Genomic DNA, 42,367 nt, shown 5'->3' with positions numbered 1-42,367 from the left:
ATCAAACTCTCCATAAAAGAGTTCGATGTCTCTGACATCAAAATAAAAATAATTCATTGACGGGATATATTAAATATCCCTCTTCGCTTGGCTTTTTGTTTAGTTTTCAAAGGTCAAAATAAATGGTGGGCCTGAGTGGACTCGAACCACCGACCTCACGCTTATCAGGCGTGCGCTCTAACCAGCTGAGCTACAGGCCCTCAAGCAACATTAGTTACTATATCATGTAACAGTGTGATGATGCAAGAGTTTTTTTAAAATAATTTTTTGGAGCGGGTGAAGGGAATCGAACCCTCGTCATCAGCTTGGAAGGCTGAGGTTTTACCACTAAACTACACCCGCATAATAAATAATAATTATACTTGTAAAATAAAAATGGTCGGGAAGACAGGATTTGAACCTGCGACCCCTTGGTCCCAAACCAAGTGCTCTGCCAAGCTGAGCTACTTCCCGATTTCAAATGCCGTATTTTGCTGTTACACCCGACACTTTTTTAAAAACAGAATATGTAAACAAATAACTATTAAATATAATATGGTGCGGTCGAGAAGAGTCGAACTTCCACGGGATCTCTCCCACTAGGCCCTCAACCTAGCGCGTCTGCCATTCCGCCACGACCGCTTAACACCTTGGAATATTTAATTAAATGGTGCGGGTGAAGGGAGTCGAACCCCCACGCCCGAAGGCACTAGATCCTAAGTCTAGCGTGTCTGCCAGTTCCACCACACCCGCATCATTAATGGCGGTCCCGACGGGAATCGAACCCGCGATCTCCTGCGTGACAGGCAGGCATGTTAACCGCTACACCACGGGACCACAAAAATTATAAAATATATGAAAATATAATGGTGGAGGATGACGGGCTCGAACCGCCGACCCCCTGCTTGTAAGGCAGATGCTCTCCCAACTGAGCTAATCCTCCACTATGTATGGTGACCCGTACGGGATTCGAACCCGTGTTACCGCCGTGAAAGGGCGGTGTCTTAACCACTTGACCAACGGGCCAGTAAATGAAAGAACGTTACTGGCGGAGAAGGAGGGATTTGAACCCTCGCGCCGCTTGCGCGACCTACACCCTTAGCAGGGGCGCCTCTTCAGCCACTTGAGTACTTCTCCGTATGGCTCCACAGGTAGGATTCGAACCTACGACCGATCGGTTAACAGCCGATTGCTCTACCACTGAGCTACTGTGGAATAATGCTTTAAGCTGCGAATCTCTTTGTGTTCCGCGCTTATGTAATCGCTATTTTTCTCAAGGACGAATTATATTGTAACTAATTCTCCCGGAAATGTCAACAGCTTTTTATACGAACTGTTTTGTCAGCGACTTTTATAATGTACCATATGATATTATTACTCGTCAATTACTTTTTAAAGACATTGTTTGAATTTTTTTCAGCGTGCCTTTGCACTTTCCGCAAACGAACCGTTTCGTATTAATACGCCGCTTCCGGCGGAATTCTGTTCCGCACTTTGTACAGCTGTATAAGTGCAGCATCCGCACCTCATTCCTCGCCTGGGGAATGGACTGACAATGCCGGCTCCCGCCCACCTTCTGCAGAAGCACTTTAAAATCCCTGTCTTTGTGCTGATACCCTTTTCCCTGCAAATGCAAGTGATAATGGCAGAGTTCATGTTTGATAATACTGACCAGTTCATCTTCTCCATAATACTGTAAATGTTTCGGGTTAATTTCAATATGGTGGGAGTTTAATGAATATCTCCCCCCTGTTGTTCTTAATCGTTTATTAAAGAAAGCTGTATGCCTGAATGGTTCTTTAAAAAACTCTAACGATATTTTTTCTGTCAATGTTTGCAGCTCGTCATTAGTCATCCATTGAAACTCCTTGTAAAAATTTTTCATATTTTAAAATCCTGGCCAACCTTTCGTTCATACACTACTAATACTACTACTTTTACAGGAAAAACCACAACTGAACGAAAGGGGGAAATTCAGATGCCGTCCTGGTTAAAACGGCAGTTACAGGAAGCTTATGACCGAAGAGATTTAAGGAGAATAAAAGTCCTTAACCAATGCTGGTTTTATTATAAAAACTCACGTTCTAATGCAGATTAAAGCACCCCGCCTCTGACTGCAAGCACATAAATAAAGCTAAAGCATGGTGCCTCCATGCTTTTCGCTTATAATAGGCTGTCTTAAACATATACATGAACTGTTTTATTAACCTGCCCCGGCTAATTCACCCTCCTTCCTCTGTCAATTAATAAAAAAGCGGCCGGGACAAAAGAATAGTAATCATAAAAAAAGCCGAACAAAATTTTCGATTTTGTCCGGCTGTTCTTTTTGAGTAAAGGAGTGATTTCAGTCCGCCAGGGGGATGCTTGCCCAGGGGCTTGCCCTTTTAATCTGTCGGTTCACTTCCGGCGAAGGCTTACCCGAGGGCTTGTCTTCAACTAACTTTCCCGAAGGATTATTTCGGGAAAGTGGATTTTCAGACTTCGCCAATCCTCTGGGTGTCCTCGCCTTCGTTCACTGGGAAAATAAAGTATTTAGCGGTGCGTTTTTTCTAAAATGACCGGCTAAATTCAACTCAGTCTGGAGCTTCGTTGAATTGGATCTTCAGACTTACCCCCTGTGGCGTCGCCGCCTTCTGTCCTTCAATCAAAAAAACCTGAGGCTACTGAATAACTGGTAAAACCAAAAGTTACACGCCTTTCTGATAAAAAAATTGTTTGTCTTTTACAAACTTGTTTTTAGTTTTGTCCAAGCCTCCATTGTTTTTTAAGAAGAAGGCTGATTTTCAGGTTGAAGCATTGTCAGAGCGACCCGGCCTTTCTTCACGTCAACATCCTCCACCCATACGGTGACTAAATCTCCTACAGACACCAGTTCCATTGGATGTTTAACAAAACGTCTGGCCAGCTTGGAAATATGCACGAGTCCATCTTGTTTTACTCCAATATCCACGAAGGCCCCGAAATCCACAACATTTCTTACAGTGCCTTGCAGTTCCATCCCCCGTGAGAGGTCTTCCATAGAGAGAACATCCGTTTTTAATAAAGGTTTCTCTATTTCGTCACGCGGGTCACGCCCCGGCTGGCTCAAAGCATCGAGAATATCCTGCAGCGTTGGTACACCCACTTCATATTTTTCTGCGAGTTCCTGCACATCAACTTTAGACAGTTTAGTTTTCACTTCTTCAGTTCCTATCCCGTCTACTGCAATATCCAGCTCCTTCATTATTTTTTTCGTCACTGGATAACTTTCCGGGTGGATGGCCGTTTGGTCGAGCGGCTGTTCCCCATCCGGCACCCTGATAAAGCCGATACTTTGTTCATATGTTTTAGCCCCCAGTCTCGGCACCTTTTTCAATTGGGTCCGGCTGGTGAATTTCCCTTCTTCTTCTCTCCGTTTAACTATATTGTTGGCTACGCTTTTCGATAAGCCTGACACATACTGCAATAAAGAAGACGAAGCTGTATTCACGTTTACCCCTACCTGGTTAACTACCGTTTCTACGACGAAAGTCAGGCTGTCATTCAGCTTGGACTGCGTCACATCATGCTGGTACTGCCCGACCCCTACTGATTTAGGGTCGATTTTCACAAGCTCCGCAAGAGGATCCTGAATACGGCGGGCTATAGAAACAGCGCTCCTCTCCTCTACCTGAAGGTCAGGAAATTCTTCCTTAGCAAGCTTTGATGCCGAGTAAACACTCGCTCCCGCTTCATTAACGATAAGATAAAAAACTTCCTCATCCACTTCCTTTATAAGGTCGGCAATAAACTGCTCTGTTTCTCTCGAGGCTGTCCCGTTGCCAATAGCAATCATTTCGATGCCGTAGGTTTTCAGCAGTTTTTTTACTGCCTTTTTCCCCTCTTCTACTTTGTTCCATGGCTTCGTTGGATAAATGACGCCAACTTCAAGCATCTTGCCTGTGTCGTCAACAACAGCCAGTTTACACCCGGTCCGGTAAGCCGGATCCACACCCAAAACCGTTCTTCCCTTTAACGGCGGCTGCAGCAGCAGGTTTCTTAAGTTCTCTGAAAAAATGTGGATAGCCTGCTCTTCAGCTTTTTCACTGGCCTCTTTTCTGATTTCTCTTTCCACTGAAGGCTGAATTAGCCGTTTATAGCCATCTTCTACAGCCTCTGTCAGCAGGTCCTTCACTACAGTCTGTCTGTTCTTAAGAACATGTCTTTCAATCCAGCTTAAAATCCGGTCTGCCGGCGCTTCTACAGCCACTTTTAACACACCTTCTTTTTCCCCGCGGTTCAGCGCCAGGACCCGGTGCGGCACGATCTTTTGAACTTGTTCGGAATAATCATAATACATTTCAAAAATTTCTTTTTCATCTTCAGCTTTAGGCTTTCTTTCAGATGTCAGTTTACCATCTTTAAAGGTCAGTTCCCTTACCTTTTTACGGATAGACGGGTCATCAGATATGAATTCGCTAATGATATCTTTAGCTCCCTGAAGCGCTTCTTCAGTACTATTAACGCCTTTTTCTTCATCAATATACTTCTCGGCTTCTTTCTCTGCATTTCCTGAAGAAGGTAAGGATAAAAGCCATTGAGCAAGAGGTTCAAGTCCTTTTTCTTTGGCTGCTGAAGCTTTTGTTTTGCGTTTTTGTTTGTAAGGCCTGTACAAGTCCTCAACTTCCTGAAGCTTTTCAGCTTTTAAAATTTCTTTTTTCAGGTCAGGTGTCATTTTTTCCTGTTCTTCAATCAAACGAATGACTTCATCTTTGCGTTTCGCAAGAGCTGAACCATATTCCCAGGCTTCAAGAATACTCCTAATTTGCTCTTCGTCCATGCCTCCAGTCATTTCTTTTCTGTACCTGGCTATAAATGGAACTGTGTTACCTTCTTCTGACATTTCTATCACGTTTTTAACCCGGTTTTCCTGAAGTTTTATTTTTCCTGCTACGAGCTTAAGAATATTCAGCTGCTGTTCGTGCCATTCCATATATTATCTCCTCCATTATGTATATCAGTTAAAAAACTTGCTCACTACCGCCTGATGGCGAAGGTCTTAATTTCCCTTATACCTTCCCCCTTATAACCAGCGTATTAATAACACGGGTATACTCCATAGATTATACCTGAATTATGCCTGGGGCAACCACCTTTAAAGAACTGCTGTTTCAATACAAAAAAGCCGGACCATCGAAATCTTTTCGATGGTCCGGCTTTTTGCGGGATAAATCAGTTAACTTTGCCTACTAGTAAGGTTGTGTCATCATTAGATTCTTCCATTAAATCTACGACTCTGTTAAGCATCCTTTCCGGGGTGTCTTTTTTGGAAAAAAGAGCATGATATACCGGGTCAAATACCACTCCGTCTGAATAAATAATAAAAACTGTATCTTTTTCGTAAGGGATTCGCTGGGTTTTAAATTTTTTCTTCTTACCCGACAAGTAACCTCTAACTGGAACAGGCCTGTATAATTCTCCCGATGGTTTGTAAAAGGTGCAGGAAATATTCCCTACGTTGGTGTACTCAATGACATCTGAACGAAAATCAAATTTCAGGATAGTCAAAACCACTCCGCGGGTACCCCACATTACCTGGTTACATTTGTCCATTAAAGATTCTGTATCCAGATCATGATCTTTCTTTATAACTGACATGGCAGCTGAAGAAGCGCTCATTGCTTCTTCACCGCTGCCTAATCCGTCAGCCATTGCACATAATATATAACTGTCAGTGCGGACAGTATAAAAAGCGTCACCCGAGCACCAGTTTCCTTTTTTAGCGACCTGGTAAATACTGATATCCATTTCTTTCAATACTTGATGCTCAATCATTTATAAGCACTCCGTTGATTCTATACGTATGGATTCCCTCAGTTTCTGTAAAGCTCTCCGTTGAAGCCTGGAGACATGCATCTGGGAAATGCCCAGCTCTTCTCCGGTTTCCTTTTGACTTAAATTCTCAAAATAGGTGAGCTGTAAAATCTGCTTTTCACGATCGGTAAGTACAGTAAATGCTTTTTCCAAAAGCATCTGCTGGTCTGTCTGTTCATAGCCTTCTTCACTTGAACCGACCAGATCGAGTAAAGTGACTGCACTTCCTTCGTCATCTGCTTCGATCGACCTGTCAACAGAAAGGGCCTGATAGCTTTTTCCCATTTCCATTGTTTCCAGTACTTCTTCTTCAGAAACGCCAAGGTGATCCGCTATTTCCTCAACTCTAGGGGAGCGCTGCAAAGTAGTCGTGAGATCCTCCACAGCCCCCTTAATTTTGGGACCTAGTTCTTTTATTCTCCGGGGAACATGGACACTCCAGGTCTTATCCCGGATAAATCGTTTAATTTCCCCGACTATAGTAGGGACAGCAAATGATTCGAAACTTCTTCCATAGGAATGGTCAAAACGCCTTAATGCCGCAAGAAGCCCAATCATACCTACCTGAATTAAATCTTCATCATGACGCTGTCCACGCGAAAATTTCCTTGCTAAAGAATGCACAAGGTTCTCGTATTCTTTCACCAGTCTTGTCTGGAGTTCATCGTCCCCTGTACGCTGAAATTCTTCAATCCATTTCAGTATCTCTTCTTTATTCTTTTCTTTACTGCTGTTCGGGGATTTCCTTTGAGACTCCATAGCCATGGTGTTCCACCTCATCTCTCTGCAGGAACTTTGTCATGATTATCATAACTCCTGAGTCACCGCGGATCTCCACTTCGTCCATTAACGTCTCGATTAAGAAGAGCCCAAGCCCTCCTTCCTTTAAATCTTCAATAGCCTGGTTTTCAGTAATGGGGCCGCGCTCTTGTTTTAATTTTTCTACGTCTATCGTTCCGCCCTGGTCAGATATAACCAGTTCCAGCCGGTCGTCATACACACCGAAATTCACTTGCATATCATTGCCTTCCTGACCCTCGCTGTAAGCGTGGTTAACTACATTAGTGCACGCTTCCGCCACAGCAATTTTGATATCTTCAATATCGTCATATGAATAGCCAAGGCGGTTTGCGATGCCTGAAACAGTCAAGCGGACAACTCCGACATATTCAGGCTTAGCAGGCACTTTCATTTCAATAGAATCAGAGGTCCGAGTCATACTAAGCTTCCTCCCTTTTATTATCGACCTCAATATCGATTACTTCGTTAAGCCCAGTGATCTCAAAAAGTCTGCGTACACGTTCATTTAATCCGGTCAGCATTAATGTGTTTCCGTTTTTTTCAGTGGTTTTAAGCGCACCAATAAAAATACCTAAACCCGTACTGTCAATATAGTCAACACCGGATAAATCTACAATTAAATTCTTATCACCCTGCTCAGCTAATGGCGTAAGCGTTTCTTTTAATTTAGATGCCGTATAAACATCAACTTCTCCAGATAAGTAAGCTACATTTCGGTTGTCCGTCTCAGTTACATTTATTTCCAGATTCATTCTTTCCCCTCCTAAAATATCAACCTTCAAGTTTTTCCACTTTAACTACTTACCACGTTTGAGATATTTTTAAACCTTTCGGCGTAAAATAAGAAGAGTAAAGTCATCCCTCAACTGGAATTCCTGAGCTTTTTCCAGGTCCTGATAAATTTGTTCTACAATCTCCTGGGCAGACAGATGCTTATATTTTCGAATCATTTGAACAAGCTGCTCCCTCTCAATAAACTCCTCATCAACACGGCATTCAGTGACCCCGTCTGAAAGCAGGACAATAAAATCTCCTACATTTAAGTCGATGACATCCTGTTTGTAACTTACTTTAGGGGAAACACCCAGTACGAGGCCTTTTGCTTCGAGGCTTTCAAATGAATCTTTTTCCGCGTTATATACAAAACCAGGCTCATGTCCTGCACTGGCATAACAAAAATAATGATCTTCAGGATGATAAAAGCCATACATCATCGTGATAAACATATCAGAGTCAATATTTCTTTCCACCACTCTGTTTAAGCTTTCCAGGAGGGCACCTGGTTCAAGCCGTTGTTCAGGCAGTGTATCCATCGCATATTTGATCATTGACATACTCATAGCAGCCGGAACACCTTTACCGATCACGTCCGCTACTGCTACACCAATATTCCCGTACTCATCTAATGAATAGTCATAGTAATCGCCGCTCATTTTTCCTGCCGGCACACTAATTACCCCAAGGTCTACCGAATCAAGGGAAATCTCGCCATTCGGCAGAAGGGACTTTTGCATTCTTGCCGCTACGTTCAGCTCTGATTCGATCTGACGCTGGCGGTCGCGAAGACTTTGGTGTTCACGGTAAGCAAGTCCATAGCCGATCATGACTTCAAGCAATAAATCAAAGGAGTCTACTACTTCTTCAGGAAGGTCCTCTGCTAATTCCTGAAAAACAGAGAGATGAAGACTGACAGTTTCCTCGGGCGACATATCCTTTTCCATCATCTCTTTGCTGAATTGCTGCGCATGATACAGAGCATGTTCACTTTTGTTTTTTAAATAACTGGTAAGCATATCTTTATATAATTGATACATTGAAATCTTCGTCTCTTCCAAGCAACAGCACCTCCTTTAACGAAGCCACTTAATTGCCGAAATCGAGGTACCGGCATTCATTTCTGAATCTATATCAAATTCGTCCATTAATCTTTTCACTCCCGGAAGTCCTGCACCCAATCCGCCTGAGGTGGTGAAACCATCTTCCATCACCCGGCGAAGGTCTTTAATCCCGGGGCCTTCATCAACGGCAATAATTTTGATACCGCGTTTCCCCGAAACCGTGACTTCTTCAATTTGAATTTGCCCTTTATTAGCGTATAAATATATATTTCTGGCTAGTTCTGAAATCGCAGTTGTGATTCTCGCCTGATCAACGGAACCAAACCCGATTTCGCGTGCGAGCTTTCGTCCTGCTTGTCTTGCAGCGACTATCCCCCACTCACTGTGGATATCTACATGGGTTTGGACTTGCATATATCAACCCTCCAATTCGAGCTGGAGTCTCTCCAACCCTTGCTCAAGGTCCAATGCAGTGGGTACTTCATCTAATACGATACCCATATCAATCAAAGTGATTGCAACGGCCGGCTGTATTCCAGTTAAAACAACTTTAGCTCCCATAAGATTGGACATATCCACCACGTCACCAAGAACTTTAGCAATAAATGAATCAATCATTTCAACAGAGGTCAAATCTATTACAACACCTCTTGAACCTTCTTCGTGGATTTTTCCTAATACATCTTCCTGGAACTGGAGTGCTGTCTGGTCATCCAGCTCCACTTGAACAGATATCAATAAATAGTCGTGTAGTTTCAGAATTGGAATTCGCAATGCCAGTTCCTCCTTTATTGCTCAATTTCTACTATTTGTCTCTTTGTTAGTTCCAGTGCAGACTCAATTCCTTTTTTCAGCGTGCTCTTAGTCGGAAACTTCCCTAAGTCGATGCCAAGGTTCACAATAGTCTGGGCGATTTCCGGTCTAATGCCTACAAGAATACACTTTGCTCCGACTAATCTGACTGCTTCAGATGCCTGTATGATATGATGCGCAACCATCGTATCTACGACCGGCACCCCTGTAATATCTATTAAAACAACTTGAGAACGGTGTTCAATCACACCATCAAGAAGATTTTCCATAATGAGTTTTGCCCGCTCCGTATCAATTGTACCAATTAAAGGCATAACGCTGATATTATCAAATACTGGAATCAATGGGGCTGACAATTCTTTTAACGCCATTTTTTGTAAAAATACCGTGTTTTCCCACGATCCTGAATACTGATTAACTAGCAAATTAACAATTCCGTCAATCCAGTCTTCAATTTCCTGGAAAAATTCAATGCTCTTACAGTAGTTGTCCGAGGTTTCCGATAACGTTTCTATAGTAATTTTTCGGAACTCCTGCAGGCCCCGCGTTATATAATTCAAAGGCCATCCTAACTGAATGAGGCGCTCTGCAAACTGAATCAGTTCATCGTGATCGCCTCCATCTTCGGTCTGAACTGTTAAGATAAGTTTATTTACAAATTCCCTGTTTGTATTTTCATACATCGTATCTGTAATATTCTGAAGTGAATCATCTGTTCTGAATTTATTAATCTCTTTTTGCCATTCTTCCATAATTTCTATTTTATGTTCTAAAATTATGTCCCGAATAAATGGTTTCATTCTGTCTTCCTCCATTTTAAGCTGTAATGATCTTATTATTTCATTGATTTAGACAGATTGCAATGAAAGAGGGGCTTCCAGATTTTCTGTAACCGTTATTTAACAAAGCAAATGTGAAGGGGGACAGGGGATAACAATTAATTCCACTCTTGTTTATTTATAGTGTGGCTGAATGACACGCAACTAAGCAGGAGAGCCGGCAAAAGAGTCATAAACAGAAAAAGCCGCTTTTCAAATTTAAAAAGCAGCTTTCCCAAGATGATATTAAAAGTCAATCAAACCTATACTGATATTTAGTGCATCATTCACTTTCAACATCATATCATCATCAAGATGAGTAATTTTATCTGTTAACCTTTGTTTATCAATTGTCCGGACCTGTTCCAGTAATATGACTGAATCACGGTCAAATCCGTACCGTTTTGCGTTAATTTCTACATGTGTCGGCAGCTTAGCCTTTTGGATCTGAGCAGTGATGGCTGCTACTATGACTGTAGGACTAAACCGGTTCCCTATATCATTTTGAATAATTAATACAGGTCTGACCCCGCCTTGTTCTGACCCGACTACAGGTGAAAGGTCTGCAAAATAAACGTCACCGCGCTTTACTATCAATCCCTTACACCCCGCTAACCAGGCGATCCACCGTGCTTTCAGCCTCCTCCTCCGCTAAAAAGGACTCGGTTGCAATATTTAAATTAATCTTCGCCATCTCCATATACCCTTGTTCCATTGTCTCACGGATTTGCTGTTTCTTCTGTTCCTGCACATAAATCTTCGTAGCTTTCTGAATAACGTCGCAGCGGTTGATGTCTGCTCCTTCAGTTAGTGCATCAAGTTCATTGACTAAATGTTGTGGTAAATTAACCATAATCTTTTTTGTGTTATCCATAGACACAAAAACACCTCCACACAGCTATCGACCGATTTTTTATCCATTATTATCATATCACTTGCATTAGGCCATTGCAAAGTGACTTTTAAATTCTTTTATGATTAATTCGCCAAAAATCGGGAAAAACCTTTCTTTTAGAAAATATTATTGTGAACTTTTAATATTTCATTATTCTTTTCGATAGCCCTTGGTACACGGTAGCTGATAATACACGGAATTTCATAATTAATTGTTTGAAGGCGTCTTGCTACTTCATCTACGGAGAGGAATGCCCCTCCATTTCTTCCAATCAGGGTGACCTGAGTCCCTTCTTTAACTGGTTCAGTTAATCTGATCATCATTTGATCCATGCAAATCCGCCCTACAATCTTTGCCCTTTTGCCATTAACAAGCACATCCCCTGACTGGTTCGCGCGGATCCAGCCGTCAGCATAGCCGATAGGAACAGTAGCAATCCATTCCTCACCCTCAGTTTCATAAGTAACTCCGTAACTCAGCCCTTCACCTTTGGGAAGCTTTTTAATATGAGTAATACGGCTGTGCAGAGAAAAAGCTTCTTTCAACGGTACGTTGACCAAATCTTTAATCGCTTCAGACGGTGACAGCCCGTACATTGCAATACCTACACGGACAAGATTGTAGCACTGTGTCCCAAACCGGAGCGCCGCCGCACTGTTTCCGCAGTGTTTAAGCTTAACTTCCTCCCCGTATAACTCTTCAAATTCCTTAATCATATGCGAAAACCGCTGCTGCTGTTTCTCATAATAGGAAAGATCTATTTCATCGGCAGTCGCTAAATGGGTATATAAACCTTCCACCTTAAAGTTAGGAGCGGCCTGAAAGCTTTTAATCAATTCCTCTTTTTCCTCCCGAGTCCTCAGGCCAATTCTGCCCATGCCGGAGTCAAACTTAATATGGCACGTTACTTCGTCTCCCTCCGAAAGATATCCGGCAGCTCTGTCCAGCCACTCTTTTTGGAAAATGGTAATTGTAATATCCAGCTCGGCCGCTTTCTGAACATCTTCAGGACGAATTAATCCAAGCACTAATAACGGGGCATCCACCCCCGCCTTCCTCAAAGCAATGGCTTCATCAAGAATAGCCACCCCCAGGTATGTCGCCCCAGCGCTCAATGCTTCCCGGGCGACCTCTTCTGCCCCATGCCCGTAGGCGTTGGCTTTAACTACCGCCATCACTTCAACGTCCTGAGGTAAATTATCCTTTATATTTTTAACATTCTCTGAAATAGCATTTAAGTTAATTTCAGCCCACGTATCTCTGTAAAAAGGGTGTAAATGTGTCACTCTCGCTTCCTCCAATAACAATACTTATATCACTTTCAGTTTCTGTTTTAATATTATCGCACAACTTACCAATGTCAATTGGATAAAAGAATGAAACTGAAAATAGAAAAAACGCACGGAAAGCATTTCAGGCTTCCATGCGTTCATTATTTATTTTTCATGCGTTCCATAGACACTCCGGGCTACAGCCATCAAGTCCTCTTTTTCCATATATTGAGATATAAGGAAAAAGTCTGTGCCTTCATATGACCAGGAAACTGATTTGTTTTCACCGTCCTGCGTGAAAACACCGACTGCCATTCCTAAATCAACAGGTTCCCCTTCTGACATTTTAACAGGTGTACTCGCTTCCATGACCCGGCTTCCCTGTTGGATTAGCGTAAACGGCTGGTCTCCTTCATAGCTCAGGATGACCCTTTTCCCATTATCTGAAACAACCTCTTCTGAATGAGAAAACTGGGTGCCCTGCGGCTCATACATCGGATAGAAGACTGTAAACTCTTTATCTGTCTCTTCCTCTTCTTCCAGCATGGCAGGCACATCCATTTGCAGCTGGGCTGCCGTCATATTGCGGTCCATATCAAAATCGCCTTCTGAGAAATCTGCGTTCAGCTGGAAGTCATCAAACAGCACTTCAGCCAGAACATTCAGTTCAACATCCATAACCTTTACTGAAGCAGGAGTTAAGTCTTTCTTACGCAGCATTATCTCCTGCTGGTTTAAATTTTTATTCGTATAAGTGGTATTAGTCTGGAACGTATAATGATCTTCTGTCGCTGTAAAAACCCGTTCAGGATCCATCAAAATATCATTCATTAAGGATTCATACAAGTAAACCTGGCTGTTGTTCTCAGGCCAGTCACTCTGGAATCTGAAGCTTTTATTCAGGGCCGGGGTAAGTACAAAAACCCCTTCCTCATTCCGCAAAATAATCTGATTCTGGTCTTTTTCAGTATGGCTTAATGCTACCCTGTAAAAAGAAGGGTTTTTGTACCACACTTCAACTTCGTACACCTGCGGTTCTTCACCTGTCTGCAGCGTCATGGTAGCCTGCGTCTTGTACCCTGTCAGTTCGTCGAGTGTTCTCTCTAAATCCTCTATAACGTCTTCCTGGCTTTTTTCTCCACACGCTGTAAGAAGGCCGGTCAGAGCAGCCAATAAGATAAGCAAGGAAATGATTTTTTTCATTTACTCAACCCCTCTGTGTCATTTCGACGACAAAGGAGGGGAATATCATGCAGTCAGTAACGGGATGAACGAATGACCTCGGGCAGCATTTGAATGAGATCTGAAGCATTTACACTGAAAAGATCATGAGTTTCCAGGATTTTGTCCGCCAGTTTACCATGGATATATACAGCATTACAGAGAGCATGAATGGCTGAATGAGGCTGAAGAAGAAACGCAAGGATAATTCCTGTCAGCACATCTCCAGAACCGCCTTTAGCAAGGGCCGCATTGCCTGTCGTATTCACCCACTGGCTTCCGTCAGGAGAAGAAACAATCGTAAAGGGGCCTTTAAGCACCACGTATACATTGTATGCCGCGGCAAACTCCCGGGCCACTTCAAACCGGCGCTTTTCCACTTCTTTAACTGTTAAACCGGTAAGCCGTGCCATTTCCCCCGGATGAGGGGTAATGACAGTCGGGTCCGGCCGGGGGTTCGCTGCCCAGTCAGAAAGCTCTTCTGCCATATGAAACAGGCCATCGGCATCAATAACGAGAGGACCTTCAAAACTGTGTAGATGCTTGAACAGCGGAAGGTGGTTCCCCCTTCCAAGTCCCGGCCCCAGCGCCAGTCCATTAAACTGGCTTAGATCCATATCTTTATAGAGAGCTTTTTCTGTTATTTCTCCCTGATCTTCACTTAACCTGCGAAACATCGCCTCAGTCATTTTCTGTGCAACAATCGGGTGTATTGATTCCGGCACGCCTAACGTTACAAGCCCTGCCCCAGCCCGCAGGCAGGCTTCCCCCGTCAAAACAGGAGCGCCGGTCATGGACAGTGAGCCTCCAATCACTAAAGCACGGCCTGCTTTTCCTTTATGAGCACTCGTTTCTCTCCCTGCTAAAGTACATTTCACCTGCTCCTCTGTAATTAATTTCCGGGAAGGCGCAACCTCTTTAAAAGCCTTTTTGGGAATCCCGATATCCACGATATGAAGCTCTCCAAAAAAGTCGGCTTCAGGATATAAATAAGAAGTCAGCTTAGGCGCCTGAAGGGTAATGGTATAATCCGCCCTTACAGCTTCATTGACTTCCGCCCCTTCGCTGGACGGAAGACCGCTTGGTATGTCCACTGAGATAACCTGGCTTTCAGAGGCGTTGACCCGCTTAATAATTTCCTTATAAGGAGGCTTTAAATCGCCTTTGATCCCGGTTCCCAGCAAAGCATCAATGATTACTCCGCCTTGGCCCGCCTTCTCATAAAAAACAGCCTGCTCCTTTTCATAGGAATGGAAAGTGTACCCGCATTGTGTGTAAATTTCCATATGTTTTCTGGCTGTCCCTTTAATCCTGTTTACAGGTGGGATTACCCAGGCCTCTGTGTCGAAACCTTTCTCCTTCAGAAGCCTGGCGATAACAAAACCATCCCCTCCGTTATTACCGGCTCCAATGAGCACCGTGATTGTTTCTCTTCCGGTTAAAATTAAGGAAAAGTGGCGCACAAATGCCTGACCCGCATTTTCCATCAGTGTCTCTTCATTCAAACCGATATGATCCATGGTATAGCGATCAATTTGGTGCATTTCGTCACCCGTTACCACGTACATGTTTGTCCCTCCCATCCGCATTAACACTATATGAGGTCGTCCACAACATTATGCTGATTAGATAGAGCAGCTACATTCTATTTTCAATAACCACTTGTGCAGCAGCGTATTCATTCGTATGAGTAATAGACAAATGAATAACCATAGGTTTTTTATTATCTTTTAAATTCACTAATTCAGGTTTGCCTTTTTCATTTGAAAGAATTTCAATATCCTGAAAAGACACATCTTTTCCTATTCCGCAGCCGAGAGCCTTGGCATAAGCTTCCTTGGCAGCAAATCTGCCTGCAAGGAATTCTATTTTCCTTTTGTCTGAAAATGATTTGAAAAGGTCTTTCTCTTTTCCCGTTAATATCCTGTCCGCAAACCCTGCATTGTTTGTATATGCCCTGGCGATCCGATCCAGGCTTACCACATCTAATCCAATTCCCTGTATCATATTTCCACCTCTTTTTATCATCATAACATCCGGGAACGTTTAAGAATGCTCCTCTTTCCTGTAACGGAACAAATTCTTAACAATAGGCTTGCAATTAAAACATATGATAAAATAAATAAGACTTAAACAGAAGAGGTGTTCAGTCTATGTTTATTCGAAACGAAAGTTTTGAAAGTTTTATAAAGTCCTATAAAGTAATTACCAGCCTGGTTGCCATAAATATATTTTTCTATATATGGATCTACTGGTTCCCTTTTTTAGGCGGAGCAGAGATCCGTTATCTCGGAATCGGCAACAACATCATGATTTCCATGGGAGAATACTGGCGGCTGGTCACTCCAATTTTTCTCCATGGCGGGCTCATGCATATGGCTTTTAATTCCTTTTCGCTCGTCTTATTCGGGCCCGCACTCGAATCTTTGTTAGGGTGGAAAAGGTTCCTGGCAGCCTACCTTGCTACAGGAATTCTTGCGAATATTGCCTATTTTTTCTTAGGAAATCCAATAGTCAGCCACCTTGGCGCCTCCGGAGCGGTATTTGGTTTATTCGGAATTTATGTTTATATGGTTGTCTTCCGGAAAGACCTGATTAACCGAATGAATTCCCAGTTGATTATGACGATTGTGGTACTCGGGGTCATCATGACATTTATCAATCCGGGAATTAATATACTCGCTCATTTATTCGGACTTATTTCCGGGGCGGCTCTTGCTCCTCTGATTCTGGCGAATGTCAGGTTTTATCACCAGCAAACCAACGTTCATGATCCTGATGATATTGGTTTTGACCCTAACCGGTGGGCCAAACGCGCCAACCGGAAGCAGCGGTACCTTATTTACAGCATTGCCGGTTTTATCGGAATGATTCTGTTTTTCTACCTCGTCTCGACATTTTTACTTTAAAAAAAGATTGATTTAAATATATACAGAGGAAGCTTTCAGCTTACTTTCCTGCAGAGAATGAACCGCCAAGACGGGTTGAGCATGATTGGAGGGGAAATCAAGGACGAACATTAATTTTATGAGACATGTTATAACGTGGGTTACTTTTAGTTTTACCCGTTATTCAATAGCCTCAGCTTTTCTTGATTGAAGGACAGAGGGCGGCGACGCCACAGGGAGTAAGCGCAGTCTGAAGATCCAATTCAACGAAGCTCCAGGCTGAGTTGAATTTAGCTGAAGACAAGCCCCTGGGCAAGCGTCCGCCTGGCGGACTGAAATGACTGCTTTTCTCAAAAATAACAGCCGAACAAAATTCGAGAATTTTGTTCGGCTTTGTTTATGATTACTATTTTTTTGTCCCAGACTCTTTAATATTTCCTCAGCAGATAATGAAGCGGAATGATGGAGACTAATACAATTAACAGTGCTCCTGGTGCTGCCTGATGGTACAGCGCTTCTGAAGCTTCGTAATAAACTCTTACAGCCAGCGTATCAAAACCTGGCGGACGAAGCATTAAGGTGGCCGGGAGTTCTTTAATTGAGCTTACAAACACAAGAGCCCCGCCTGCGAGAATACCAGGGAGAATCGTTGGTATAATCACTTTAATCATCACTTTCCAGGCAGGATAGCCTAAGCTTCGTGCCGCTTCATCCATCCTGGGTGAGACAAGGCTCAACGACGCTTCACCGGACTGCATAGCCTGAGGCAGGAACCTGACTACAAAAGCAATAGCTATCATATAAAACGTGTTATATAAAGCAGGAATGTGATTATTAAAAATAAAGACCATTCCAAGCGCCACAATAACCCCCGGGAGGGCATAACCGGCATAACTCAGTTTATCGATCACCGTTGAAATAGCAGACGGATGCCGTGATTTAAGATAAATAATAGGCGTAGCCAGAACCATACATAATATAGCTGCAAGCCCGGATACTTTAATGCTGTTCCACGCAAAACCAAAGAACCTTGCATCTATTGTTCCAGCCGTTGCGCCAATCACAGTCCAATAGATAAGAACAGAGATTGGAAGAATAACAGCGACGGTGAAAACTCCTGCTACATACAGGACTGCGAGCGGCTTCCATTTTCCGAGAGACAGTGTATCAGGCTCTTTATATGTGTTGGAAGTCTGGTAGTATTTATTTTTCCGGCGTGTACGGGCTTCAATCCATAGAATAATAATTGTCAGCACAATCAGCACAAGGCTTAATACAGAAGCAGAAGGGATATCAAATCCAGCTCTCTGATAGTAAATCGCCGCTGTGAAGGTCACATAACGGAGCATAGCAATGGCCCCGAAGTCTGACAGTACATACAAAGAAATAAGAATGGCTCCCGCCCCAATCGCCGGGCGTAATAACGGCAGATTAACTTTGAAGAAAATCTGCGAAGTTGTCATCCCCTGAGACCTTGCTACTTCTTCAAAGTTCCGGTTCATTTTCCTTAGTGAAGCACTTGCTATAAGAAAGACATAAGGATAAGTAAAAAGGGTTAATACGGTAAATACACCCCAAAATGAATAAATATTGACAGGGTAACCGCCAAATAAATTATTAAGCCACGTTATTTCCTGCCAAAGATCACGGGCCCAGCCGCTTGGACCGAAAACAATAATGTAAGTGACTGCTCCTACGTATGGCGGAATAACAAGAGGCAATGCCATCATCCACTGCCACACTTTTTTTCCCGGCAAGTCTGTCCTGACCACGATCCAGGCAAGTGACACGCCGATCAGGACAGCTGAAAACGTAACCGCACCTGTTAAAGAAAGCGTATTCCAAAGAAGCCCTGGTATACGGTCCCCTAATAAACGCATCCAGCTGTCCGCGCCGGCAGACAAGGAACGCCATATCACATACAAGATCGGAACAGACATGACAAAAGCAACAAACAGCCCAATCAGGAGCAGCACAGGCCCAGGGGGATTCCCTTTCCATACATTCAGCCATTTCCTGTTAATAAAACGGAGAATGGCTGGGGACTTTTTATCCCCAACCTTGGCATACTGTTCTTTATTCTGTTTACTTTCCTGCTGTTTATCCTGCTTCATATGCCCTCTCCCACTAACTTATTATCTTAACTCCAAGTCCAATCCTGCATCTTCAATTAATGCCCGTGTATCCTGGAAGTAGTTCCCCAGTTCTTTCAGCGGCATATCCTGAACTTTCAATTCGCTGAACGGAACAGCTTCTTCGTAAGGAGGTTCAAGATCAGGATTGATAGGCACCTCTAATGAATCCCCTACAAAGGCAAGCTGATTCTCTTCTTCCAGCACCCATTCGATAAATGCCCGTGCGTTTTCATCGTTTGGCGCCCCAGATACAAGCCCTAGCCCGGCAGCATTTGCAATAGCTCCCATTTCACCTTCACCTTGGTCTGTGTAAATGAAGCCAACGTTATTATCGGTAGGCTCTTCAAGCTGCTGGTGGTAGTAATAGTTGTTTACCAGACCGAAAGCATGCTCGCCCGCTCCGACTGCACGGCGGATATCACCATGTCCTTCAAAAATTCCCGCTGCGTTTTCCTGGATTGAATTAATCCATTCAGTTGTTCTTTCATCTCCCCACTCATAACGCAAGGCAGATACGTTACCGATCATTCCGCCGTTCCCTCCGCGGGTAATGGCATAACCGTTTTCAACTTCTGCCCATTCCGGATCAAGCAGGTCTTCCATTTGTGTCGGCATTTCATCTTCAGAAATCATATCTTTATTGTAAATAAATCCTCGTGCCCGGGCTGAAATAGCAATCCATTCGTTATTTTCAGCGCGGAACTGCTCGTCGATTGATTCCACATTCTCCGGATCAAATCCTTCAAGAAGGTCTTGCTGGTTTAAGTACTCAAGGGCGCCCAGGTCGTTTGAAATAAACACATCTGCCTGTACGTTGCCCGCTTCTTCCTGAAGCTGAAGAGGATCTGCTTCGTGAAGAGCTCTCACTTCAACGCCTGTTTCTTCTGTAAATTTATCTAATAAAGCTTGTACAAATTGCTCATTACGTGCTGAGTATACTACAAGTTCCCCATCTAATTCCACTGCTTCCTCATTATTGTTTACATCGTTATTTTCATTCGCTGCATTCTCACCTGCATTGTCAGCCGTGTCATTATTCTCGTTGCCCCCGCACGCTGCTAAAATTCCGAGTGATAAAACGGCTAATAATAAAAACATAAGTACTTTTTTCATCGCTGATACCCCCGTTGTCTAAATTATATTATGTAGTTGAAAATGATTATCATTATCAACTACACTCAGTTTATATCCACTGAGAAAGATTGTCAATTAGTTTTTTCAATAAAAACTATTGACTTTTTCGTGTTAGTTTATAATAATTATTAATAAGTATTTATTATCGATTTTTTCGTATTACTGCGCCCAGTAAAAAAGCAACTACCCCAAAACCGGGATAGTTGCAAAAAATCTACTCTACCAGAGCGACCAGTTCGGGTTTTATATCAAATGACACAATCGTTCCAATCTCAACATCTTTTTCTACCGGCGCATAAATCAGCATCGGTTCTTCCGATAATTCCGGTTCGTTGTGCAGACGAACGTGAAGCTCCTGATATTCGCCACTGTATGTGACACGTTCTACCTGTCCGCAATAGGCGCCTTCATCTGACAGGCTGCATCCTTCAGGACGGATAGACAATTTTACAGTATCAAGCCGTTCCTGCCATTCGTTAGGCAGTGTCACTTTACCTATGTGGGTATGAATATTCCTTAAATCGGTATCCATCGTCCCTGTAAGCAAATTGGTTTTACCGACAAACTGGGCGACAAAGCAGTTTTTAGGACACCTGTACATTTCTTTCGGTGCTGCGATCTGCTGAATAAGGCCGTCTTTCATCACAACTACCCTGTCTGACACCGCGAAGGCGTCTTTTTGGTCATGAGTAACGATAATGGCTGTCGTATTGGTCTTTCTTAATATATTTGTTACATCGAATCTCATTTTCTCGCGAAGGCCGGCATCCAGGTTACTGAAAGGTTCATCCATAAGGACAACGTTAGGCTTTGGTGCTAAAGCGCGCGCCAATGCCACCCTTTGCTGCTGGCCTCCTGAAAGCTGAGTCGGATATCTGCTTCCATAATCCTCTAAACCCACAAGTTCCAGCACTTCTTTCGCACGTTTTCTTTTCTCTCTTGCTCCCCATTTATTTAAACCAAACATAACATTTTTAAAAATAGTCATATGCGGAAAAAGAGCGTAATCCTGGAAAACCATTCCTATTCCTCTTTTTTCAGGTGGCAAAGAATGAACATCACTGAAAACTTCGTTATCACCTATTTGGATGGATCCATTTGTAGGGTTTTCAAATCCGGCAATCATACGTAAAGTTGTTGTTTTACCACATCCGCTCGGACCTAACAGAGTAATAATTTCACCCTTATTAATATTTAATTGTAAGTGATCCACTGCAGGCTTTTCTCCCCCCGCAAAGACCTTTGTGATATTTTCCAGCTGAATAAAGCTCATCGTTCCTACCTCCCGGAAATACTTGAATGGTCATCTTCATCTCATGGCTGAACGTTTATATATTACTAGATTAGAATGATTAAAAATTAGTTGAGAATGATTTTCATTATAAGTGAATTATAGCACACCATTTTTTTTAGCGTCAATGTTGTTCAAAACACTGTCATAAATATTTGCAAACCTTTTCATTTAATAAATTTAAATGTTGACTTTATAAATAAAACTGTGTATAAGATCCTCTCTTAAATACTATTGCCACAGTGTTAAAAGTATTTGTTAAACTTTTCACTAATTCTTCACAATTTGCTTTTCATCACACTCATTCATTCTTATATGATAGAAATGACACGGAGTAAAAAATTATGTAAATTTCTGCGGGAGGGGATCTCATGAGCCGGACTGTGCTGAAAACTCAGCAGCATCAGCAGCTTAAACAGGAAGATCATTCATCTTTAAAAGGGACACTAGTCTTCGTTATGTTTGTAGGTGCTTTTATTTTCGTTTCATGGTTTGCAGTTTTCTATCTATTCTTAATTAGAACTTAACTTTCAGAGGGGGGAGTACGGGGATGCATTTACACAAATATGAAAAAATCTGGTTAACCTTTGGTATAGGGTCACTTGTCTTGTTTCTTGCCGTTTTAGGCGTGGCCGCTTTTGCATTTGGCCAGCAGCCGCCCAGCCATATGGCTTCTGTAGATTCTCAAAACCTTGAAGATACCGTTTTTGCAGAACCAGGCCTGGATCAGATCAATGAAGATACGTATCGGGCACGGATCGTGGCTTTGACTTATGGCTACAGCCCGGACACCATTGAAATACCTGCTGGTTCTACGGTAATTTTTGAGGTGACAAGCCAGGATGTCGTTCACAGTTTTACCATTCCAGGGACAAACGTCAATATGATGATAACACCAGGGCACGTTAATATGACTGAACATACCTTTACAGAACCTGGGGAATATTTAGTGATCTGTAATGAATATTGCGGCACAGGCCATCATTATATGCAAATGAAAATTGAGGTGACACCGTAATGTTACAATCTAATTTAGCTTATAAACTGCCATTAACAGAAGAACCTGCCCATGTGGCTTCCAAAGATGCAAAATTATCGTTTGTCCACGTGGTGGTCGCATTTTTTGCTTTTCTTATCGGTATTCTCGGCGGACTGCTTCAGGGGCTTGCACGCGGCGGCATAATCGAACTCCCCGCTTGGCTTGGCTACTATCAGATACTCACTGCTCATGGCGTATTATTAGCACTTGTTTTTACTACTTATTTAATTTTCGGCTTCTTTTTTGCAGGTATGAGCAGAACACACGGGGCTTTTTCTGACCGCCTGCGGAAAATGGGATGGGCTGGGTTTATCATTACGACCATTGGTACACTGATGGCCGCCTCCATGATCATTGCGAATGAAGCCTCTGTTTTATATACTTTTTACGCTCCTTTACAGGCTCACTATATTTTTTACAGCGGTCTGGCTCTCTTTGTTGTTGGAACCTGGGTGGCTGGAGCAGCTATTATGGCACACTATTTCCAATGGAAAAAAGAGCATCCAGGTGAACCTACGCCGCTTTTCGGCTTTATGGCCACTGCCACACTCATTTTATGGGTTGTCGCAGGGTTGGGTGTAGCAGCGACAGTACTGGGACAAATGCTGCCATGGGCTTTAGGCATGACCGATGAAATTAACGTCCTGTTAAGCAGAACGCTTTTCTGGTATTTCGGCCATCCGCTCGTTTATTTCTGGATTATGCCTGCTTACATGGTCTGGTATCTGGTTATACCTAAAGTAATAGGCGGCAGGCTTTTCAGCGGATCTCTTGCTCGTCTTGCATTTATTCTGTTTCTATTGTTCTCTATTCCTGTCGGCTTTCACCATCAGCTGATGGAGGCCGGAATTACAGAGTTCTGGAAGTATATTCAGACGGTCCTGACGTTTGTGGTAGTGGTGCCGTCCTTACTGACTGCTTTCTCTATTTTTGCCACTTTTGAACAAACCGGCCGGGAGCAGGGCGGAAAAGGATTGTTCAGCTGGATTAAAAAACTCCCGTGGGGAGATGTCAGGTTTTTTGCCCCGTTTATGGGAATGCTCGTATTTATTCCTGCGGGCGCAGGCGGTTTAATTAATGCCAGTTTTCAGCTTAATGCTGTCGTGCATAACACTTTGTGGGTTGTCGGCCACTTCCATTTAACGGTGGGCACAACTGTCATCCTGACTTTCTTCGGAATGGCCTTCTGGCTGATCCCTGTCATAACAGGGCGCCGTCTGACAAAGTCTATGAACCGGTCCGGAATGGTAACTACCTGGCTTTGGACGATCGGTATGTTCCTCATGTCGGGGGCGATGCATATTCTGGGTCTATTTGGCGCTCCAAGACGGACAGCTTATACAACATATCAGGACCACCCACAGGCTATGTCGTGGTTTGAAGGGATATTTGCCAGCCATATCACCGTTGCTATCGGCGGCGTCATTCTAACAGCAGCTGGAATTCTCATGTTTTACAACTTTATCTATTTAGCATGGTTCGCTCCTAAGGGTGAGACTGAATTCCCAATGACTCCAGACCCGGACGACACGCCGCATACTCCGGCACTCCTGGAAAACTGGAAATTGTGGATCGGTATTGCTGTCGTATTAATTTTGTTTGCATACACAATTCCAATTTACGATATGATTGTCAATGCACCGCCAGGGTCTCCTGCTTTTAATAATTTAATAAGATAAAATGATAAAGCCGCTGTTTGAGTGATATACTCAGAACAGCGGCTTTTTTTGATGTCCAATTGCCATTTAGTTGAATATATTTATAAAAATATTAACTCCCCGCCGTTAACTGGTATGGTTGAAAGCTCAAGAAAGGGTGTTTCTCTATGGATACTGACAAACTGACTGTTTTAACTATAAAGTATTTAAAAGACAATAAGAAAAGAGCTTTACAGGAAATAACCGAAGAGTTGCACCCGTACGATCTTGCAGAGCTTTATAAAGCGCTTCCGGAAAAGCACCATTTTAAATTCCTTACCTTTATTACTTCCAAAGATATAGCGGATTTAATGATGGAACTGGATGCCGACATGCAGCAGGAAGTTCTTCAGAAGCTGGGGATTGAAAAGTCATCTAAAATTATGGATATTATGGATAATGACGACCTGGCAGATCTACTCGGTGAAATATCCCAGGAAAAACTGGACGAATACTTATCAGCTATGGAAAAAGATGAGTCAAGAACCGTCCAGCAGCTGATGAGTTACCCGCCGGAAACAGCAGGCGGTATTATGACTAATGAATTTGTCTGGATCCGTGATTATTATACCGTCCGGGAAGCCGTTGATAAATTTAAAAGTTTTGCTGAATTCACAAGGAACATTTATTATCTGTATGTCATTGATGAGAATCAAAAACTCGTTGGTGTGGTCTCGTACCGGGATCTTTTACTGGCTGATATGAACGAAAAAATATATGACATTATGTTTAACAGGGTAATCTCTGTGACTACGGAGACTGACCAGGAGGACGTCGCCCAGCTCATTCAGAGGTATGACTTCCTTGCTGTTCCCGTCGTTGATGATAAAAATGTGCTAAAAGGAATTGTAACAGTCGATGACATTATCGATGTGTTTATTGAAGAAGCACAGGAAGATATTGAAAAATTATCGGCTTCAGGGAAAGATATTGACTTTCAGACGAAAGCCTATGTCGCTTCATACCGAAGGCTCCCATGGCTCATTCTTCTCCTGTTTATCGGCCTTATTTCAGGAGGCATATTAGACAGCTTTGAGAATACTCTTGAACAAGTGGTGGCTCTCATATTCTTTATGCCGATGATTGCGGGTATGACCGGAAATACCGGGACACAGTCGCTTGCAGTCGTTGTCCGCGGGCTTGTAACCAATGAGACTGACCGCAAAACTATTCTTCAGCTCATATGGCGGGAATTTAAAGTAGGTATTATTATCGGGGTTGTGTGCGGCATACTCGTGTTCCTGGTAGCGACTGTCTGGCAGTCCATTATGTTTGGCGTCGTAGTAGGGGTCAGCCTTCTTGCTACGCTTATTATTGGGACCATGGCCGGCACCGTTATCCCCCTCGTTTTATACCGCCTCGGGCTTGACCCTGCTGTTGCTTCAGGTCCGTTAATTACAACTTTAAACGACATTTTTTCATTGTTAATCTACTTCGGCATTGCGACGAGTATGATGCACCTGCTTATTTGAAAAAGAAAAGCCATTCATGGAAGCTGCAATTTCCACGAATGGCTTTTCTCAATTCTTAAACTTTTTCTACAACATAAGCTTTCTTTTCCCTGAAGTATTTTTCGCCGTCTTCCATTGAGTGCTCAAAAAAACCGGTAAATTCATGCATCACTTTATATTCCCGTTCCGGCTCAGTGAACAGCTGATTATCATTGGAAGACAGCAGCACCGCATCGGTAGATGATATGAAGCTGTCCAGATCCTTTGCAAGATAATGCTGGCCTGGTTTTAAAGTATTCAGTCCTGGTTTTGACATCGTATCACCCTCCTGTGTAAATCGGGTTCCCACGTATTCCCGGAACTAAACGTATTTTTAGAAAAGCGTCCGAATAACAGGGCTCTCGGCCGTCTTTCCAAACAAAAACCGAACGTTAGTAACTCTGGAACGTCCGGTCAAATAATTCTATTAATCTGTTAAAGAAGTTTTTCGCCAAAGAGAGAACCGACGAGTCCCACCGCAGCCTCGGCCGTCTGATTTTTATTATCCAGGATAGGATTAACTTCTACAAATTCAGCTGAAGTAATAATATTTTTCTCTGCAAGCATTTCCATTGCCAAGTGGGTTTCCCGGTAACTTGGTCCGCCAATGACTGGTGTGCCGACCCCAGGAGCATCATGCGGGTCAAGCGCATCAAGGTCCAGACTGAGGTGTACTGCATCGGTGTTCTTCGAGACATGCTCAATCGCTTCTTCCATCACTTTACTCATGCCCATTCGATCAATCTCATGCATCGTGTACACTTTAATGCCTTTTTCTTTAATAAGCTTTCTTTCTCCCTCATCGAGAGAACGGGCCCCGATAATCACCACATTCTCAGGTTTAATTTTCGGCGCGTATCCGCCTATTTCAGTAAGTAAAGGATGGCCTATACCTAAACTGACTGCAAGCGGCATACCATGGATATTTCCTGAAGGAGAGGTTTCACCTGTGTTTAAATCCCCGTGCGCATCATACCAGATAACTCCGAGGTTATCTGCTTTATTTGCGACCCCCGCCAACGTTCCGATAGCTATACTGTGATCCCCCCCTAATATTAGCGGAAAATCCCCTTCGCCTATGACTTCAGACACTTTCTCTTCTAAACTTTGATTAGCCTCAACAACGACTTCCAGATCTTTTAGGTTATCTTCATTCTTGACGTCAAGCTGAGGCGGGCGGCCGATATCAATGTTTCCCCGGTCTTTTACTTCATATCCTAAATTTTTCAGGCGTTCTTCTATCCCGGCATAACGGATCACACTGGGACCCATGTCCACACCACGGCGGTTCTGCCCCAAATCCATAGGGACGCCTATAATCGAAATTTTACTATTCAACCCTTCCACCTCTTCTTAAAAATAATGCTTTTATTTTGACAGCAGCCCTTTAATTGCAAAGGTCACGTTTTGAGGGCGTTCCGCCAGACGACGCATAAAGTATCCGTACCAGTCTTCGCCAAAAGGCACGTAAACTCTCATTTTATAGCCTTCTTTTGCTATTTCATTCTGGAGTTCACTTCTGAACCCGTAAAGCATCTGAAATTCAAACTGGTCTTTGCTTATGCCGTTTTCTTTTGCAAATGCTTTGACCTGGTCTATTATTTGATGGTCATGCGTCGCAATAGCAGCATAGCTGCCATTTAACAGATGAGTTTTTATAATATTAAAATAATTACGGTCAACCTCAGCCTGCTTCTGGTAAGCCACTTCAGGTGATTCTTTGTAAGCCCCTTTGATCAGCCGGATATTAGTCCCTTTAAGTTCACGAAGGTCTTTATCTGCCCGGTAAAGGTAAGCTTGAATGGCAGTTCCAACATTATCAAACCGCCGGCGCAGTTCATGTAAAAGCTCTAATGTTGCATCTAAATGGGAATAGTCCTCCATATCTATACGGACAAAATTTCCGTGTTTCTCAGCTGTTTCAAGAATCCTCATCATGTTGTCACGGCACAAATTACGGTCAACATCAAGCCCGAGTTGAGTAAGCTTCAAAGATAAATTACAATCCACTCCTGTTTCAGCAATCGCCTCCAGCGTTCTGACGCAGTATTCAGCAGATTCAATTGCTTCTTCCCGGTTATAAACAAATTCGCCTAAATGGTCAACGGTGCAAGTCAGCCCGCGTTCATTTAATTTGCTTACGGTTTTCATTGCTTCATCAATTGTTTCGCCTGCGATCACTGACTTTGCACCAAGCTTAGGGCCCCACTTCGTTGCTTTCGTTTTTACAAATTTGTTTTGGGACAAAAACAGGAAGAAATTTCTTGTAATCATCTCCAATCAACCCCTTTCTTTTCTCCAGATTCAGCCAAATTAAACTCATGATTTATAGAGGCTCATCCCAACCGTCCCGTGCAACTATGTGAAAAAAGAGGAAGCCCCGCCTAAACGAAGTCCCCTCTTTTCTTGAGATTTCTCCTCTTAACAGGTGCGGTTCCAGTGCTGTTGAGAAATTAGTTATTGAGCCAATACTTCTTTAATTTTTGCAATCGCCCAATCAAGGTCTTCCTGAGAAATAACGAGAGGGGGCGCAAACCTGATGACATTTTCATGCGTTTCTTTACAAAGAAGTCCCTTCTCTTTTAACTTTTCACAATAGGAACGTGCCGGTTCTGTCAGCTCTACTCCAATGAATAAACCTTTCCCTCTTACTTCTTTAATTTTAGGGTTATTAATTTCTTTTAAATGGTCCTTTAAATACTGACCCATTTTAAGAGATCTCTCTACAAGATTCTCATCTTCAATAACTTCCAGTGCAGCTATCGAGACGGCGCATGATAATGGATTCCCTCCGAAAGTGGAGCCATGGGATCCTGGTTCAAACACTCCAAGAATGTCTTTATTTGCAGCCACAACTGATATTGGCATGACGCCTCCGCCTAAGGCTTTACCAAGAATGTACATATCCGGTTCGACATTCTCCCAGTCGCACGCAAACATTTTCCCTGTCCGGGCAAGCCCGCACTGGATCTCATCAGCCACATAAAGCACGTTATTTTCCGAACAAATATCATATGCTTCTTTCAGGAAACCTTCAGGAGGCATATTTATCCCCGCTTCTCCCTGAATAGGCTCGAATAAGAAAGCTGCGGTATTAGGGGTAATCGCCTCTTTCAGTGCCTGGGTATCTCCGTACGGAATCACTTTAATACCAGGAAGCATCGGGCCAAAGTCTTTTTTGTAAGCTTCGTTAGACGAGAGAGAAACGGCTGTCATCGTTCTTCCGTGGAAGTTTTCCTCACAGACGATAATTTCCGCCTGGTCAGCTGCCACTCCTTTAACACGGTAAGCCCAGCGGCGGACAGCTTTAACTGCTGTCTCTACCGCTTCGGCACCTGTGTTCATTGGAAGGACCATCTCTTTCTTAGTCAATTTAGAAACTGTTTCATAGAAAGGACCAAGCTGGTCATTATGAAACGCGCGGGACGTCAACGTAATTCTGTCCGCCTGATTTTTTAATGCTTCAATAATTTTAGGATGCCTGTGTCCCTGGTTTACTGCCGAATAGGCACTAAGCATATCTATATAACGGTTACCTTCAGGATCTTCTACCCATACACCTTCCGCTTTGGAAATGACAATCGGGAGAGGATTGTAGTTTCTGGCTCCGTATTTCTCTGTTACATCGATAATCTCAGTAGTTGTGGCCATTTAAAGTCCCCTTTCACTTAAAATGTTTCAGATACAGTCTTCGGCTGCAGGAAATGCAGCAGGTAGTCAGGTCCCCCAGCTTTAGAGTCTGTACCGGACATATTAAAGCCGCCAAATGGATGATAGCCTACAATAGCCGCTGTACATCCACGGTTAAAGTACAAGTTTCCTACATGAAAGTCCTGGCGCGCCTGCTCAAGGTGGTCTCTGTTGTTGGAGATAACAGCCCCTGTCAGTCCGTATTCAGTATTATTTGCAATATCAATCATCTCGTCAAAGTCTTTTGCTTTAGAGAAAGCAACAACTGGTCCAAAAATTTCTTCCTGCATAATGCGGGCTTCAGGGTCCACATCAGCAAATACCGTCGGCTGGATGAAGTAGCCTTCAGAGCTGTCGCCTTCTCCTCCTGCCATTAACCTTCCTTCTTTCTTACCGACTTCAATATAATCAAGTATTTTATCAAAGGCAGCCTGATCATTTACAGGCCCCATAAAGTTAGAGTTATCTTTATAAGTAGGACCGACTGTTAATTCTTTCGTGCGGGCAGCAACTTTTTCAAGTACTTCATCGTAAACATCCTCATGGATGACGGCACGGGAACACGCGGAACATTTTTGGCCGGAGAAACCGAAAGCTGAATAAACGATAGACTCCACAGCTAAATCGAGATCAGCATCATTATCTACAATAATGGTATCTTTACCGCCCATTTCAGAAATGACACGTTTCATCCATTTTTGGCCATCCTGAACTTTTGCCGCACGCTCAGCAATATGAAGACCGACTGCTTTAGAGCCTGTGAAATTAATAAAACGCGTTCTCGGATGATCAACGACATAGTTGCCCATTTCTGCACTGCTTCCAGGAATATAGTTCACTACCCCTTTTGGAAGGCCGGCTTCCAAGAGAACTTCCATAAATTTATATGCAATGACAGGAGTCGTTTTTGCAGGCTTTAAAAGAATGGTATTACCTGCAACCATTGGACCAACAGTCGTTCCAGCCATAATGGCAAAGGCAAAGTTCCATGGAGAAATAGTAACCCCTACACCAAGCGGAATATAATTAAACCGGTTAAACTCGCCTTCTCTTGAATTGATTTCAATCCCGTCTTTAAGACGAAGAATTTGTCTTGCGTAGTATTCAAGGAAATCAATCGCTTCTGCTGTATCAGCATCTGCTTCTTTCCATGGTTTCCCAGCTTCGTAAGTAAGCCATGCAGAAAATTCATGTTTTCTGCGGCGAATCATGGCAGAAGCACGGAACAGAAGGTCAGCGCGAGAAGCCGGATCCCACTTGCTCCAAGATTTAAATGCTTCGTCAGCAGCTTGCATTGCTTTCTCTGCCAGTTCCTGACTGCACTTTGATACGTACCCGACAATTTCTTTTTTATTCGCAGGGTTTTCTGAGACAGTTTTATCCTCAGTAAACACTTTTTCACCATTAATAATGAGAGGGTACTCCTGGCCTAACTGGCTCTTCACGTAATCTAACGCCTTCTGATATTCTTTACGGTTCTCCTCCACTGTAAAGTCTGTAAATGGTTCATGTTTGTAAGGTACTACCATGGGTTGATCCACTCCTTTAAATCTTATAATTTATTTATTTAACAGTTAAATATGTTGCAATAATCATGCCAACTTAAAAAAGGCTCTATGTAAGCCTTTACATAAAGTCTTTCTGAAAAATTATTTTGCACAGATAAATTATTTTGCGGTATATTGCAAAAAATATTTGCAGGCAGTCTTCTAAAGTGAGTACAATGAAATTAAGAAAGGAGTGTACCACTATGGCTGAAACGTTATCTGCCCCTGCTCTCCCCTCTGTCTACCGCCAGTTGCTTGATGCAATAGATGTAGGGATCCATGTTATCAATCATGAAGGAAAATCCATTATATATAATAGAAAGATGTCGGAAATTGAAGATATGGAGAAAGAAGATGTCCTCCATAAAAACATCATGGATATTTTTCTTTTTAATAAGGAAGAAGAAAGCAGGCTTCTCCAGGCTTTGAATCACGGAGAGGAGCACCACAATGCAAAACAGGTCTATTTTAATTTTAAAGGACAGGAAATCACAACAATTAATGACACCTTTCCACTTATTTACGAGGGAAAAAGAATTGGAGCAGTAGAGGTTGCTAAAGATATTACCCGGCTCGAACGTCTTACGAGAGAAAATGCCAGAGATAAGCAGGATGCAAGGTTCACATTTGATCAAATCATTGGGGATTCCAATGCTATCAGGGAAGTGGTAGAAAACGCCCGAAGAGCTACCAGAACCACTTCTTCCGTACTTATCTCGGGCGAAACAGGAACAGGAAAAGAGCTATTTGCCCAAAGTATTCATAATGGAAGTGAAAGAGCTTCTAAGCCGTTTATCAGCCAAAATTGCGCTGCATTGCCGGATTCATTAATAGAGGGTATTCTTTTCGGGTCAGTTAAAGGGGCTTTTACAGGAGCTGCAGATCACCCGGGGCTCTTTGAGCAAGCAGATGGCGGGACACTGATGCTGGATGAGATTAACTCCTTAAGTGCGCCTCTTCAGGCTAAACTGCTGCGGGCCATACAGGAAAAATCCATACGAAGAATAGGTGATACGAAAAATCGCTCGGTGGATGTCCGGATTATCGCTACAATAAATGAAGATCCGGCTGTGTCTTTAGAAAAGAACCGGTTAAGAGAAGACCTTTATTACCGGCTGAGTGTCGTTTCTATACTGGTGCCTCCTCTTCGCCAGAGAAAAGAAGATATCCCGGTGCTGGCAAACCACTTTGTTAATAAATATAACAAGCGGTTTCAGTTAAACGTACCCGGGATAGCGAAAGGTGTCCAGCAGCTTTTCCAGGAATATGACTGGCCGGGGAACGTAAGAGAACTTGAACATATGGTGGAAGGAGCCATGAACTTAATCTATTACGACGAAAGGATTGACTACACTCATCTGCCGGTTCATGTCCGTAATAAGTTTCCTTCCTATAACGACATATCCCACGCACCTGAAGCGCTTGTCGTTCCGAACACTCCTCCTACTAAGCCGCTGCAGGAATATATGGAGGAAGTCGAAAAAGTGTATATCGAACAGATTCTGAAACGCCACAGCGGAAATGTGACACAAGCTGCAGATGAGCTCGGCCTGAGTCGGCAAAGCCTGCAGTACAGACTGAGAAAATACCGGCTGAATATACGGCAATCCTAAAATTAAACGATTTAAATGCTTGTTTCTACAAATTTATTTCCCGGGAAACCATCACTTTCTTCTTAACTGTAAAAAACGGGACGGCTTTTATGAGCCGTCCCGTTTTTTTATAGTTTAAACATCAGGTCCGTCTAAATCTTTTAAATCGTTCTTTTTTTCAGTTGAACCTGGTTGAGATCCTGTTTTGTTCTCTTTTTTGATTTTGTTATCCAGTTCATTCAGTTTGCCTTTTGCAAAGTCTCTGCCCCCTACACCGAAGGCGATCGCAAATGCTACTGAAATACCGCCAAGGATCAGTAAGAAGGCAATATTAACAATTGTGCTTGCAAACTGCAGCTGGTCAAATGTCATAAACACAGCCACAATAATGATAATATATTTAACAACTGATGAATAGAAAGAACTGTTAGTATACTTTCTGACTAGAGATCCAAGGAAGTCGGCTGCAAACAAGCCAATCCCTAAAATAACGAGTGCACTGATTAACAGTGGAAGATACATCAGGATGGCATTACCGATATTATTTAAAACTTCTAATTGAAGGACACCCAATGCTTCAACTGTAAAGAACAGAATGATAATGACATTGGTGATATGTCCCAGAATAGTAGATACTTTAAAATTCGGTGCCTTGGAAGTATCAACATTGAAATAATTGTAAATATTGTCAATGCCTGTTCGTTGAAGCAGGCTTGTTAACAATTCGCTTACAAATTTAGCAAGGTAATAACCTACCAGCACAAGTACAATAGCTACAAATACGTTAGGAATCATGCTCAATACACTGTCGAGCACAGACACAATCGGCTGGGAGATTGTATCAATATTTAATGTTTCCAATGCCACTGTAATAATTGGAATCAGAATAACAACAAATAAGATGTTAGCTAAAATAGAAGATAACTTTGTTGATCCTTCTGGCGTCTGTTCAGACTTCGTTACTTTATTAAACCAACGGTCGATATCCAGGCTTTCAAGAAACTTAAAAAATAAATCCTTCACGAGCCTGGCAATAAAAATACCAATAAACAGAATGATCCCTGCCGCAAACACATTAGGCAAAAATGCCAGGAAGGTTTGCACCATATTTGTGATTGGCTGCGAAACTGCTTCCATGTTTAGTGCATCCAATACACTTGGAAGGAACAAAATAAAGACGAGGAAATAAACAACTTTTGAAATATACTTGAGAGTTTCTTCGCCTTTCTCTTCATTTTCAATCACACGTGTTTTTGCAAGCCCTCGGGCTGCCCCCATTTTCACAAGGCCTTTTGCGATGACGTTTTTAGCCAGTGTCGCTACACCCCATGCTAATAGCAGTAAAAGAAGCGCAATAATCAGGTTTGGGATAAGCGATATTAAATCACTAAGCATCGCTTGGAATTGATCTCCTATGTTATCCATAAATTTATCTCCTCCTTATAATAAGATATAAAATCCATTTCCACTAAAGAGAAGAGATAAACTTGATTCCTTAAAGACCTGCCTTACAAAGCGCCCGTTTCTTCCTTATATATCCAGATAAACTGCCTGTACACCTTCTTTAACGCCTGCTATATAAGGATTTGATTTGTAAATGTTGAAAATTGTGGTATTTTCACATAAAAATTAAAAAAACCAGGCGGTTTAGAGCCGCCTGGCCAATCAGCCAACAGTTTTTAATCTAATTCAAACTCAACCTTCTCATCTGTTTCCTCATTTATTATTTCAAGAGTATCAAGCGTAAATGGCGCTGCGCTTAACTTCAGAGCCTCAAAGAAAGCATCCAGCTTTTCGTCGCTTACTTCTTCATCTTCGAGTATATAGGAAACTCTGGCAGTGTCTCCTGGTATGCGGACACTTGTAATTTCCACTTCCTGCGGGATAGCTGAGTCGTACCAGTCTGCGTCTTCACTGGTTGTTTTCATTTTTTCCACTGTTTGTTCAAAGGTTAATGGATTTCCACTTTCATTGTCCTCTATTTGCTCACCCGCTGCGATTCCACTGATAAGATAAAAATCTTCTTCCCCGTCAATAAGATAATAGCCTCTGTTATGGGAAGAAACTGGGATCGTTTCAACTTCTCCGTGCTGACCATAAATAATTCCCGGTTCTCCTTCTGCTTCAAAACTTACTTGATTAAAACCATACAGCGCCAACAGTTCCTGGAACAGATCATTTAAAAACTGACTTTCGGAACTCGTTAAGGACTCAAGAGAAGATTCATCAGCGAAATTGAGAACGACGGTGTCGTTTTCTGCAGAAATATCGGTTAAATTATCCATATACTGGCCAGATGTAAAATCACTTTCCTGAAGAGAATGCTTAACTGACTCTTCAATCCCTACTTCACTATTTAATACACTTTCTTCAAGTACAACATATTCGGAAACAGAGTCTTCATTTTCTACTGTGTAGATCGTTGCTACATAAATCGATGCGGGCTGCTCAGCATCCAGAGATGTGTCGCTTTCATTATTTTCCTCAAAAGAGGAGTTGTGTTCCTCTGCTTCTTCACCTGTTTCTTCTTCGGATTCATCAAAGCTGTTATTAGAGGCTGATTCCTCATCAGGTGGATTCTCTTCAGGTATTCCCTCTTCTTCATTCTGCTCATTTTCTTCATTATCATTATATAGGGCTGTGTTCATCATGTTTTGTTCAGCTGCTTCATCTGAAGAAAATTGCTGGTCACCATTATCAAACAGAGGAGGAACGATTAATAATAACAGGAACACCGCTGCAGCGGCTGCCAGTGATGGAAAAATCCAAGGTCTTTTTTTACGGGGCGAATAACGTGAAGGGAGTTCCTTTTTAGATTTGTTTTCAATTGCTTGAAATAAATCATCTTTTGACTGATGATCTTTGACGGGAGGAAGCTTTGATAACGTCTTTTCTATTTCTTTTTCATCCCATTTATTGTTCATTTGCTTGCCTCCTTTTCAGATAATCTTCTTCAGCCTTTTCAAGATGCTTCTTAAGTGTTTTTATCGCCCGGTGCTGTGTCGTCTTCACCTTACTTTCAGTCCACCCGAGTATTTCTGCCGTCTCTGAAATAGATAAAGACTGAACAAATCTCAGAAGAACCACTTGCTTCTGGTCCTCACTGCACTTTTCCAGCATACGGTATACTTGCTGAACTTCATCTTTTTGCACAATGATTTCTTCAGGAAGAGGGGCTCTGTCTTCAACTTCAAATTCCCTCTCCGTCCACTCGTATTCTTTTCCGTCTGACTTTCGTTTTTTTCGTGTTTGTTTCCTTATCCAATCTATAGCTACATGTTTTGCTACTGAGTAAAGCCAAGTTTTTTCACTGCTTTTACCCTCAAACGTTTCATATGAATTTAAGACTTTAATATATACTTCCTGAACCAGCTCTTCGGCTGTTTCACGGCTGCGCACAAGATAAAAAAGATATTGGAAAAGCTGATGGTGGTATGTTTCATACAACCGTTCAAACTCCTCTCTCACGTCATTCCCTCCCTGGCTATTGTCTTTGTCGTCATTAACAAACGAAGCGTTACAAACTATTTATCCTTAGTAAAAGATGACGACAATGAACAAGTTATCTGGTCAACGCCCAAATCCAAAATATGGCTCCGCCTACAAAGGCATATATTAATAAAAGCACGGCTACCTGCCAGTTTTTTAATTTCATATTTTTCACCAACCCTTTTTTCTTTTGTATCCGATTCACATTATATAGAAGAAAGAAACAGTTAGCCACTGGGAAGTTGGACCGGGAGAGCGCAAGCCAGGTTTTTGGTCTTAATACTGTGAAGCGATATTTACCCATAATAAAAACTGCTGCTCATTTAAAAACATGAACAACAGTTAAATTAACCCTTTTAAGTATTTACTTTCTGCTTCTTAGGTACAATCTCAAATATTTTACCGCTTTCAAATAAGGAAATAACATCATTAATCCAACCATAGTACGCTGCCGCTTCATTTAGTCTATCCAAATCCCTGTTCACCTTCTCTTTGATTTCGGCACAGGAAGTTGTCTCACCAAGCTCGTGAAGCATGCTTTTCGTTTCTTTAATCGCTGTTACATTTTTTTCAGTTGCGTTTCTCCATCTCGTAATAAATACTGTCGAGAAAGATTTATACCAGTCCTCTTCTGTCTTGTATAAATCTTTCCGCACCCCCTTCTCCCATACTTGCTCGACCATATTGGCTTCGTATAAAGCTCGAATCCCGGTACTCATACTCGTCTTACTCATTCCCAGTGATTCGCTCATCTCATCCAGCGTCATAGGTTTATCAGAGAAAAAAACAGTTCCGTAAAGCCGTCCAACCGAGGGGCTAATACCATATAAATGAACGTTCTTAGCGATTTCCGAGATAAAACGATGGCGCGCTTTTTCTAATTTATTTAAATCTGCGTCTAAATCCCCATTCGATTCCATCGTCTGCCTCCTTTGCTTTTTTTCTTCATATATGATGTTAACAAAACGACTTTAGTAAAAGAAAGCAGCGTACTGCCTATCATACATAAGTAAAACAGAGTATTTAGCAGATGTACTTCAGTAAACTCTGTACAGTTTTTTCTGTACGAACTTTTCCTACAAAATTCGACATATACGCCGTTTGCTCTTACTTGGGCGAACGGTTATAGTAATAAAGGTCGACAAATCCCATAATCATTCACATTTTGAAACAAAGTCCCACATTTTAACAATTATAAAAGCAGAGGTGTATAACCGTGGCTAAAATTAAAGTTGAGGGTTTAACCAAGATATTCGGCAAAAAACCGAAACAAGGTATCAAGCTCTTAAAGGAAGGAAAAACCAAGGACGAGATTCTGAAGGAAACAGGTTTAACAGTTGGGGTAAACCAGGCATCCTTTGAAGTTAAGGATGCCGAGGTTTTTGTAATTATGGGTCTCTCCGGAAGCGGGAAGTCCACACTCGTCCGTTTACTGAACAGACTCATTGATCCTACCGACGGAAAAGTCTGGATTGACAACGAAGATCTCGCCCAAATGAATGAAAAAGAATTAAGGAAAGTACGCAGGGAAAAAATGAGTATGGTTTTCCAGAAATTCGGTTTATTCCCTTTCCGTACCATTCTCTCCAATGTTGAATATGGGCTGGAAGTGCAAGGTGTAGATGAAAAAGCACGCCGCGAAAAAGCTATTCAATCATTAGAGTTGGTAGGTCTGAAAGGCTATGAAAACCAATATCCGGATCAGTTATCCGGAGGAATGCAGCAGCGTGTCGGGTTAGCAAGAGCACTTGCCAATGACCCAAGTGTTCTTTTAATGGATGAAGCTTTTTCAGCTTTAGACCCGTTAATCAGAAAAGATATGCAGGATGAACTTCTTGAACTGCAGGAAAAAATGCAGAAAACGATTATCTTTATCACGCACGATCTGGATGAAGCTTTACGTATAGGCGACCGGATAACCATTATGAAAGACGGTGCAGTCGTTCAGGTCGGGACGCCTGAAGAAATTCTTACAAATCCGGCAAACGAATACGTTGAACGGTTTGTTGAAGACGTTGACCGCTCGAAAGTATTCACAGCCGGAAACATTATGGTTCGCCCGGAAATGATAACTATTGAGAAAGACGGTCCTCGTGTGGCTTTACAAAGAATGAAAGATGCTGGAATTTCCAGTGTTTACGTTGTTAAACGAAATAAAGAACTGGTGGGAATTGTGCACGCTAATGAGGTCTCAAAAGCCGTAAAAGAAAATGCTGCTGACCTCAAGCCGCTTGTGCAAAAAGAAGTGCCGACAGTTCATACAGATACACCAATGCATGATTTGTTTGATACTGTTTCAAATTCCCCTGTTCCGATAGCCGTATTAGACGACGACAACCGTCTTAAAGGTATTATTATCCGAAGTGCAGTACTGTCTGCATTAAGCGGAAGCGAGGTGAATGGTAATGCCTGAATGGTATGAATCAATTTATGCGTGGTTTGAAAGTTTATTAAATTTTGTACCTAGAATTCCTTTAGGGTCCTGGGTTGAAAGTTTTGTAGAATGGCTGAAGAATGCCCAGTTTCTTTTCGATGGTGTGAGAGGTGTCATTGCATTTATTGCTTCGGACGTATTTTTGAATTTTTTCCAGCTCATACCGCCAATAATATTTATTTTAGTATTAACAGGGCTTTCTTATTTACTTGTTAAAAAGCAGAAATCTTACGGCTTACCCGTTTTAATATTTTTCGGTCTTCTGTTAATAGAAAGTGTGGATTACTGGGACGACCTTTTGTTAACTTTATCACTTGTTTTAACCGCTACTCTTATATCTGTTTTATTAGGTGTTCCTATTGGAATCTGGATGGCTAGGAACAATTTAGTTCAGAAAGTAGTCACTCCGATATTGGACTTCATGCAGACCATGCCGGCCTTTGTTTATTTAATTCCGGCGGTAGCTTTCTTCAGTATCGGTATTGTGCCAGGGGTTGTAGCATCCGTTATTTTCGCTATGCCTCCGACAGTGCGTTTAACTAACCTGGGAATTCGCCAGGTGCCGACTGAAATGATTGAAGCATCTGATGCTTTCGGTTCTACACCGAAGCAGAAACTCTATAAAGTCCAGCTGCCAATGGCGAAAGTCACCATTATGGCCGGGATCAACCAGACAATTATGCTTGCTTTATCAATGGTTGTTATCGCCGCTATGATCGGTACAGACGGTATCGGACGCCAGGTTTACTATGCAGTTGGCCGAAACGATATAGCTATGGGGTTTGAAGCAGGTATCTGTCTTGTTATTCTGGCTATTATTTTAGACAGACTTACTCAAGCACTGAATCCTGCTAAGAAATAATATATCTGGTTTTATTAGGCGCTGTTGAATAGTAGAGGTGAGGTGTATACATCACCTCGGTGATAAAGCTGCAACGCTCTTCAACATCGCCTGGTATATAAAAAAGATTTTTCTAATTTAGAAAAAAGGCTCTGTTAAAGATGAATATTTATTTTAAAATCAGCAAAATTTAACAGAGGCTGGAAAAAAGAAAAGGAGAGGGTCAAATTGAAACTACGTCAATTAGGTATCGCAGCAGGTATGTCAATGGCACTTGTTGCAGCAGGATGCGGAACAGACAATGAAGAAAATAATGCACCTGCAAATGACAACAACAATGCAGGTAACAACAATGAAACAGAAGACAATGCAGGGGCAAATGCTGGTGAAGAACTGGATTACACCATTACAGGTATTGATGCAGGGGCTGGAATTATGTCTGCCGCTGAAGAAGCTTTAGAAGTCTATGATCTGGAAGACTGGACTGTACAAGCAAGTTCAGACGCAGCTATGACTCAAGCACTCGGTGACGCTTACGAAAATGAGGAACCGATTATTGTCACAGGCTGGACTCCTCACTGGAAGTTCGCTGCTTATGACCTGAAATATCTCGAAGATCCTGAGGGTGTATTCGGTGATGCCGAAGATATTAAAACTTTTGCGCGTGAAGGTCTGGAAGACGACATGCCTGAAGCTTACACTGTGCTTGAAAACTTCCAATGGTCTGAAGAAGACATGGGAGAAATTATGATGGACATCAACGAAGGCGCAGATGAAAGAGAAGCTGCCCGTGATTGGATTGACAATAATGAAGATCTTGTCAGTGAATGGACTGATGGAGTAGATTCAGTAGATGGTGAAGCCATCGAACTCGTATTTGTTGCTTGGGATTCTGAAATCGCGTCTACCAATATGATTGGTCTTGTACTTGAGGACCTTGGATATGATGTCTCTCTCACTCCTCTTGAAGCCACTTATATGTTCCAGGCTGTGGCAGAGGGACAGGCAGATGCCATGGTAGCAGCATGGCTGCCGCATACTCATGACCACCTTCTTGAACAATACGGTGATACAATGGTGGATCTTGGAGTTAACCTTGAAGGAGCTAGAATAGGACTTGTGGTACCTGAATATATGGATATCGATTCTATCGAAGACCTTCAATAATATTATCTGAATTATTTAAGATGTCCCCTGAGTGCTGAAAATGCACTCAGGGGACATTTTTTATTATGTATTTTGACACCTCGCAGCCTTCCTTCCGTGTACAGCTGGTTTATTTATTTAAGCATCTCCCTTTTCCCATCTTTGTAAATCGTTTACAATACAAATAAGTCAAAATTTAATAGTCTTTAAGACTAGGGGTGTTTATTGAAATAAACTGAGAAAAAGGTAGACTCCTTTTACCCTCGAACCTGATCTGGCTTATACCAGCGTAGGGAAGTCGATGCAACGAATAAACACAATGATTGCAGCCGTATTCCATATGCTCCGGAATGCGGCTTTTCTATTTTTTGCAGCTTATATACAACTTTTATTCCGCCAGGTTTCTCTTAATTCAAGCTATTACAGGAAGGTGTGAAAGTTTTTGAAAGAATTCAGTTTATACGCCATTACCGGGGAAGAATTCCATCCGGGTAAAAATGTGGTGGATGTTATGGAAGAAGCAATTATCGGAGGCGCAGACATTATTCAGCTCAGGGATAAAACGGGCAGTAAACGTGAAGTGTTGGAGAAAGCACAAGCTTTAAGAGAACTAACTCTCAAGCACAATGTGATATTTATTGTAAATGATCATATCGATGTGGCGATGGCAGTCAATGCAGACGGGATTCATCTGGGCCAGGATGATCTCCCTTTAACTGAAGCGCGGAAAATCACAGGTAAGGACATGATTATCGGCATCTCCACTCACCACATCGATGAAGCAAAAGCCGCCGAAAAAGAAGGGGCTGATTATATCGGGGCAGGACCTGTTTTCGCCACTAATAGCAAGGCAGACGTCACCTCTCCTGTGACTACCGATTATATTAAGCAGGTAAAAGCAGAAATTTCTATCCCCTTTGTAGCGATAGGCGGAATAAAACGTCATAACGTCGATGAGGTGCTTGAAGCCGGAGCAGAACGAATTTGCATGATCAGCGAAATATCAGGAGCTGAGGACGTTCGCAGTGTCTGCATGGAGCTTCGCGCCAAACTTGAAGGAGGTAACTAATGAACTTAACGATTAATGGAGAACAGCATGAACTTAATGTTCAGACTGTTAATGATGTCGTCTCCCACTTTAAATTGAAACCAAACCTTATTATTACCGAAGTAGATGGTGAAATTGTCGATCAGGAAGCATGGAACCGCACTGCTTTGCAGGATGGTTCCAGGATTGAAATCGTTGAATTTATTGGAGGAGGTTAACAGATGGCACATCAATTAACGATTGCAGGAAAACAGCTCTCTTCCCGTTTTTTTCTCGGGACTGGCCGCTATCCTAACCCATATGTACAAAATGAAGCCATTCGGGCTTCGGAAGCAGAAGTGCTTACCTTTGCCATCCGAAGAGTTAATCTGGAAACACCAGGGGAAGACGCGATTTTACAGCATCTGGACGATAATCATTCGTTCACCTATCTTCCAAACACATCTGGTGCTAAAACAGCTGAAGAAGCTGTAAGAATAGCAAGGCTTGCTAAAGCGTCAGGTCTCAGCGACTGGATTAAAGTTGAAATCAGCGCCGATGAAAAAACGCTGCTCCCTGACCCTGTAGAAACACTGAAAGCTGCTGAAATCCTTGCTTCGGAAGGGTTTACTGTTCTCCCTTATACTTCTGATGACCCTGTATTGTGTAAAAGGCTTGAAGAAGCAGGTGCAGCTGCTGTTATGCCTGGAGGCTCGCCTATAGGCACAGGACTTGGAATATTAAATCCGTATAATTTGTCTTTAATTACCGAACAGGCTTCTGTCCCTGTCATCGTGGATGCTGGTCTCGGTTCTGCTATGGATGTTACACAAGCCATGGAATTAGGGGCAGACGGTGTGTTAATGAATACACCGGTAGCTAAAGCGAAAGATCCAGTAAAGATGGCTTTGGCCATGAAACATGCGATTAACGCAGGGAGACTGTCATATGAAGCAGGAAGAATACCAAAGAAAAGATACGCCACTGCTTCAAGCGGTCTTCCTTCTTTTATTTCTTATTAAGCAGACAGGTGGTGACCGGTTTTGAAAGAGAAAATTTTGATTTTGGGCGGGGGTGTCATCGGCCTGGCCACAGCCTTTTCATTAAGTCGGCGGAATTACGACGTAACAGTCCTCGAGAAAAACCAGTGCGGAGGACAGGCGTCCGGGGCTGCTGCAGGAATGCTTGCTCCGTTTTCTGAAATTAGTGAAGATCCAGACCCTTTTTTCTTATTTTGCCTCGATAGCCTGCGTATGTTTAAAAAATGGCAGCAGGATGTAAAAGAGACCTCAGGGATGGATTTTGAGTATACAGAAAGCGGCAGTATACATGCTGTTTATCATGAATCAGACACCCTGCCGTTGGAATCAAGGATTGCCTGGCAGAAAAAGTTCGGTTCTCAGGCTGAAATTATTGAAGGAGCACAACTAACATCCCTTGAGCCCAACCTGTCAGACGA

Annotated in this window: 42 protein-coding genes, 10 tRNA genes and 1 riboswitch (1 of these 53 only partly in view); of the genes, 14 read left to right on the top strand and 38 right to left on the bottom strand. The window is 42.5% G+C overall.

The annotated features are described in order from the left end of the window. Nucleotides 1-123: 123 nt before the first annotated feature. From K8O68_RS17390 to K8O68_RS17340, 11 genes are all read right to left on the bottom strand, one after another. Nucleotides 124-200 (bottom strand) — tRNA-Ile (locus K8O68_RS17390). A gap of 68 nt (nt 201-268) precedes the next feature. Then, nucleotides 269-342, bottom strand: a tRNA-Gly gene (locus K8O68_RS17385). Nucleotides 343-376: 34 nt separating this feature from the next. Continuing rightward, nucleotides 377-453: transfer RNA gene (locus tag K8O68_RS17380), tRNA-Pro, on the bottom strand. Between the two features lie 82 nt (nt 454-535). After that, nucleotides 536-621: transfer RNA gene (locus tag K8O68_RS17375), tRNA-Leu, on the bottom strand. A 26-nt stretch (nt 622-647) separates the two neighbouring features. Next, nucleotides 648-732 (bottom strand) — tRNA-Leu (locus K8O68_RS17370). An 8-nt stretch (nt 733-740) separates the two neighbouring features. Continuing rightward, nucleotides 741-816, bottom strand: a tRNA-Asp gene (locus K8O68_RS17365). A 30-nt stretch (nt 817-846) separates the two neighbouring features. Continuing rightward, nucleotides 847-922 (bottom strand) — tRNA-Val (locus tag K8O68_RS17360). An 8-nt stretch (nt 923-930) separates the two neighbouring features. Beyond that, nucleotides 931-1,005 (bottom strand) — tRNA-Glu (locus tag K8O68_RS17355). A 20-nt stretch (nt 1,006-1,025) separates the two neighbouring features. Beyond that, nucleotides 1,026-1,116: transfer RNA gene (locus tag K8O68_RS17350), tRNA-Ser, on the bottom strand. A gap of 3 nt (nt 1,117-1,119) precedes the next feature. Beyond that, nucleotides 1,120-1,194, bottom strand: a tRNA-Asn gene (locus tag K8O68_RS17345). Between the two features lie 166 nt (nt 1,195-1,360). Then, the gene (locus tag K8O68_RS17340) at nt 1,361-1,834 is read right to left on the bottom strand and encodes a SprT family protein (RefSeq protein ID WP_230898046.1); all 474 of its coding nucleotides are present in this window, start codon (nt 1,832-1,834) and stop codon (nt 1,361-1,363) included. A gap of 123 nt (nt 1,835-1,957) precedes the next feature. Between K8O68_RS17340 and cmpA the strand changes: the two genes are divergently transcribed. Next, nucleotides 1,958-2,077, top strand: a complete 120-nt coding sequence (gene cmpA / locus K8O68_RS17335) for a cortex morphogenetic protein CmpA (protein WP_093055050.1) — start codon at nt 1,958-1,960, stop codon at nt 2,075-2,077. Nucleotides 2,078-2,743: 666 nt separating this feature from the next. Here cmpA and K8O68_RS17330 read toward each other — a convergent pair. The 15 genes from K8O68_RS17330 to acpS all read right to left on the bottom strand — a co-directional run bounded on the left by K8O68_RS17330 (nt 2,744) and on the right by acpS (nt 15,475). Then, nucleotides 2,744-4,930 carry a Tex family protein gene (locus K8O68_RS17330; protein ID WP_230898045.1) on the bottom strand — a complete coding sequence of 729 codons (2,187 nt, stop codon included), beginning with the start codon at nt 4,928-4,930 and terminating at the stop codon, nt 2,744-2,746. A 239-nt stretch (nt 4,931-5,169) separates the two neighbouring features. Further along, nucleotides 5,170-5,772: a SpoIIE family protein phosphatase gene (locus K8O68_RS17325; protein ID WP_230898044.1), complete on the bottom strand. Its 603-nt coding sequence runs from the start codon at nt 5,770-5,772 to the stop codon at nt 5,170-5,172. Then, nucleotides 5,773-6,576: an RNA polymerase sigma factor SigB gene (sigB, locus tag K8O68_RS17320; protein WP_093055056.1), complete on the bottom strand. Its 804-nt coding sequence runs from the start codon at nt 6,574-6,576 to the stop codon at nt 5,773-5,775. Further along, the gene (rsbW, locus tag K8O68_RS17315) at nt 6,536-7,030 is read right to left on the bottom strand and encodes an anti-sigma B factor RsbW (protein ID WP_230898043.1); all 495 of its coding nucleotides are present in this window, start codon (nt 7,028-7,030) and stop codon (nt 6,536-6,538) included. The genes sigB and rsbW overlap by 41 nt, the downstream gene beginning before the upstream one ends. A gap of 1 nt (nt 7,031) precedes the next feature. Beyond that, nucleotides 7,032-7,364 (bottom strand): STAS domain-containing protein, encoded by a 333-nt coding sequence (locus tag K8O68_RS17310; protein ID WP_230898042.1) that lies wholly within the window; start codon nt 7,362-7,364, stop codon nt 7,032-7,034. 69 nt (nt 7,365-7,433) lie between these two features. Further along, nucleotides 7,434-8,447 (bottom strand): PP2C family protein-serine/threonine phosphatase, encoded by a 1,014-nt coding sequence (locus K8O68_RS17305; RefSeq protein ID WP_304619736.1) that lies wholly within the window; start codon nt 8,445-8,447, stop codon nt 7,434-7,436. Nucleotides 8,448-8,462: 15 nt separating this feature from the next. Next, complete coding sequence (locus tag K8O68_RS17300) at nt 8,463-8,864, bottom strand: anti-sigma regulatory factor (protein ID WP_093055065.1); 402 nt, start codon at nt 8,862-8,864, stop codon at nt 8,463-8,465. 3 nt (nt 8,865-8,867) lie between these two features. Continuing rightward, nucleotides 8,868-9,224: an STAS domain-containing protein gene (locus K8O68_RS17295; protein ID WP_093055067.1), complete on the bottom strand. Its 357-nt coding sequence runs from the start codon at nt 9,222-9,224 to the stop codon at nt 8,868-8,870. A gap of 14 nt (nt 9,225-9,238) precedes the next feature. After that, nucleotides 9,239-10,063 carry an RsbT co-antagonist protein RsbRA gene (locus K8O68_RS17290; RefSeq protein ID WP_230898041.1) on the bottom strand — a complete coding sequence of 275 codons (825 nt, stop codon included), beginning with the start codon at nt 10,061-10,063 and terminating at the stop codon, nt 9,239-9,241. Between the two features lie 264 nt (nt 10,064-10,327). Next, the gene (locus K8O68_RS17285) at nt 10,328-10,678 is read right to left on the bottom strand and encodes a type II toxin-antitoxin system PemK/MazF family toxin (protein ID WP_093055071.1); all 351 of its coding nucleotides are present in this window, start codon (nt 10,676-10,678) and stop codon (nt 10,328-10,330) included. 4 nt (nt 10,679-10,682) lie between these two features. Continuing rightward, the gene (locus K8O68_RS17280; protein ID WP_177174426.1) at nt 10,683-10,955 is read right to left on the bottom strand and encodes an antitoxin; all 273 of its coding nucleotides are present in this window, start codon (nt 10,953-10,955) and stop codon (nt 10,683-10,685) included. Between the two features lie 137 nt (nt 10,956-11,092). Further along, nucleotides 11,093-12,262 carry an alanine racemase gene (gene alr / locus K8O68_RS17275; protein WP_230898040.1) on the bottom strand — a complete coding sequence of 390 codons (1,170 nt, stop codon included), beginning with the start codon at nt 12,260-12,262 and terminating at the stop codon, nt 11,093-11,095. 150 nt (nt 12,263-12,412) lie between these two features. Further along, nucleotides 12,413-13,450 carry a LolA family protein gene (locus K8O68_RS17270; RefSeq protein WP_230898039.1) on the bottom strand — a complete coding sequence of 346 codons (1,038 nt, stop codon included), beginning with the start codon at nt 13,448-13,450 and terminating at the stop codon, nt 12,413-12,415. A gap of 53 nt (nt 13,451-13,503) precedes the next feature. Further along, entirely contained in the window at nt 13,504-15,036 is a 1,533-nt protein-coding gene (locus K8O68_RS17265) for an NAD(P)H-hydrate dehydratase (protein ID WP_230898038.1), read from the bottom strand. 70 nt (nt 15,037-15,106) lie between these two features. Then, complete coding sequence (gene acpS / locus K8O68_RS17260; protein WP_230898037.1) at nt 15,107-15,475, bottom strand: holo-ACP synthase; 369 nt, start codon at nt 15,473-15,475, stop codon at nt 15,107-15,109. A gap of 146 nt (nt 15,476-15,621) precedes the next feature. On the opposite strand from acpS, the gene K8O68_RS17255 reads away from it, so the two are divergent. Further along, complete coding sequence (locus K8O68_RS17255; protein ID WP_230898036.1) at nt 15,622-16,377, top strand: rhomboid family intramembrane serine protease; 756 nt, start codon at nt 15,622-15,624, stop codon at nt 16,375-16,377. Between the two features lie 407 nt (nt 16,378-16,784). On the opposite strand, the gene K8O68_RS17250 is transcribed toward K8O68_RS17255, so the two are convergent. From K8O68_RS17250 to K8O68_RS17240, 3 genes are all read right to left on the bottom strand, one after another. Then, the gene (locus K8O68_RS17250) at nt 16,785-18,470 is read right to left on the bottom strand and encodes an ABC transporter permease (protein ID WP_230898035.1); all 1,686 of its coding nucleotides are present in this window, start codon (nt 18,468-18,470) and stop codon (nt 16,785-16,787) included. A gap of 21 nt (nt 18,471-18,491) precedes the next feature. Continuing rightward, nucleotides 18,492-19,604, bottom strand: a complete 1,113-nt coding sequence (locus K8O68_RS17245; protein WP_230898034.1) for an extracellular solute-binding protein — start codon at nt 19,602-19,604, stop codon at nt 18,492-18,494. Between the two features lie 235 nt (nt 19,605-19,839). Further along, entirely contained in the window at nt 19,840-20,898 is a 1,059-nt protein-coding gene (locus tag K8O68_RS17240; protein ID WP_230898033.1) for an ABC transporter ATP-binding protein, read from the bottom strand. A gap of 389 nt (nt 20,899-21,287) precedes the next feature. On the opposite strand from K8O68_RS17240, the gene K8O68_RS17235 reads away from it, so the two are divergent. From K8O68_RS17235 to mgtE, 4 genes are all read left to right on the top strand, one after another. Beyond that, nucleotides 21,288-21,443 carry a cytochrome c oxidase subunit 2A gene (locus K8O68_RS17235; RefSeq protein ID WP_230898032.1) on the top strand — a complete coding sequence of 52 codons (156 nt, stop codon included), beginning with the start codon at nt 21,288-21,290 and terminating at the stop codon, nt 21,441-21,443. A 23-nt stretch (nt 21,444-21,466) separates the two neighbouring features. Continuing rightward, the gene (locus K8O68_RS17230; protein WP_230898031.1) at nt 21,467-21,934 is read left to right on the top strand and encodes a cytochrome c oxidase subunit II; all 468 of its coding nucleotides are present in this window, start codon (nt 21,467-21,469) and stop codon (nt 21,932-21,934) included. Next, the gene (locus K8O68_RS17225; RefSeq protein WP_230898030.1) at nt 21,934-23,634 is read left to right on the top strand and encodes a b(o/a)3-type cytochrome-c oxidase subunit 1; all 1,701 of its coding nucleotides are present in this window, start codon (nt 21,934-21,936) and stop codon (nt 23,632-23,634) included. The genes K8O68_RS17230 and K8O68_RS17225 overlap by 1 nt, the downstream gene beginning before the upstream one ends. Before the next feature lie 146 nt (nt 23,635-23,780). Continuing rightward, nucleotides 23,781-25,124 (top strand): magnesium transporter, encoded by a 1,344-nt coding sequence (gene mgtE, locus K8O68_RS17220; RefSeq protein WP_230898029.1) that lies wholly within the window; start codon nt 23,781-23,783, stop codon nt 25,122-25,124. A gap of 55 nt (nt 25,125-25,179) precedes the next feature. Here the strand turns inward: mgtE and K8O68_RS17215 are convergent, their stop codons facing one another. The 5 genes from K8O68_RS17215 to pruA form a co-directional block, all read right to left on the bottom strand. After that, a complete protein-coding gene (locus K8O68_RS17215) occupies nt 25,180-25,419 on the bottom strand; it encodes a hypothetical protein (RefSeq protein WP_230898028.1) in 240 nt (79 codons plus the stop codon). A gap of 158 nt (nt 25,420-25,577) precedes the next feature. Then, nucleotides 25,578-26,480 carry an arginase gene (gene rocF / locus K8O68_RS17210; RefSeq protein WP_230898027.1) on the bottom strand — a complete coding sequence of 301 codons (903 nt, stop codon included), beginning with the start codon at nt 26,478-26,480 and terminating at the stop codon, nt 25,578-25,580. Between the two features lie 30 nt (nt 26,481-26,510). Beyond that, nucleotides 26,511-27,416, bottom strand: a complete 906-nt coding sequence (locus tag K8O68_RS17205; RefSeq protein WP_230898026.1) for a proline dehydrogenase family protein — start codon at nt 27,414-27,416, stop codon at nt 26,511-26,513. Between the two features lie 183 nt (nt 27,417-27,599). Continuing rightward, entirely contained in the window at nt 27,600-28,793 is a 1,194-nt protein-coding gene (locus tag K8O68_RS17200; RefSeq protein WP_230898025.1) for an ornithine--oxo-acid transaminase, read from the bottom strand. A gap of 17 nt (nt 28,794-28,810) precedes the next feature. Continuing rightward, nucleotides 28,811-30,361, bottom strand: a complete 1,551-nt coding sequence (pruA, locus tag K8O68_RS17195) for an L-glutamate gamma-semialdehyde dehydrogenase (protein WP_230898024.1) — start codon at nt 30,359-30,361, stop codon at nt 28,811-28,813. 221 nt (nt 30,362-30,582) lie between these two features. On the opposite strand from pruA, the gene K8O68_RS17190 reads away from it, so the two are divergent. Next, complete coding sequence (locus K8O68_RS17190) at nt 30,583-31,992, top strand: sigma-54 interaction domain-containing protein (RefSeq protein WP_230898023.1); 1,410 nt, start codon at nt 30,583-30,585, stop codon at nt 31,990-31,992. 114 nt (nt 31,993-32,106) lie between these two features. Here K8O68_RS17190 and K8O68_RS17185 read toward each other — a convergent pair whose 3' ends face one another. The 4 genes from K8O68_RS17185 to K8O68_RS17170 all read right to left on the bottom strand — a co-directional run bounded on the left by K8O68_RS17185 (nt 32,107) and on the right by K8O68_RS17170 (nt 36,380). Continuing rightward, complete coding sequence (locus K8O68_RS17185; protein ID WP_230898022.1) at nt 32,107-33,396, bottom strand: mechanosensitive ion channel; 1,290 nt, start codon at nt 33,394-33,396, stop codon at nt 32,107-32,109. A gap of 254 nt (nt 33,397-33,650) precedes the next feature. Further along, nucleotides 33,651-34,895 carry a hypothetical protein gene (locus K8O68_RS17180; RefSeq protein ID WP_230898021.1) on the bottom strand — a complete coding sequence of 415 codons (1,245 nt, stop codon included), beginning with the start codon at nt 34,893-34,895 and terminating at the stop codon, nt 33,651-33,653. Continuing rightward, the gene (gene sigX / locus K8O68_RS17175; protein ID WP_230898020.1) at nt 34,885-35,439 is read right to left on the bottom strand and encodes an RNA polymerase sigma factor SigX; all 555 of its coding nucleotides are present in this window, start codon (nt 35,437-35,439) and stop codon (nt 34,885-34,887) included. Before sigX ends, K8O68_RS17180 begins: the two co-directional genes overlap by 11 nt. A gap of 377 nt (nt 35,440-35,816) precedes the next feature. Continuing rightward, complete coding sequence (locus tag K8O68_RS17170) at nt 35,817-36,380, bottom strand: GbsR/MarR family transcriptional regulator (protein WP_230898019.1); 564 nt, start codon at nt 36,378-36,380, stop codon at nt 35,817-35,819. 296 nt (nt 36,381-36,676) lie between these two features. Here K8O68_RS17170 and K8O68_RS17165 point away from each other — a divergent pair, with 296 nt between their 5' ends. The 7 genes from K8O68_RS17165 to thiO all read left to right on the top strand — a co-directional run. Continuing rightward, a complete protein-coding gene (locus K8O68_RS17165) occupies nt 36,677-37,873 on the top strand; it encodes a quaternary amine ABC transporter ATP-binding protein (protein ID WP_230898018.1) in 1,197 nt (398 codons plus the stop codon). Then, nucleotides 37,866-38,756: an ABC transporter permease gene (locus K8O68_RS17160; RefSeq protein WP_230898017.1), complete on the top strand. Its 891-nt coding sequence runs from the start codon at nt 37,866-37,868 to the stop codon at nt 38,754-38,756. Before K8O68_RS17165 ends, K8O68_RS17160 begins: the two co-directional genes overlap by 8 nt. 207 nt (nt 38,757-38,963) lie before the next feature. Next, complete coding sequence (locus K8O68_RS17155) at nt 38,964-39,902, top strand: glycine betaine ABC transporter substrate-binding protein (RefSeq protein WP_230898016.1); 939 nt, start codon at nt 38,964-38,966, stop codon at nt 39,900-39,902. 183 nt (nt 39,903-40,085) lie between these two features. After that, a riboswitch (TPP riboswitch) is annotated at nt 40,086-40,194 on the top strand. Nucleotides 40,195-40,323: 129 nt separating this feature from the next. After that, nucleotides 40,324-40,950, top strand: a complete 627-nt coding sequence (thiE, locus tag K8O68_RS17150) for a thiamine phosphate synthase (RefSeq protein ID WP_230898015.1) — start codon at nt 40,324-40,326, stop codon at nt 40,948-40,950. Then, nucleotides 40,950-41,147, top strand: a complete 198-nt coding sequence (gene thiS / locus K8O68_RS17145; RefSeq protein WP_230898014.1) for a sulfur carrier protein ThiS — start codon at nt 40,950-40,952, stop codon at nt 41,145-41,147. The genes thiE and thiS overlap by 1 nt, the downstream gene beginning before the upstream one ends. Before the next feature lie 3 nt (nt 41,148-41,150). Beyond that, entirely contained in the window at nt 41,151-41,930 is a 780-nt protein-coding gene (locus K8O68_RS17140) for a thiazole synthase (protein WP_230898013.1), read from the top strand. A gap of 21 nt (nt 41,931-41,951) precedes the next feature. Next, nucleotides 41,952-42,367, top strand: the start of a protein-coding gene (gene thiO / locus K8O68_RS17135) for a glycine oxidase ThiO (protein ID WP_230898012.1). The gene runs 697 nt beyond the window's last position; only the first 416 of its 1,113 coding nucleotides appear in the window; its start codon is at nt 41,952-41,954; the stop codon falls past the right edge of the window.

Origin of the sequence: Salipaludibacillus sp. CUR1 (assembly GCF_021028955.1) — a bacterium.
Classification (GTDB): domain Bacteria; phylum Bacillota; class Bacilli; order Bacillales; family Salisediminibacteriaceae; genus Salipaludibacillus.
Note: the sequence above shows the minus strand (reverse complement) of the source record. Positions and strands in the feature narration are given on the sequence as shown.

Excerpts from the sequence above, each read along its gene's own strand:
- K8O68_RS17300 (WP_093055065.1), bottom strand. The coding sequence starts at position 8,864 with ATGCAAGTCCAAACCCATGTAGATATCCACAGTGAGTGGGGGATAGTC.
- rsbW (WP_230898043.1), bottom strand. The coding sequence starts at position 7,030 with ATGACTCGGACCTCTGATTCTATTGAAATGAAAGTGCCTGCTAAGCCT.
- K8O68_RS17280 (WP_177174426.1), bottom strand. The coding sequence starts at position 10,955 with ATGGATAACACAAAAAAGATTATGGTTAATTTACCACAACATTTAGTC.
- cmpA (WP_093055050.1), top strand. The coding sequence starts at position 1,958 with ATGCCGTCCTGGTTAAAACGGCAGTTACAGGAAGCTTATGACCGAAGA.
- K8O68_RS17230 (WP_230898031.1), top strand. The coding sequence starts at position 21,467 with ATGCATTTACACAAATATGAAAAAATCTGGTTAACCTTTGGTATAGGG.
- K8O68_RS17160 (WP_230898017.1), top strand. The coding sequence starts at position 37,866 with ATGCCTGAATGGTATGAATCAATTTATGCGTGGTTTGAAAGTTTATTA.
- K8O68_RS17190 (WP_230898023.1), top strand. The coding sequence starts at position 30,583 with ATGGCTGAAACGTTATCTGCCCCTGCTCTCCCCTCTGTCTACCGCCAG.
- K8O68_RS17200 (WP_230898025.1), bottom strand. The coding sequence starts at position 28,793 with ATGGCCACAACTACTGAGATTATCGATGTAACAGAGAAATACGGAGCC.
- K8O68_RS17205 (WP_230898026.1), bottom strand. The coding sequence starts at position 27,416 with ATGATTACAAGAAATTTCTTCCTGTTTTTGTCCCAAAACAAATTTGTA.
- K8O68_RS17325 (WP_230898044.1), bottom strand. The coding sequence starts at position 5,772 with ATGATTGAGCATCAAGTATTGAAAGAAATGGATATCAGTATTTACCAG.
- K8O68_RS17245 (WP_230898034.1), bottom strand. The coding sequence starts at position 19,604 with ATGAAAAAAGTACTTATGTTTTTATTATTAGCCGTTTTATCACTCGGA.
- mgtE (WP_230898029.1), top strand. The coding sequence starts at position 23,781 with ATGGATACTGACAAACTGACTGTTTTAACTATAAAGTATTTAAAAGAC.
- K8O68_RS17185 (WP_230898022.1), bottom strand. The coding sequence starts at position 33,396 with ATGGATAACATAGGAGATCAATTCCAAGCGATGCTTAGTGATTTAATA.
- sigB (WP_093055056.1), bottom strand. The coding sequence starts at position 6,576 with ATGGCTATGGAGTCTCAAAGGAAATCCCCGAACAGCAGTAAAGAAAAG.
- K8O68_RS17340 (WP_230898046.1), bottom strand. The coding sequence starts at position 1,834 with ATGACTAATGACGAGCTGCAAACATTGACAGAAAAAATATCGTTAGAG.
- K8O68_RS17140 (WP_230898013.1), top strand. The coding sequence starts at position 41,151 with ATGGCACATCAATTAACGATTGCAGGAAAACAGCTCTCTTCCCGTTTT.
- pruA (WP_230898024.1), bottom strand. The coding sequence starts at position 30,361 with ATGGTAGTACCTTACAAACATGAACCATTTACAGACTTTACAGTGGAG.
- K8O68_RS17215 (WP_230898028.1), bottom strand. The coding sequence starts at position 25,419 with ATGTCAAAACCAGGACTGAATACTTTAAAACCAGGCCAGCATTATCTT.
- K8O68_RS17235 (WP_230898032.1), top strand. The coding sequence starts at position 21,288 with ATGAGCCGGACTGTGCTGAAAACTCAGCAGCATCAGCAGCTTAAACAG.
- K8O68_RS17180 (WP_230898021.1), bottom strand. The coding sequence starts at position 34,895 with ATGAACAATAAATGGGATGAAAAAGAAATAGAAAAGACGTTATCAAAG.
- K8O68_RS17265 (WP_230898038.1), bottom strand. The coding sequence starts at position 15,036 with ATGTACGTGGTAACGGGTGACGAAATGCACCAAATTGATCGCTATACC.
- K8O68_RS17240 (WP_230898033.1), bottom strand. The coding sequence starts at position 20,898 with ATGAGCTTTATTCAGCTGGAAAATATCACAAAGGTCTTTGCGGGGGGA.
- K8O68_RS17330 (WP_230898045.1), bottom strand. The coding sequence starts at position 4,930 with ATGGAATGGCACGAACAGCAGCTGAATATTCTTAAGCTCGTAGCAGGA.
- K8O68_RS17250 (WP_230898035.1), bottom strand. The coding sequence starts at position 18,470 with ATGAAGCAGGATAAACAGCAGGAAAGTAAACAGAATAAAGAACAGTAT.
- acpS (WP_230898037.1), bottom strand. The coding sequence starts at position 15,475 with ATGATACAGGGAATTGGATTAGATGTGGTAAGCCTGGATCGGATCGCC.
- K8O68_RS17255 (WP_230898036.1), top strand. The coding sequence starts at position 15,622 with ATGTTTATTCGAAACGAAAGTTTTGAAAGTTTTATAAAGTCCTATAAA.
- K8O68_RS17270 (WP_230898039.1), bottom strand. The coding sequence starts at position 13,450 with ATGAAAAAAATCATTTCCTTGCTTATCTTATTGGCTGCTCTGACCGGC.
- thiS (WP_230898014.1), top strand. The coding sequence starts at position 40,950 with ATGAACTTAACGATTAATGGAGAACAGCATGAACTTAATGTTCAGACT.
- K8O68_RS17310 (WP_230898042.1), bottom strand. The coding sequence starts at position 7,364 with ATGAATCTGGAAATAAATGTAACTGAGACGGACAACCGAAATGTAGCT.
- K8O68_RS17290 (WP_230898041.1), bottom strand. The coding sequence starts at position 10,063 with ATGAAACCATTTATTCGGGACATAATTTTAGAACATAAAATAGAAATT.
- K8O68_RS17225 (WP_230898030.1), top strand. The coding sequence starts at position 21,934 with ATGTTACAATCTAATTTAGCTTATAAACTGCCATTAACAGAAGAACCT.
- K8O68_RS17170 (WP_230898019.1), bottom strand. The coding sequence starts at position 36,380 with ATGGAATCGAATGGGGATTTAGACGCAGATTTAAATAAATTAGAAAAA.